Source organism: Pontibacter sp. GD13, assembly GCF_058216355.1.
This window is the reverse complement of the sequence record NZ_JBYZMQ010000004.1, coordinates 1-57,671: the sequence shown is the minus strand read 5'-3', so window position 1 is coordinate 57,671 and position 57,671 is coordinate 1. Positions and strand designations below refer to the sequence as shown.

At 50.1% G+C, this 57,671-nt stretch carries 52 protein-coding genes (1 of these 52 running past the window's edge); 25 read left to right on the top strand and 27 right to left on the bottom strand.

The features are described 5' to 3' along the window. Positions 1-471: the 5' portion of a DNA helicase RecQ gene (recQ, locus tag AC4BAN_RS07840; RefSeq protein WP_490563841.1), read on the bottom strand. The gene continues 1,710 nt to the left of window position 1, outside the view; the window shows 471 of its 2,181 coding nt (coding positions 1-471); its start codon is at positions 469-471; the stop codon falls past the left edge of the window. Between the two features lie 66 nt (positions 472-537). Here recQ and AC4BAN_RS07835 point away from each other — a divergent pair, with 66 nt between their 5' ends. Both AC4BAN_RS07835 and AC4BAN_RS07830 read left to right on the top strand, forming a co-directional pair. Further along, a complete protein-coding gene (locus AC4BAN_RS07835; protein ID WP_490563840.1) occupies positions 538-1,509 on the top strand; it encodes a KpsF/GutQ family sugar-phosphate isomerase in 972 nt (323 codons plus the stop codon). 2 nt (positions 1,510-1,511) lie between these two features. Continuing rightward, complete coding sequence (locus tag AC4BAN_RS07830; RefSeq protein WP_490563839.1) at positions 1,512-2,588, top strand: mannose-1-phosphate guanylyltransferase; 1,077 nt, start codon at positions 1,512-1,514, stop codon at positions 2,586-2,588. 98 nt (positions 2,589-2,686) lie between these two features. On the opposite strand, the gene rlmB is transcribed toward AC4BAN_RS07830, so the two are convergent. The 4 genes from rlmB to AC4BAN_RS07810 form a co-directional block, all read right to left on the bottom strand. Continuing rightward, positions 2,687-3,514 carry a 23S rRNA (guanosine(2251)-2'-O)-methyltransferase RlmB gene (gene rlmB, locus AC4BAN_RS07825; protein ID WP_490563838.1) on the bottom strand — a complete coding sequence of 276 codons (828 nt, stop codon included), beginning with the start codon at positions 3,512-3,514 and terminating at the stop codon, positions 2,687-2,689. Continuing rightward, complete coding sequence (locus AC4BAN_RS07820) at positions 3,487-4,725, bottom strand: GWxTD domain-containing protein (RefSeq protein WP_490563837.1); 1,239 nt, start codon at positions 4,723-4,725, stop codon at positions 3,487-3,489. The genes rlmB and AC4BAN_RS07820 overlap by 28 nt, the downstream gene beginning before the upstream one ends. An 87-nt stretch (positions 4,726-4,812) precedes the next feature. Continuing rightward, positions 4,813-7,767, bottom strand: coding sequence for a glycosyltransferase family 117 protein (locus AC4BAN_RS07815; RefSeq protein WP_490563836.1), 2,955 nt, complete (start codon positions 7,765-7,767; stop codon positions 4,813-4,815). A 123-nt stretch (positions 7,768-7,890) separates the two neighbouring features. Further along, positions 7,891-8,511 (bottom strand): T9SS type A sorting domain-containing protein, encoded by a 621-nt coding sequence (locus tag AC4BAN_RS07810; protein ID WP_490563835.1) that lies wholly within the window; start codon positions 8,509-8,511, stop codon positions 7,891-7,893. 458 nt (positions 8,512-8,969) lie between these two features. Here AC4BAN_RS07810 and AC4BAN_RS07805 point away from each other — a divergent pair, with 458 nt between their 5' ends. After that, positions 8,970-9,569 carry a YceI family protein gene (locus AC4BAN_RS07805; RefSeq protein ID WP_490563834.1) on the top strand — a complete coding sequence of 200 codons (600 nt, stop codon included), beginning with the start codon at positions 8,970-8,972 and terminating at the stop codon, positions 9,567-9,569. Here AC4BAN_RS07805 and AC4BAN_RS07800 read toward each other — a convergent pair. Beyond that, complete coding sequence (locus AC4BAN_RS07800; RefSeq protein WP_490563833.1) at positions 9,562-10,311, bottom strand: biotin--[acetyl-CoA-carboxylase] ligase; 750 nt, start codon at positions 10,309-10,311, stop codon at positions 9,562-9,564. The genes AC4BAN_RS07805 and AC4BAN_RS07800 overlap by 8 nt on opposite strands. Before the next feature lie 50 nt (positions 10,312-10,361). Between AC4BAN_RS07800 and rsfS the strand changes: the two genes are divergently transcribed. From rsfS to AC4BAN_RS07775, 5 genes are all read left to right on the top strand, one after another. Further along, positions 10,362-10,736 (top strand): ribosome silencing factor, encoded by a 375-nt coding sequence (gene rsfS, locus AC4BAN_RS07795; protein ID WP_490563832.1) that lies wholly within the window; start codon positions 10,362-10,364, stop codon positions 10,734-10,736. 65 nt (positions 10,737-10,801) lie between these two features. Then, positions 10,802-12,931 carry an ATP-dependent zinc metalloprotease FtsH gene (ftsH, locus tag AC4BAN_RS07790; RefSeq protein WP_490563831.1) on the top strand — a complete coding sequence of 710 codons (2,130 nt, stop codon included), beginning with the start codon at positions 10,802-10,804 and terminating at the stop codon, positions 12,929-12,931. A 10-nt stretch (positions 12,932-12,941) separates the two neighbouring features. Continuing rightward, positions 12,942-13,595: a LutC/YkgG family protein gene (locus AC4BAN_RS07785; protein WP_490563830.1), complete on the top strand. Its 654-nt coding sequence runs from the start codon at positions 12,942-12,944 to the stop codon at positions 13,593-13,595. Further along, the gene (locus AC4BAN_RS07780) at positions 13,579-14,349 is read left to right on the top strand and encodes a UDP-2,3-diacylglucosamine diphosphatase (RefSeq protein WP_490563829.1); all 771 of its coding nucleotides are present in this window, start codon (positions 13,579-13,581) and stop codon (positions 14,347-14,349) included. The genes AC4BAN_RS07785 and AC4BAN_RS07780 overlap by 17 nt, the downstream gene beginning before the upstream one ends. Then, on the top strand, positions 14,339-15,169 hold the full coding sequence (locus tag AC4BAN_RS07775) for an NHL repeat-containing protein (RefSeq protein WP_490563828.1): 831 nt from the start codon (positions 14,339-14,341) through the stop codon (positions 15,167-15,169). Before AC4BAN_RS07780 ends, AC4BAN_RS07775 begins: the two co-directional genes overlap by 11 nt. Here AC4BAN_RS07775 and AC4BAN_RS07770 read toward each other — a convergent pair whose 3' ends face one another. Continuing rightward, a complete protein-coding gene (locus AC4BAN_RS07770) occupies positions 15,170-15,499 on the bottom strand; it encodes a DMT family transporter (RefSeq protein WP_490563827.1) in 330 nt (109 codons plus the stop codon). Between the two features lie 75 nt (positions 15,500-15,574). Further along, positions 15,575-16,459, bottom strand: coding sequence for a GNAT family N-acetyltransferase (locus tag AC4BAN_RS07765; RefSeq protein ID WP_490563826.1), 885 nt, complete (start codon positions 16,457-16,459; stop codon positions 15,575-15,577). Positions 16,460-16,637: 178 nt separating this feature from the next. Here AC4BAN_RS07765 and AC4BAN_RS07760 point away from each other — a divergent pair, with 178 nt between their 5' ends. Beyond that, positions 16,638-17,795 carry a zinc-dependent alcohol dehydrogenase gene (locus AC4BAN_RS07760; protein ID WP_490563825.1) on the top strand — a complete coding sequence of 386 codons (1,158 nt, stop codon included), beginning with the start codon at positions 16,638-16,640 and terminating at the stop codon, positions 17,793-17,795. A 59-nt stretch (positions 17,796-17,854) separates the two neighbouring features. On the opposite strand, the gene AC4BAN_RS07755 is transcribed toward AC4BAN_RS07760, so the two are convergent. Then, positions 17,855-19,267: a lipopolysaccharide biosynthesis protein gene (locus tag AC4BAN_RS07755; RefSeq protein WP_490563824.1), complete on the bottom strand. Its 1,413-nt coding sequence runs from the start codon at positions 19,265-19,267 to the stop codon at positions 17,855-17,857. 342 nt (positions 19,268-19,609) lie between these two features. On the opposite strand from AC4BAN_RS07755, the gene AC4BAN_RS07750 reads away from it, so the two are divergent. The 3 genes from AC4BAN_RS07750 to AC4BAN_RS07740 all read left to right on the top strand — a co-directional run bounded on the left by AC4BAN_RS07750 (position 19,610) and on the right by AC4BAN_RS07740 (position 22,854). Further along, positions 19,610-21,118: a PSP1 domain-containing protein gene (locus AC4BAN_RS07750; protein ID WP_490563823.1), complete on the top strand. Its 1,509-nt coding sequence runs from the start codon at positions 19,610-19,612 to the stop codon at positions 21,116-21,118. Continuing rightward, complete coding sequence (locus AC4BAN_RS07745; RefSeq protein WP_490563822.1) at positions 21,111-21,596, top strand: gliding motility lipoprotein GldH; 486 nt, start codon at positions 21,111-21,113, stop codon at positions 21,594-21,596. The genes AC4BAN_RS07750 and AC4BAN_RS07745 overlap by 8 nt, the downstream gene beginning before the upstream one ends. Positions 21,597-21,771: 175 nt before the next feature. Beyond that, on the top strand, positions 21,772-22,854 hold the full coding sequence (locus tag AC4BAN_RS07740; protein WP_490563821.1) for an endonuclease/exonuclease/phosphatase family protein: 1,083 nt from the start codon (positions 21,772-21,774) through the stop codon (positions 22,852-22,854). Positions 22,855-22,939: 85 nt separating this feature from the next. Here AC4BAN_RS07740 and AC4BAN_RS07735 read toward each other — a convergent pair whose 3' ends face one another. Further along, positions 22,940-23,131: a cold-shock protein gene (locus tag AC4BAN_RS07735; protein WP_490563820.1), complete on the bottom strand. Its 192-nt coding sequence runs from the start codon at positions 23,129-23,131 to the stop codon at positions 22,940-22,942. A gap of 398 nt (positions 23,132-23,529) precedes the next feature. On the opposite strand from AC4BAN_RS07735, the gene AC4BAN_RS07730 reads away from it, so the two are divergent. Further along, a complete protein-coding gene (locus AC4BAN_RS07730; protein ID WP_490563819.1) occupies positions 23,530-25,200 on the top strand; it encodes a hypothetical protein in 1,671 nt (556 codons plus the stop codon). Between the two features lie 96 nt (positions 25,201-25,296). Here the strand turns inward: AC4BAN_RS07730 and AC4BAN_RS07725 are convergent, their stop codons facing one another. The 3 genes from AC4BAN_RS07725 to AC4BAN_RS07715 form a co-directional block, all read right to left on the bottom strand. Beyond that, positions 25,297-26,172 carry an SDR family oxidoreductase gene (locus AC4BAN_RS07725; RefSeq protein WP_490563818.1) on the bottom strand — a complete coding sequence of 292 codons (876 nt, stop codon included), beginning with the start codon at positions 26,170-26,172 and terminating at the stop codon, positions 25,297-25,299. Positions 26,173-26,331: 159 nt separating this feature from the next. Beyond that, a complete protein-coding gene (locus AC4BAN_RS07720) occupies positions 26,332-27,177 on the bottom strand; it encodes a hypothetical protein (protein WP_490563817.1) in 846 nt (281 codons plus the stop codon). Positions 27,178-27,215: 38 nt separating this feature from the next. After that, positions 27,216-31,154 (bottom strand): AAA domain-containing protein, encoded by a 3,939-nt coding sequence (locus AC4BAN_RS07715; RefSeq protein WP_490563816.1) that lies wholly within the window; start codon positions 31,152-31,154, stop codon positions 27,216-27,218. Positions 31,155-31,428: 274 nt separating this feature from the next. Between AC4BAN_RS07715 and AC4BAN_RS07710 the strand changes: the two genes are divergently transcribed. Then, on the top strand, positions 31,429-32,160 hold the full coding sequence (locus AC4BAN_RS07710) for a hypothetical protein (RefSeq protein ID WP_490563815.1): 732 nt from the start codon (positions 31,429-31,431) through the stop codon (positions 32,158-32,160). A gap of 88 nt (positions 32,161-32,248) precedes the next feature. Here AC4BAN_RS07710 and AC4BAN_RS07705 read toward each other — a convergent pair whose 3' ends face one another. From AC4BAN_RS07705 to AC4BAN_RS07685, 5 genes are all read right to left on the bottom strand, one after another. After that, complete coding sequence (locus AC4BAN_RS07705; protein ID WP_490563814.1) at positions 32,249-33,196, bottom strand: ComEA family DNA-binding protein; 948 nt, start codon at positions 33,194-33,196, stop codon at positions 32,249-32,251. A 9-nt stretch (positions 33,197-33,205) separates the two neighbouring features. Beyond that, entirely contained in the window at positions 33,206-33,367 is a 162-nt protein-coding gene (locus AC4BAN_RS07700) for a hypothetical protein (protein ID WP_490563813.1), read from the bottom strand. A 5-nt stretch (positions 33,368-33,372) separates the two neighbouring features. Then, positions 33,373-35,025, bottom strand: coding sequence for a sodium-dependent transporter (locus AC4BAN_RS07695; RefSeq protein ID WP_490563812.1), 1,653 nt, complete (start codon positions 35,023-35,025; stop codon positions 33,373-33,375). Positions 35,026-35,203: 178 nt separating this feature from the next. After that, positions 35,204-36,103 (bottom strand): SDR family oxidoreductase, encoded by a 900-nt coding sequence (locus tag AC4BAN_RS07690; protein WP_490563811.1) that lies wholly within the window; start codon positions 36,101-36,103, stop codon positions 35,204-35,206. A 5-nt stretch (positions 36,104-36,108) separates the two neighbouring features. Beyond that, positions 36,109-36,756 (bottom strand): peptidylprolyl isomerase, encoded by a 648-nt coding sequence (locus AC4BAN_RS07685; RefSeq protein WP_490563810.1) that lies wholly within the window; start codon positions 36,754-36,756, stop codon positions 36,109-36,111. Positions 36,757-37,045: 289 nt separating this feature from the next. On the opposite strand from AC4BAN_RS07685, the gene AC4BAN_RS07680 reads away from it, so the two are divergent. Continuing rightward, the gene (locus AC4BAN_RS07680; protein WP_490563809.1) at positions 37,046-38,593 is read left to right on the top strand and encodes an alanine/glycine:cation symporter family protein; all 1,548 of its coding nucleotides are present in this window, start codon (positions 37,046-37,048) and stop codon (positions 38,591-38,593) included. A 273-nt stretch (positions 38,594-38,866) separates the two neighbouring features. On the opposite strand, the gene hemC is transcribed toward AC4BAN_RS07680, so the two are convergent. The 4 genes from hemC to AC4BAN_RS07660 form a co-directional block, all read right to left on the bottom strand. Beyond that, entirely contained in the window at positions 38,867-39,820 is a 954-nt protein-coding gene (gene hemC, locus AC4BAN_RS07675) for a hydroxymethylbilane synthase (RefSeq protein WP_490563808.1), read from the bottom strand. A 65-nt stretch (positions 39,821-39,885) separates the two neighbouring features. Continuing rightward, positions 39,886-41,010, bottom strand: coding sequence for a DNA polymerase III subunit (locus tag AC4BAN_RS07670; RefSeq protein WP_490563807.1), 1,125 nt, complete (start codon positions 41,008-41,010; stop codon positions 39,886-39,888). An 80-nt stretch (positions 41,011-41,090) separates the two neighbouring features. After that, entirely contained in the window at positions 41,091-42,308 is a 1,218-nt protein-coding gene (locus tag AC4BAN_RS07665) for a GlmU family protein (protein ID WP_490563806.1), read from the bottom strand. A gap of 78 nt (positions 42,309-42,386) precedes the next feature. Then, positions 42,387-42,632, bottom strand: coding sequence for a type B 50S ribosomal protein L31 (locus tag AC4BAN_RS07660; protein WP_490563805.1), 246 nt, complete (start codon positions 42,630-42,632; stop codon positions 42,387-42,389). A 187-nt stretch (positions 42,633-42,819) separates the two neighbouring features. Here AC4BAN_RS07660 and AC4BAN_RS07655 point away from each other — a divergent pair, with 187 nt between their 5' ends. The 6 genes from AC4BAN_RS07655 (at position 42,820) to secDF (ending at position 48,933) form a co-directional block, all read left to right on the top strand. Next, on the top strand, positions 42,820-43,335 hold the full coding sequence (locus tag AC4BAN_RS07655; RefSeq protein WP_490563804.1) for a phosphoribosyltransferase family protein: 516 nt from the start codon (positions 42,820-42,822) through the stop codon (positions 43,333-43,335). A 56-nt stretch (positions 43,336-43,391) separates the two neighbouring features. Then, positions 43,392-43,970 carry a non-canonical purine NTP diphosphatase gene (locus AC4BAN_RS07650; RefSeq protein WP_490563803.1) on the top strand — a complete coding sequence of 193 codons (579 nt, stop codon included), beginning with the start codon at positions 43,392-43,394 and terminating at the stop codon, positions 43,968-43,970. Between the two features lie 81 nt (positions 43,971-44,051). Then, entirely contained in the window at positions 44,052-44,672 is a 621-nt protein-coding gene (locus tag AC4BAN_RS07645) for a uridine kinase family protein (protein ID WP_490563802.1), read from the top strand. Next, entirely contained in the window at positions 44,669-45,361 is a 693-nt protein-coding gene (locus AC4BAN_RS07640; protein ID WP_490563801.1) for a potassium channel family protein, read from the top strand. Before AC4BAN_RS07645 ends, AC4BAN_RS07640 begins: the two co-directional genes overlap by 4 nt. A gap of 90 nt (positions 45,362-45,451) precedes the next feature. Then, a complete protein-coding gene (locus AC4BAN_RS07635) occupies positions 45,452-45,778 on the top strand; it encodes an RNA methyltransferase (protein WP_490563800.1) in 327 nt (108 codons plus the stop codon). Between the two features lie 170 nt (positions 45,779-45,948). Continuing rightward, positions 45,949-48,933 (top strand): protein translocase subunit SecDF, encoded by a 2,985-nt coding sequence (gene secDF / locus AC4BAN_RS07630; protein ID WP_490563799.1) that lies wholly within the window; start codon positions 45,949-45,951, stop codon positions 48,931-48,933. 325 nt (positions 48,934-49,258) lie between these two features. Here the strand turns inward: secDF and AC4BAN_RS07625 are convergent, their stop codons facing one another. Further along, entirely contained in the window at positions 49,259-49,870 is a 612-nt protein-coding gene (locus tag AC4BAN_RS07625) for a NifU family protein (RefSeq protein WP_490563798.1), read from the bottom strand. A 215-nt stretch (positions 49,871-50,085) separates the two neighbouring features. On the opposite strand from AC4BAN_RS07625, the gene AC4BAN_RS07620 reads away from it, so the two are divergent. Continuing rightward, positions 50,086-51,474: a sodium:proton antiporter gene (locus tag AC4BAN_RS07620; protein WP_490563797.1), complete on the top strand. Its 1,389-nt coding sequence runs from the start codon at positions 50,086-50,088 to the stop codon at positions 51,472-51,474. 72 nt (positions 51,475-51,546) lie between these two features. On the opposite strand, the gene aroC is transcribed toward AC4BAN_RS07620, so the two are convergent. Both aroC and AC4BAN_RS07610 read right to left on the bottom strand, forming a co-directional pair. Next, entirely contained in the window at positions 51,547-52,626 is a 1,080-nt protein-coding gene (aroC, locus tag AC4BAN_RS07615) for a chorismate synthase (RefSeq protein WP_490563796.1), read from the bottom strand. Then, entirely contained in the window at positions 52,623-54,071 is a 1,449-nt protein-coding gene (locus AC4BAN_RS07610; protein WP_490563795.1) for a BatD family protein, read from the bottom strand. The genes aroC and AC4BAN_RS07610 overlap by 4 nt, the downstream gene beginning before the upstream one ends. Before the next feature lie 451 nt (positions 54,072-54,522). Between AC4BAN_RS07610 and AC4BAN_RS07605 the strand changes: the two genes are divergently transcribed. The 3 genes from AC4BAN_RS07605 to AC4BAN_RS07595 all read left to right on the top strand — a co-directional run bounded on the left by AC4BAN_RS07605 (position 54,523) and on the right by AC4BAN_RS07595 (position 56,442). Further along, positions 54,523-55,251: a ferritin-like domain-containing protein gene (locus AC4BAN_RS07605; RefSeq protein WP_490563794.1), complete on the top strand. Its 729-nt coding sequence runs from the start codon at positions 54,523-54,525 to the stop codon at positions 55,249-55,251. Positions 55,252-55,271: 20 nt separating this feature from the next. Further along, positions 55,272-56,072, top strand: coding sequence for a ferritin-like domain-containing protein (locus AC4BAN_RS07600; RefSeq protein WP_490563793.1), 801 nt, complete (start codon positions 55,272-55,274; stop codon positions 56,070-56,072). Between the two features lie 175 nt (positions 56,073-56,247). Continuing rightward, positions 56,248-56,442, top strand: coding sequence for a hypothetical protein (locus AC4BAN_RS07595; RefSeq protein ID WP_490563792.1), 195 nt, complete (start codon positions 56,248-56,250; stop codon positions 56,440-56,442). On the opposite strand, the gene queG is transcribed toward AC4BAN_RS07595, so the two are convergent. Both queG and AC4BAN_RS07585 read right to left on the bottom strand, forming a co-directional pair. After that, a complete protein-coding gene (gene queG / locus AC4BAN_RS07590; RefSeq protein WP_490563791.1) occupies positions 56,439-57,383 on the bottom strand; it encodes a tRNA epoxyqueuosine(34) reductase QueG in 945 nt (314 codons plus the stop codon). The genes AC4BAN_RS07595 and queG overlap by 4 nt on opposite strands. 105 nt (positions 57,384-57,488) lie before the next feature. Continuing rightward, positions 57,489-57,671: hypothetical protein (locus AC4BAN_RS07585; protein WP_490563790.1), on the bottom strand; the 183-nt coding region annotated here is incomplete at its 5' end.

Sequence of the window (57,671 nt, the reverse complement as noted above, 5' to 3'; positions counted from 1 at the left end):
CTCCGGTCGGAAGTCGTGGCCCCATTCAGAGATGCAGTGTGCCTCGTCTATAGCGACAAAAGATATATTTGAGCTGCGCAGGAATTCTACTGTCTCGTCTTTGGTAAGCGACTCAGGCGCTACATACAAAAGCTTGACGTCGCCTGCCAGCGTTTCCTTCTTCACTTTGTTTATTTCCGCCTTCGATAAAGTGGAATTTAAGAAATAGGCGTTCACGCCAAAGGCATTCAGTTGGTCTACCTGGTTCTTCATCAGGGCGATCAGGGGTGAAATAACAATGGCTGTGCCCGGTAAGGACAAAGCAGGTAGTTGGTAACACAACGACTTGCCGGCGCCTGTAGGCATAATCACGAAGGTATTCTTGCCATTGATAATATTGTTAATTATCAACTCCTGATTTCCCCTAAATTGATTATACCCAAAAACTTCCTTTAATTTGTTCTTGAGATTTATCTCTTGTTGTACTGACATGTAATCTTGCGGAAAAAATAAGCTATTTGCACGTACCTTTGCGGGGCACCTTTATACAAATCTACTTTGAATCTAGTTAATAATATAGCGCTTACAGCAAAAAAAGTATTACGCGCCGAGGCCGAGGCTATCGCCAGACTGGCAGAATTTATCGACGAGGGCTTTGAAAATTGTGTTAAAGCCATTCTCCTTATCAAAGGGCGCGTGGTGGTAACGGGTATTGGCAAGAGCGCTAACATCGCCACCAAGATCGTCGCCACCCTCAACTCCACCGGAACCCCTGCTATCTTTATGCATGCCGCCGACGCCATTCACGGTGACCTGGGCATGATCCAGCCCGAGGATTTCGTTATCTGCATCTCCAAGAGCGGCAACACCCCGGAGATAAAAGTGCTCGTGCCCCTGCTGAAACGAAAAGGCTCGCAGTTGGCTGCACTGGTATCCAGCACCGATTCGTACCTGGGCCAAAGCGCCGACTTTATCCTGAACGCCAATGTGGAGCGTGAGGCGTGCCCCCATAACCTGGCCCCTACCACCAGCACCACGGCGGCCCTGGCCCTGGGCGATGCCCTGGCCGTAAGTCTGCTCGAAGCGCGTGGCTTCAGCAGCACCGACTTCGCGCACTTGCACCCGGGCGGCTCGTTGGGTAAACGGCTTTACCTGAAAGTGGGCGACATTTACCCTCAGAACCAGACCCCTAACGTTAATGCAAACGCTTCGTTAAAGGAGATTATTATTGAGATTTCGTCGAAGCGCCTGGGAGCTACCGCTGTCGTGAGAAACAACACCAAAGAACTGGTGGGTATCATAACCGATGGTGATCTGCGCCGCATGCTAAACAAGTACGAAAACACTGATAAGGTAACAGCCAGCGACATCATGACCCCCTCTCCGCTTACTTTAGAGCCGGATCAGTATGCTGCCGAGGCACTCGCTATTATGCAGGAGAAGAGCATTACTCAGTTAATTGTCACAAAATCTGGTAACTTTGAAGGGTTCGTGCACCTGCACGACCTGCTTAAAGAAGGACTTATATAAGGATGGATAGAAACACATATGTGGTGATCATGGCCGGCGGTATCGGAAGCCGTTTCTGGCCATTTAGCCGTACAAATTACCCCAAGCAATTCCATGATGTGCTGGGCATCGGAGAAAGCATGTTGCAAATGACAGCCAAACGCTTCGAGGACACCTGCCCCCCCGAGAACATCTACGTGGTAACAAACAAAGATTACGAGGATCTGGTAAAAGAGCAATTGCCGTTTTTGAACGACAACCAGGTGTTACTGGAACCCATTGGCCGGAACACAGCCCCCTGCATTGCGTACGCCTCCTATAAAATCGCGCAGCTTAACCCTGACGCTAACCTGGTGGTAACACCCTCCGACCATGTGGTGCTGAAGCAGGACGTGTTTACCCGTGTGATTAAGGAAGCCGTGAAGGCCGCTGACCAGGATGATGTGCTGATCACGCTGGGCATTACCCCCAGCCGCCCGGACACAGGTTATGGCTACATCCAGTACATCAACGACGAGAAACAGCACATTAAAAAGGTAAAGACCTTTACCGAGAAGCCCGACCTGGAGCTGGCAAAGATGTTTTTGGAGAGTGGCGACTTTGTCTGGAACTCAGGTATCTTTATCTGGAACGCCAAAAGTATCCTGAGGGCCTTCAGACAGCAATTACCTGAAATTTCTGAGATCTTCGAGGAAGGCTCTGATTCCTTGAACACCGTAAGTGAGCAGAACTTTATTACCAACGCCTATTCCCAGTGCCGCAACGTATCTATTGATTACGGCATTATGGAGAAAGTTGATAATGTGTATGTGCTGCTGGCCGATATCGGCTGGTCTGACCTGGGCACCTGGAACTCGCTTTATACGATCAACAACAAAGACGAGAACGGCAATGTAGTGGACGGCAAAGTGATGCTGTACGACACCAAAGACTGCATCATCAAAACGCCTAAAGAACGCCTGGTGGTTTTACAGGGCCTCGAAGATTATATAGTGGCAGAATATGACAACGTGCTCATGATCTGCAAGAAAAGCGAGGAACAGAAAGTAAAGGAGTTTATGGCCGACGCCAAGTCTAAAAAAGGAGCCGAATTTATATAGGGTAAAACTTACCTGATAACCAAAAAAGTGAAGGGCTTGCCATTAATGGCAAGCCCTTCACTTTTTTCTTTACTTTATACTTCCGCTGTTTGCCTAAGCTATTTTGCGTTGGAAACATTGTCCTTCAGGCGCTGACTCATGGCTTCGTAAAGTATAATGCCTGTCGCCACCGAAACATTCAACGAGCCAATCTGCCCCATTAACGGGATACGGAGGCGCGCGTCAGCGCGCTTCAGGTATTCTGGCGAGATGCCGTCCTCCTCACTTCCCATCAGAATGGCAGTCGGGCCCACAAAGTCTACGGCAAAGTCGGTCATGTTATGCTCCGTCTTTTCGGTACAGGCTACCACCTGCACGCCATAGTCCTTAAGGTAATCCAGGGTGTCCTTCAGGTTTTCTTCACGACAGACCGGTACCAGGTTTAGCGCACCAGCCGAAGTTTTCATGGCATCAGCATTTATCTGAGCGCCACCCCGACTCGGGATGATGATGGCATCCACGCCCATGCACTCCGCATTCCGGGCAATAGAGCCGAAGTTACGCACATCCGTTATCCTATCCAGGATGAGTAAAAGTGGGTTCTTGCCCTGCTCAAACAACGAGGTCACGATCTCATCGAGGGGCATGTAAGTAATGGGGGAGATTAACGCCACCGCTCCCTGATGGTTTTTTCGGGTAAGCTTATTCAGCTTTTCGAGGGGTACGGTTGCCACGGGCACGTCATGCCTTTTAGCCTCCGTTAGTATCTCATCGGTGGTAGGGTTTTTAGCCCCTCTCTGCAGAAATATCTTTTCCAGCGTTTTTCCGGCTAGCATGGCCTCCAGAATAGGGCGTGAGCCGAATATCATCTCTGTCTTATCTTCTTTTGGTGTTCGGTGGCCGCCGCCGTAGCGGTTACCTACATTTCTGTTATTGCTGCTCTCCATTTTGCTACTGTGCTGTACCAGCCGTCTTCGTACTCGCGAAGCCGCACCAGTTCATAGTGATTTTCAGTAAAGTTATTCTCTTTTTTATTAAAAACGAACTTTACGTAAGGGCTGGTCTCTGACTCCTGGTAAATCCAGCTGTCAGAATTGCCTACATGGCTTACCTGGGTTGGCCTGCCGTACAGAATATAGATCATGCCCCGATCGGTAGCCCAGCCGGGTTTATGGGAAGTATACAATTTGTTGGCCGTTTCAACCCGCCCGTAAAAAATACGGATCAGTTCGCGTGCGGTGGTTCTGTTGCCGCCTACTTTCAGCCAGAAAGCATCGACAGCCTCTTTTACGTTCTCCGAGTTAAACAATGCCTCACGCTCCGACGAGGTGGTTATGTAGATAAGGGGCTGCAGCATCTCCTTGGCCATGGTAACCTGCGGAAAGGCCCATGCCTGCGCCAGAATGCCACGCCCAAAACTTGTTCCGGGGCTAAACAGGTATACCCCCTCCTGCTTAAACAGAATGGTGTCGCCATCGGCATACTCAGCAGAATCGGAAGGCACTAAGGTTTTGGGCTGTGGCGCCTGCCGCAACGACATGGGGGGAAGTGCAGGCGAGAACGAGGTTTTAAAGTACTGCACTTTTACCGGTTCATTTTTAATACCGTGTTGCTGTACAACCAGGGCCTCCGATGTATTTACATAGTCCTCCAGAAATGGCTTACCAGATCGGGCGCGCAACAGCACATACCCTTTGCCAAGCATATCAGCGTTCAGCGGAATCGTAAAACGCATCGCCATGCGCTCCTGGCCAACCAGGGCCTGCCAGAGGCGCAGATGAATCACATTGGGGGCTCGTACAAACCCGGCAGGCACCGCAAACTCCATGTCTAACTGCCCTTCAGTATCTGTGATCCTCCTGCCCGGTTTTACCAGCGAGTCGCTTGCCAGCACCTGGTCTTTGTCCGTCCCACCGGTTCTCACAAAGTACTCCATAGCGGTGGCGGCTTCCAACACATCCATCACCTGCTGTTCGTCCTTGAACCTAACCAGCAGGTGCAGGCTCCCGTCTTTGGCGTAAAAGTTATACTTCATCGTGATTTCCGGGGACACCGACCGGACCGCCACAGGTTGTAGCCTTGGCAAGCTGGAAGAGCCGCAAGCAGCAGTTATCAAAAGTATAAACAGAAAAGTAAGGTACATGAATGATCGCGTCATGGTCAGCTACATGTCAGGGGTCAAAACAAAAAGCCGAACCGCGTACAGGCGGCTCGGCTTTAATTACTCTTGATTAAACTATTTTGTTTAACGGCGCATGCGCTGCAGGTACTGCATGAACTGTTGCTGCAGTTGCTGCGACCGTGTTTGCATACCTATTTCTTCTGCCGCACTTACCAGCTGTTGCAAAATGATCATGTTTGTCTGGATCTCAGTATCAAACAAAGCTCCCTTGGCAAAGTAATAATCCAGAGCCTTCGCCGATTTGCTGGCCATAGACTCCAGCACCTCTTTGGCCATCTGCTCCTCGCCTACCTCCACCAGCATCGGGATGAACTGGGGCGTGTAGTAATCGTAGGGCACTGCGGCCTCAGGGAATACCTTAAAGCTGCGGTCAATCACTTCTTTAGCACGTGTAATGTTTCCATCCTCCAGATAAGCCATCGCCAGCTTTGCGAATTTATCACGGGCATTGGCTGAGAAGCGGTAATAGTTCTCGTCGTAGAAAATATCCGGATTATCGAAATTGCGGAAACTGAATTTATGCATCAGGTTGTCGTACATTACCTCTTTATTCACATATCCCTGCTGATTCTCGTCAGCGGTTTTAACAGGTACTACCCGGTAGGCCAGTCCATCCAGCTGGAAATAGTTTGACAGGCCAATAAAGTCGGCGCTGTTAACGGTAGTGGAGAAATAAACAGGGCGCTCCCAATTGTTAGTTGCCAGCAGGTCCAGCATTACCAGGTGCTTCTTCTCGAGTATGGATTTATTGATTGTCCAATTCATGCGGTCCACGATCTCTGGCTCTTTAGCGGCGGGCACAAAATTCATGGCATCCACTTTCGCCTTGTCTACTTTTAGCGAGAAGTTTTTTGTAGGGAAGGTAAGCAGCGTGGTACCCTGCCCATACTGCACCTGCAAGGCCGGGTTGTTCTCTTTTACAAGGTTTATAAACTGGTTCAGGTCGATACCGGCAGCCACTTGCGGACGCTCAACATAAGGCAGGTAGTCGTTCGTTCCCTGGCGGTAGTTCTCCGGCCCCAGCGTCAGCGGCCATGGCGCAGATTTATACGAAGGCTGAGTCATCTGGTCGATGTACCAATCCGTGTTCAGGTAGCTTAACACGGCTACGCGCACATCGGTACGGTAACCTTCTACCTCCTGAGCATACCAAAGCGGGAAGGTGTCGTTGTCGCCGTTGGTGAATAGGATCCCGTTAGGCGCTACGGAGTCGAGCAGGTTCTTCGCCGAGTCAACTGACTGATAGCGGTCTGAACGATCATGATCGTCCCAGCCTTCTGCTGCCATTATGCCTGGCACGGCCAGCCCTATGAGGGTAGCGGCGGCAGCACGCGAGTTTGTACTTTTCAACACCCTGCCCAAAAGGTCGGCCAGGCCCATTACCCCTAGCCCTATCCAGATGCTGAAAGCGTAGAACGAACCGGCAAAAGTATAATCCCGTTCACGCGGCTCTACCGGCGGTTGATTGAGGTAAAGCGCGATAGCGATACCCGTAAAGAAAAAGAGCAGGCCGATGACAAACGCGTTCTTTTCATCCTTGCGCACCTGGTAAATTAACCCCAGTATACCAATCAGCAAAGGCAACAAGTAAAAGCTGTTACGGGCTTCGCTGTCCAGTACCCGCTCCGGGGCGTTGGGGTCGTTTTTGCCAAACCAGAGTACCCCTGCATTCTGCACATCGCTTTCGCGCCCTGCAAAGTTCCACAGGAAATAGCGCCAATACATATGCCCTAACTGATAGCGGAAGAGGAAGCTGAGGTTCTGCCCGAAGGTGGGCGCCTGGCCCTCGCGCAGGTCAATCCATTTTTTATACTCATCAATGTGCTGTGGCTGGTCGCTGTACACACGAGGCAACAGGGTTTTATCTTTGCTGTCGAACACAGGTTCCACTTTGCGTCCGGTTTCTATGTAGCGGTCTTTGCCCTTTACATAGCGCGGAGCGCCCTCCTTCTGGTCTACTGGCTGGGCATTGTACTGTGGTCCGTACAGTAAGGGCCGGTCTCCGTACTGCTCGCGCTTCAGATAGGCCACAAAAGTCAGGATGTCATCCGGGTCGTTCTCATCAATGGTGGGCTCGTACGAAGAACGGATCGGGATCATCATATAAGAGGAGTAGCCGATCAACACAAAGATAAAGCTCAAAATGGCCGTGTTAAGCACCCGGTGGTTATACTTGATAGAATAGCGTAGGCCGATCACGATTCCCGTGAGCAGCAGGACCACAAACGTGATCACCCCGGAGCTGAAAGGCAAGCCCAGCGTATTTACAAAAAACACCTCGAAGCCACCTGCCACCGAAGGCAACCCGGGAATAACACCCCAAAGGATAGTCATTACGATGACCGCGCTAACGGCAAAGGCCAGGACACCTCCCCAGAAAGAGGGCTTGTAAAGTCTGAAATAGTAGATAAACGCCAGCGCCGGTATGGTTACCAGGTTCAGTAAGTGGGCACCGATTGACAGGCCTACCAGGTAAGCGATCAGCACCAGCCACTTATCGGAGTGCGCCTCGCCAACCTTAGCCTCCCAACGCAGCATGGCCCAGAAAACAATGGCCGTAAAAAAGGACGACATGGCATAAACCTCTGCTTCCACTGCCGAAAACCAGGCGGAGTCGGAGAAGGTATAGGCCAGTGCGCCAACAGCGCCACTGCCCATGATCAGCAAAATGTTGCCTCTTGTTGGCAGTGCACCCTCTCTAACCAGTAGTTTTTTAGCCAGAATGGTAATTGTCCAGAACAGGAACAGCACCGTAAAGGAACTACACAGCGCCGATAGCAGGTTCACCCACCAAGCTACCTGAGTAGGGTCGCTGGCGAACATAGAAAAGATGCGCCCCACAAGCAGGTAAAAGGGAGCTCCGGGGGGGTGGGGCACCAGCAACTTATACGAGGTGGCGATAAACTCACCTGCATCCCAAAAGCTGGCAGTTGGTTCCAGCGTTAACACATACACTGTAGTCGCGATAAAGAACACGACCCAGCCCACGAGGTTATTTATCTTACGATAATCCGTCATAGCTTTAATTGATTCAGCCCCGAAAATACTAAATAATGTAACGCGGCTATAAAGTTTTGGTATTTTAAAATCAAAAAGCCGACTGGGGAGCCGGCTTTTTGATTGTGATATAGCTTTATGCGATTATTTCTGGAGTACGAGTCGTTTCGTCTCCACTGTTTTATCATTTACCAGCAGGCTGTAAAAGTAGATGCCAGAAGGCAGGCTTGTCATGTTCAGCTCCACTTCCATCTTCTCGGCTGGCATCAGCTCGTGCACACTCAGCACTTTACCAATGGTGTTGGAGATGCGTATCTTGTAGTTCTCGCTGCCGCCCGGCAAGCTCAAGGATAACCTGGTAATGCCCCTGGATGGGTTTGGGTAAGCATTGATAGAAGGCAAAGGCAAAGGCTTGATGTTGCGTGCCGGAGCTATTGAAGCCAGGCTAACGCTTGCGTTGCCATAAACACCCCTGGCCCCCTTGTTCTCTACCACATGAAACACCTGGCTCACAGCCGAGGCGTATATCTTAGAACAGGTATGCTCCTCTTCTGCGGTACCCACAAAAGCAGGACGTGCGTTCTGGGCGGAAACACTCAGTTGAGAGCCTTTCTCCTGAATGAGCTTCCAGGTAGTTGCGCCCCCTTTGTAAGCAGGCACCACTCCTTCCCCCGCGGCAACCCTGCTGTTTGCGTTGGCTGCAAAGCCAAGCAAATGCGCGCTGATAAGGATAGTTATAAGTAACAGTTTTGTAAAATTCTTCATATGGCGCGTCTCGGTTTAGGCGAATATTTCCCTCTGACAATTAACATCAAAGATAGCTTAAATAGGTGGAAGTATAAATGTTAATTTTAAAATATTTGTGAACAAAGCCTCCCGGGGCAGTGACACTATTTGCTGGCCATACGGTAACGTTTCACAGCTTTAATATGCCAAAAATAGTGCCTACTATTTATAAAAAAGGGAAAATTTAAAAAGTATTACCGCAAAGTACTAACCGTGGTTTAGCGCTACCCGCTAAACCACGGTTGCTTTCCGCTACAGAGAGGATCTCGTCCTAATTGGAGACAAGCAATTTTTTTCCTGACAAGAACGGCATGCGGCAGCCGCGCAATACTTTAGTAGCAAGATTTAAAATATTGTTACCAAAAGGTAGCCTTACGCCCTTTTTTCCCCAACGAAGCGACAACCATATTTCCTGCTTCTAGTTTATAAGAGTACACATGCGCTCTGAAAACATGAAACTGCTCTTGCTACTTATAATACTGCTGCTCTGTCAGGTTACTGGCTTTGCACAGCAGCAAAGATACAAAGGCAACGGGCAGATCACATTCTCCGCCGGGGCACCCCTTAGTCTCATTAAAGGCACCTCTAGCCAGGTAACGGGCCTGATTGATCTGGAATCCGGCAAGGTGTCTTTTGAGACACCGGTTAGGTCATTTCAATTCGCCAATTCGCTGATGCAGGAGCGCTTCAACGACAAATACATGAATTCTTCCCGCTTTAGCAGGGCCACCTTTACCGGAAAACTGACTGACTACCTGCCAAACAAAGGACAGGAAGTAACAGCGCAGGGTACGCTTACCGTGCATGGGGTATCAAAAAAAAGAAGTATAAAAGGGACGCTGGTGAGGCAGGGCGACCAGCTGCTCCTGCAGTCAGTTTTTGTAGTAAGCACCAAACAGCACCGCATTGATTCGCCAAAGCTTACAAACGATTTTATGGCCGAGGACATCAAGGTTCAACTCAACATGCTCTTATTGCCTGCCCTGCCCGTTAACCATGGAACAGTATCGCTAAATCAAAAACGCCAGGCTAGATAACATAGGCTATTTCTTTGAAGGCGAAATACCGCAGCTCATTCGCAACTTTCACGGCCAAACGGCCATCTTCTGCCACTCCCAGTATCTGCCCCCTCACCTGTTGGTTTTCCAGTATAAACTCATGCTCTTCCTGAAAGCGGTAAAGCGCCTGCAGATACTCAAATTTTAGCTTGGCGGTTTTACCGTTGCGCAGCTCCAGGTAGCGCTTCTCCAGAAACTCCAACAGTTTTTCAGTAACTTCTTCCAGGTTCAACGTTTGGCTTGTTACCTGCGCCATGGAGGTGGCAGTGTCATATCCGAAACGCAACTGGTTTACATTTAAACCAATCCCAACTATACTATGTTGTAAAGTCAGGCTGTTAATTGAATTTTCTATTAGAATCCCACCAAGTTTCTTATCTTCAAAGTACAAATCGTTGGGCCACTTTACCTGGGCTTGCTTTAATCCCATCGCGTGCAAAAGGTCCAGCACCCCCAACGACACAGCCATGTTGAGGTAGAACTGGTGATTAATGGCCAGGAATTTTGGGAAAAGCACAACCGAGAGCGTCACATTTTTCCCTGGTTCCGCCTCCCAGCTGTTTCCACGCTGGCCACGGCCCTGGGTCTGCTGTGCAGTAACCACTGTACAGCCCTCTGTGGCTTCATTTTTGATAAGAAGCAGCTGTGCCTCAGAATTTGTGGAAGAGCAGACCGGCAGAAAATAAAGCTGCTGACCTATAAACAGCGTATTAGGCAACATACATTAACCTAGAATTTAGTACTTTTGTACATCAAAATTAAGTATAGCAGATGAAAGAAACCAAGGGCGAGGCAAATTCAGACATATTGGCAGAACTTGTTGTCAAAGGAATGCAGGAAAAAAAAGCCTCCGATATTGTAATAATCAACCTTAAATCACTCAAAAACGCCGTTTCCGACTATTTCGTGATCGCATCGGCTAATTCCGACACACAACTAGATGCTATCGCCACTTCCATTGAAGAAGAAGTGTTTAAAGCGATCAGGCAGAACCCATGGCAAAGTGAAGGCCGCCTGAACAAGGAGTGGGTACTACTGGATTACGTAGATGTGGTGGCACACGTATTTTTGAAAGATAAACGCGAGTTCTACGCTTTAGAAGAACTATGGGGCGATGCCAGCATAGAACATGTAGATACCGTTTAACCCCCCTGGCTTAGCTAAACTTTTAGCGCGGGCCTTGGTTTTCACTTAACTGAAACAAAATTTCAATGGCAGATAAAAACAACAAAGGCAACAAAAAGAAGAGGCCCATGATACCCAACACGCCGCCGCGCCCTACCATGCAGCTGTGGATGCTGGCCGTATTGATCCTGTTGATTTTTGGATTGACCTACTTAAACAAAACAAGCTCTTCTGTAGAAACCACGCAGCAAGAATTTGAAGAAATGCTGCTGAGTGGCGATGTAAAGAAACTGAACATCGTGAACGGCAAAACGGTGGAGGTCTTTCTAAAAGACGAAGCTCTGCAAAACGACAAATACCTTCGGGATACAGACAACACCAGCGCGCTCTCTATGAACCCCGAGCCGGGCCCGCAGTTTCATTTTCAGGTTATCTCAGCCGAGTCTTTTAAGGAGGACCTGGACAAACTGCAGGAAAACCTCCCTAAGGAGCAGCACATTGGCTATAACCTGGTAGACAGAACCGGCTTTGCGGATTTCTTCCTGCAGTGGGGCTTTCTGATACTGCTGGTTTTCGGATTCTGGTTTCTGATGCGCCGCGTAACATCCGGTGGCGCCGGTGGGCAGATATTTAACATCGGCAAATCCAAAGCAGCCCTTTTCGACGCTGAAAACAAGGTAAAGATCTCCTTTAAGGATGTGGCCGGCCTGGAAGAAGCCAAAGAAGAGGTGCAGGAGATTGTGGAGTTTTTGAAGAACCCTTCTAAGTTTACGGTGCTGGGTGGTAAGATACCGAAAGGAGCTTTGCTGGTAGGCCCTCCGGGAACGGGTAAAACCTTGCTTGCAAAAGCCGTGGCCGGTGAGGCCGACGTGCCTTTCTTCTCCCTGTCAGGTTCCGACTTTGTGGAGATGTTTGTGGGCGTGGGTGCCGCACGTGTGCGCGACCTCTTTAAGCAAGCCAAAGCCAAGGCCCCTTGTATCATCTTTATTGATGAGATTGATGCCATTGGCCGCCACAGAAGTCGGGGATCTACCCCAGGCGGGAACGATGAGCGCGAAAACACCCTGAACTCGCTGTTAGTAGAGATGGATGGATTCGCGACTGACTCTGGCGTTATTATACTGGCTGCCACGAACCGCCCCGATACCCTGGACTCCGCTTTGCTGCGCCCCGGCCGTTTTGACCGCCAGATCAGTATCGACAAACCAGATATCAACGGCCGTACTGAGATATTTACAGTACACCTGAAGCCCCTGACGCTGGCCCCGGATGTGGACGCCAAGAAATTAGCAGCTCAAACTCCAGGTTTTGCCGGCGCTGAAATAGCCAACGTATGCAACGAAGCCGCTTTGATTGCAGCCCGTCGCAATAAAAAAGCCGTGGAGATGCAGGACTTCAACGACGCCGTTGACCGGGTGATCGGAGGTCTGGAGAAAAAGAACAAGATCATCTCGCCGGAAGAGAAGAAGATAGTGGCTTACCACGAAGCTGGCCACGCCATTGCCGGCTGGTTTCTGGAGCACGCCGACCCGTTGGTGAAAGTGAGTATCGTTCCGCGAGGTGTAGCAGCTCTGGGTTATGCGCAGTACCTGCCAAAGGAGCAGTTCCTGTACACCACAGAGCAGTTGATCGACGAGATGTGCATGGCCCTGGGTGGTCGTGCTGCCGAAGAGATCGTGTTCGGCAAGATCTCTACCGGCGCCTTAAGCGACCTGGAGCGCATCACCAAAATGGCGTACAGCATTGTAACTATGTACGGCATGAACTCCAAGATAGGCAACGTGTCTTTCTACGACTCGAAGCAAACCGATATGGCCTTTAACAAGCCCTATTCTGAGGCTACCGCCGAGACCATTGACGAGGAAGTGCGCCAGATCATCAGTGCCGCTTACGAGCGCACAAAAGGTTTGCTTAGAGATAAGTTTAATGAGTTGGAGATCGTGGCAAGAGAGCTGTTGGAAAAAGAAATTCTTTTCCAGAGCGATTTGGAGCGTTTGGTAGGCACACGTCCTTTTGAGGCGCTTACTACCTACCAGGCACATACAGCAGGCACTGACCGCAGCAAGACCAAAAGTGAAGTGGAAGATGCACATCCTTTGGAAGATGAAGGTTTAACACAGCACCCGGAGCAGGAAGAAGGCAGTGTACCGGGTACGCCGCTGGAAAACAGCAACGCCCCTGCAGCCAGAGATAACATTAACTCACGAACAGCTTGATAGAACAGGCATGTACGAAGCAAAATCAAAAGAAATAGTTTTAAGAAGGGTAAGAGAGGCGCTGGCTAAGTCGGCGCCTTTTCTGCCTCCTACCCCTGATTTCAGCTCGCCGCTGTACCCCGAGGTGCCCACTGAGGACATGTCGGTGGTGTTTGCGGAAAATTTTATTCGGAACGCAGGGGTGTTTGTGTATTGCGAGAACGAAGAGGACTTCTTTGATCAGCTTTTCACTTACAAAAAGGAGCAAGACCTGCAACACATGTATGTGTGGGAGCCTAATCTGCAAAATGTATTGCACCATGCAGGCATAGAGTTTTCTGCGGACCAGGAGAGCTTCGTGCGCGATGCTGAGGCAAGCCTGACTACCTGCGAGGCCCTGATTACACGCACCGGAAGCATTATGGTGAGTTCTGCCAATGCCGGCGGACGCCGCCTGAGCATTTACCCACCCACACACATGGTGGTGGCCAAAGCCAGCCAGTTGGTTTCTGATATCAAAGATGCGCTGCAGCATGTCCGCACCAAGTATAAAGCGGACTTCCCCTCGATGGTATCGATGGTGAGCGGACCAAGCCGCACGGCTGATATTGAAAAAACATTGGTCATGGGCGCCCATGGCCCCAAACAGCTCGTACTTTTCCTGATTGATGACCTTCCGCATTAACGAACTGCTTCCTGGCAAGCAAGTGTACTTTGCCTCCGATTTTCATTTAGGAGTACCCGACGCCAAAACCAGTAAGGAAAGAGAGAAAAAAATTGTCAGGTGGCTTGACATGGTTCGGCACGATGCCGCTGCCATCCTGCTGCTTGGTGATATTTTCGATTTCTGGTTCGAGTACAAACATGCCATTCCGAAAGGCTATGCCCGGCTACAGGGTAAACTGGCGGAGCTTACGGATGCCGGTATACCGGTGCTTTTTTTCACGGGAAACCATGATATGTGGATGTTCGATTACTTTCCGCAAGAACTCAATATTCCCATTCTGCGTGAGCCCATTTCCACCAGCTTCGGCGACAAAACCTTTTACATTGGGCACGGCGACGGCCTTGGCCCCGGCGACCACACGTATAAAGCCCTTAAAAAGGTTTTTAACAACAAGGCCTGCCAGTGGCTGTTTGCGCGCATACACCCTAATCTTGGCATAGGCGTAGCCAACCTTTGGTCCAGAAGAAGCCGTATCAGCAATGTGCAGAAAGATGAGGCTTTTTTAGGCGAGGAGGAGTGGCTGGTACAGTATTGCAAAGCGGTAGAAGAAAAGCAGCACCACGATTTCTATGTGTTTGGCCACCGGCACCTGCCCCTCGACATTGCCATTGGGGAGCAAAGCAGGTACCTGAACCTGGGAGAATGGGTCAATTTTTGCACATACGGCGTATACGACGGCAACAACTTTGAGCTAAAGACCTTTGAAAGCTAACCTAGGCATTTTCCTATTCCTGTTTTTCTGGCAGTTCGCGCCGGCACAGGCTCAGGACACCCTGCTGGTGCCACAGCTAAAGTATAGCCACCAGGTTGCGCTCAGCTCGCCTACTACCATCTCGAAAGACAGAAACGGCAACGTTTATTTCTTAACCGCCAACCATACCCTACTTCGCCTCGACCCGCAAGGCCGTCCGTTGGGCACTTACTCCCCTCCCAACCGTGGCCGCATTGGCGCTATAGACGCCTGGAACCCGATGAAAGTGATGCTCTTTTACCAGGACAGGCAGGAGATCCTTTTAATCGACAGGTTTCTGCGGCCCATTGGAAATACAACCTTAACGGACCTGAATTACCCTGGTACCGCAAAAGTAGCCGCACTGGCCTCCGACGATGGCGTTTGGCTGTTCGATGAAACGAACCTGACCCTTAGCAAGCTGGACCTGCGGCTTCGCAAGGTGGTAACAGAAACGCCGCTGAACCTCATTCTGGACAAAGAACGCTTTGACGTAAAACAACTGCGGGAGTACCAGAACATGGTGTACCTCTTGGATGCCAATGGCATTTTTGTGTTTGACAACCTGGGGAATTACAAAAAGAAGCTTCCTGTAACAGGCCTGAGCACTATGGGATTTCGCGCCAATGAGTTATACTTTGTAAAAGACGGGCAGCTGCATTTCCTCAACCTTTACACGTCTGCCAGGCGCACTTACCAGCTCCCAAAAGAACAGCCCGTTGTTTCGGCTTTAGTAGGAGAAGGGTATTTATACTTGTGCACGCCAAAAGCGCTCAATATTTACACTTGGCATAACGAGTAGTTATTTCGCACCTGAAAACACTTTCAGCCCCACCACACCCGCCAGGATCATAAGCAGGCAAACAATACGCAGGAAGTCGCGGGGCTCATTTAAAAACACAATGCCAAGTGTGGCCGTACCTGCTGCACCAATGCCCGTCCAGATACCATAGACCGTACCCAAAGGCAAGTGTTTCATCGCCTGTGAGAGCAGCACAAAGCTTAGAATCATTACAATTACCGTCGCCACGCTTACACCCAGCTTTGTAAATCCCTCGCTATACTTCAGGCCGAAGGCCCAGCCAATTTCACAAATACCCGCCAAGATCAGGTATACCCACGCTGCGTTCATATCTTCATTTTTATTGATGTTATAAGTTGTTCCGCGCTATAATCCTAAAACACCGGATAAACGAACTAACGCTGTTTAAGAATCTGCTGCTTTACCGATCGTCATGCGCATCTCGTGTTGCTTCAGGAAAGGCTGGAAACAACGCCCCTTTATATAAGCCAAAAAGTTGGACGCAGCCGTGTCGATGTTGATGAGCATCAGGCTACTGGTTTGAGCCAACAAGCTAGCTTCGCGAAGCAGTGCTGTGGCAATACCGGCCCTTCTGTAGGCGCCAGCAACCGCCAATTGTGCGATGGCTCCACTCTTCGGATAAAAAACAATGTAGCCGCAGCGCATGCGTGCTGTATCCAGGGCCTCCAAAACTACTGCATCAGATTCACTGCGCTTCACAGCATCAACATTATTTTGCCACGATGACGCCATGTCCCACCATTGCTGATAAAGCGCCCACGCTGGGTTAGCAGTTCTGGAGATGGACACCCCTTCCTGCAAAGGCACCTCCAGCAACAGCTCATTTCTAGCTGCCCGGAAGCAGTCGAACGAACGGCTGATGCGCAAGCCTACATGCAGGTAGCTTTTTAAGGCGGGGGTATTCTCCTCTATCACCTCTAGTAAACACTGCTCTATGCCGCCCTGGCGTAGCTTTTGAAGCAAAAAAAAGTAAAGGCGCTGCGTTATTTTCTGGTTTCTATACGCCGGCACCACGCCTGTGCCAGCGTTATAAGCCGTGGGCTTGCCATTCCACTCTCCTACCCCTGTCAGTATAAAGCCCACCATTTTGCCTGCGGCGTAAGCTGCTACACAAAAGCCGGGCACGATACCTTCTCTTTTTCGTTTCGCACTAAACTGCTCCTCGTTTAGCTGCACAGGTATCAGGTAGTCGGCAAATGCCTCCAAAAATGTTTGCCGCACCAAGGGCATTTCCTGCTCTGTCAGAGTTTTTAGAGTAAGCGCTGCCATACTTTTTCCATTAACGATTCTGTATGTGATGTACAAAAATATAAAAGCCCGGGCAGTATAGGGCATGACTCCCTCCAAAACGCACCGTTCCCTTATAACTAGTTACTGGTAAACCCGTTAATACTTGTTAATCTGCCGGCTAACAACTGGCCGCGCGCTAACCTAAACTTAATAAGCTATGAAAGCACTGGTATTCCACAAAATCAATGATGTAAGCGTTGACACGGTTGATGATCCCCGTATCGAGGACCCGCGTGATGCCGTGATTAGGGTAACCTCTACTGCCATCTGCGGTTCCGATCTGCACATCCTCGACGGTTTTATCCCACAGATGAAAGACATGGTGGTAGGCCATGAGTTTATGGGGATTGTAGAGGAAGTGGGCCCAGCCGTTAAAAACCTGAAAGTAGGCGACCGCGTGGTGGTTCCTTTCCCGATTGCCTGCGGCACCTGCTACTTCTGTAACCACGACTGGCCCACCCAGTGCGAAAACTCAAACGACAACTATGGTCCTGATGGCGCTTTTCTAACCCAAAAAGGGGCCGCCCTCTTCGGTTACACCGATCTGTACGGAGGATACCGGGGGGGCCAGGCCGAATATGTGCGGGTACCCTATGCTGATTATGGCCCTCGTATAGTACCCGATGGACTGACAGATGAGCAAGTGCTTTTCCTGACAGACATTTTCCCGACAGGATGGGCCGCTGCCGACTGGGGCAAGATAAAAGGGGGAGAGACAGTCGCCATATTCGGGGCAGGCCCGGTAGGCATCATGGCAGCGAAGTCGGCCTGGCTGATGGGTGCCGGCAGGGTAGTAAACATCGATGTGCAGCAATACCGCCTAGACATGGCCAGGAAAGCAGCAAACTCCGAAACCATACTTTGGTCTGATCAGGACCAGGTTGTGGAAATTATCCGGGGGATGACGGAAGGACGCGGCGCGGACGTATGCATCGACGCTGTGGGCATGGAAGCTGACCGCAGCTTTTTTGACAAAGCCAAAGCGGTTTTCAATATCGAGAAAGGAACCCCGAAGGTGTTGGAAACGTGCCTGAGAGCAGTACGCCGGGTTGGCATTGTGAGTGTGGTGGGCGTTTACGGCTCCACATTCGATAACTTCCCTATTTACAGATGGTTCGACAAGGGAGTTACCCTGATGGGTACCCAGGCGCCGGTGCACACCTACATTGACCATTTGATGAAGCTGGTGCAGGAAGGTAAGGTAACCTTAGAGGATATCATCACGCACACCCTTCCGTTAGAGCAAGCCGCCTACGGCTACGAGATCTTTAAAAACAAAAAAGATAATTGTGTAAAGGTAGTCCTGAAGCCATAGCATAGGCTTATCATACTTTTAAGGAGGGGGCGTGCCAGCCGCTCTTCTTAAAAGTATGATTATTTACCTGTGCGCACATAACCCATTACCATAGCCGCACCAATTACCATACTCAGCACAGCTTTCAGAATAAGATTCGCATCTGCTAACCAATACACTACCAGCAGCGTGAGAACCGTGAATGGCAACCATACCCACGGGTAGTAGTTTGCTTGTGTTACCTGTCTGTATTCTTTAAGCGCATAGCCCGAGTAGCCCATGTACATGAGTGCGGCAAATGTGGTGAATGCCGCTGCCTGGATCCCGAATAGCGGCACCAATATTAAATTTAGCAACACGTTTCCTGCCCCGGCCACTGTTGAAACTTTCCAGAGCACCCGGGTATGCTCCCGGTACACCAGCTGGTTTACCGCCCCCAAATACATCGGCTTGTAATTATAGCCCATCAAAATAACAATGGCCAGCGGGTAGGCCATGCGCAGCTCGTCGTTTCGGATCAGAAGTATAAATATCTCCTTTAGCCACAGGCACAGCAAGAAGGTGACCCCCAGGAAAAGCGCCTGCAGCGAGAAAGTCAGGTCGCGGGCCTGCCTGGCCGCTTGCCTGCTGCCCCTTCCCTCCTGCCCCAAATATTGCATGTAAAACGGAGAAGCCGCCTGTACCACAGCATTAGAGGCAGCCATAAAGTATAGCCCAAAACTGGAGGCGATGTTGTACAAACCGATGCGGGGCACAGGCACCTTTAACACATCCATCACCAGCTTATCCGAGGTATCCAGCAGGAAAAAAGAAAAATGGTGCGGAATAACCGGCAACGAAACCCGCAGCGACTGCCTGACGCGCTGCCATTTGAATTGAAAGATCGGCCACATCTGCTCCCGGAAATAGAGCGGGTAGGCGTATAGCAGGAACCCGATGATGCTGCCAAAAAAGTTGGCGTAGAACCAGCCCATGTACCCCATTTTCAGGTAAGCGATGGTGTAAATATTAAGGGCCACCGTGGTTCCCCCTACCACAAAAGAACGCAGCGCCACGGGTAACGGGCGCTGCGAAAGCTGGTAAAAGAACATGGCCTGGAACTCTGTTATCCCCAGAAACATTACCGGAAGCACCTGCAGCAGCACGATCTCCCAGCGGCTGTCAGCAGCCTCGGCGGGAGTGCCCCACCACAGCACGGCCGCCAGCACCATGCCGAACAGCAACGACCACAGCGATAAAAACCCATGCAGTTGCCGCCACACCCACCTGAAGCGCGTGGGGTGCCGGGCAAAGCTGTTGACCATTACCACCGACAAACCCAGTGACTGCAACGTGTTTAAAGCCACTACATAAGCTGTTACAATGCCGGCCACACCATAATCCTCGGTGGTGAGGTACTGCGTGATGATGGGCAACGACAGGATACCCGCTAGCCGGGGCACCTGTGCCGCCAGTCCATAGATTGCCGCATGAGACAGTAACTTCCGAAACATAGCCAAAAGTATACTTTAATTTTCACCCTGTCTCCAAACAAATCTAATTTTCGTAACTTGGAAATTATGCAAACCTGCGAGAGGCTCCGGACATGGGTGCCTTTGCAGCGTAAACGAACATCCGGCCTTGCCGGCGTGGCACTTTTAGGGGTTGCCAAAGCAAAACCCTAAAAAATTAGTATATTTGTTACTTAACTCAAGTTGAAAACAAGAATAGCCCTGGCTATATAAGGAGATATAAAAGTGGGATGTAGTTCATGTTCTAGTGGCGGATGCGGAACCAGTGTTGGTGGCTGCAAAAGCAACGGCGGCTGTAGCACGGGAGGCTGCAACCGTTTAAACGTGTTCGACTGGCTCAGCGACATGGATTTACCCGTGTCGTTTGAGGAGTTCGATATCGTTGAAGTAAGATTTAAAGGAGGCCGTAAAGACTTCTACCGCAATATTAACCGGATCGACCTGACCACCGGCGACCCGGTGGTGGTTGACGTGCCCAATGGGCACCACATTGGCTTTGTCTCGTTGAAAGGGGAACTCGTTCGCCTGCAGATGATGAAGAAGAAGGTGGACAACAACGAAGAGATCCGAACCATTTACCGGATCGCGAACGAGAAGGACATGGAGAAGTTTCAGGAAGTACGCGACCTGGAAGGCACCACCATGTACCGCTCCCGTGAGGTGATCCAGCAGTTGGGGCTTCGAATGAAGCTTTCGGATGTGGAGTACCAGGCCGACAAGACAAAGGCTACATTCTACTACTCTGCCGATGATCGTGTCGATTTTCGTGATCTGATCCGAAAGCTGGCCGAGGAGTTTAAAGTGCGCATCGAAATGCGCCAGATCAGCCTGCGCCATGAGGCCGGTCGCCTGGGTGGCATCGGTTCCTGCGGCCGTGAGCTTTGCTGTTCCACCTGGCTCACTGATTTCAAGAGTGTCTCCACTACTGCTGCCCGTTACCAGAACCTGTCGCTGAACCCCAGTAAGCTTTCGGGGCAGTGCGGGCGCCTGAAATGCTGCCTGAATTATGAGCTGGAAACGTACATGGATGCCTTAAAAGACATCCCGACCGTAAACCGCCCGCTGCAAACCCGCCAGGGCGATGCCTTCCTGCAAAAGACGGACATCTTTAAACGGATGATGTGGTTTGGATACCGGGGCGACAACAACTGGTACGCCGTGCCGGTAGAGCGCGTGCAGGACATCCTGGAACAGAATGCCAAAGGCGTTGCTGTGGATACCCTGCTACTGGTGCCCGTTGAGGAGCCGAAGCAAAATGAGTTTGTGGCACAGGTAGAGGGCAACCTCGAACGCCTGGACGATAAGTATAAAAGCAAGAAGAAAAAGAAGAAGAAAAAACGACCTGCCGACGGTTCTCAGCCAGAAACGGCAAGACCTGATACGGCCAGGCAGCAGCGTACGCGTCCGGCCAGAACCCAGGACCAGGAAGACAAAACCGAACAAGGTGCACGGCCACGCCGCCAACGGCCTTCGGGCAACAGAAACAGAAGCCGGGAAGGCGGCGAGAACATACCTGCTTCGGAGACAAGAGAGCCGAAACAGGCCCGTGAAAATACCTCCCCAAGAGAGGCGCGCCCCCCGCGTGAGAACAGACCTCCCCGCGAAGGAAAAGCTCCACGGGAGAACCAGGAAAACAGGACGCCAAGGGAAGCCCGTGGCCCTCGGGAAGAGCGGGGCAGCAGACCACCAAGGGCTGCAAAACCGGAGGTGAAGCCGGGAGGAGACGCCCCGCAGGGCAGGAACCCAGAGCAACGACAGAAAAAGCGCTCCAGGAAACCGTTCAGAGGCAACAAACCGGATCAGGGGAATAAACCACCGCAAGCCGATGCATAAAATCACAGGTATCTTGGCGGTAGCCTTGGCAGTATTCTTATCTGGCTGCGACCCGGAGAGGGTGTATGAGCAAAACGTTACCCTGCCCGAAAATAACTGGCAGATAGACAACGCACCGGAGTTTGTGTTTGAGATACAGGACACCACGCAGCTATATGACGTGTACTTTAACGTGCGCTACAACCTGCAGTACGACTATTACAACCTCTACCTCCGCCATCAGTTAGTGGGCCCGGATGGGGCGCAGATCTCAACTAAACTACATGAAATTTTGCTGATGGACGCTAAAACAGGCAAACCACTGGGCAAAGGATCGAGTGATATTTATGATATACAAGCCTTGGCTCTGAATGATGTAAAGCTTAGCAAAGCTGGCAAGTATACTTTAAAGCTGACACAATATATGCGCCGAGACCCCCTACCGCATGTGCTGGCTGTTGGGATGCGGGTTGCTAAAGATACATCCGGCAAACCATAAAATCGCAGGTAATATTTCAGGAGCCCTGGATCTAAAAGATACCAGGGCTCTTTGTTAATATGGCTACCCGTATTGTCAATTTTAGCCGACTATCGTAGAACAACTATAGCAAAACAAAACCTCCCTTGTTTTAGTATGAACAAACACGCTTAACATTAAAGAAGCATCCTGTTGCATGAAAACCACTCTTATTGTTTTTGGATTTTTATTCACTCTCTTTTCTTTCCTGCCCATCATTCGCACCCCTTTGTGGTGGATACGGATATTGGATTTCCCACGCTTCCATGTCGCCCTGTTTCTGTCTGCCGTTCTGATAGCCTTTGTCGGGTTTTATGGGATAAATGGAACAGCTGAAGGCATGATGCTGGTCATCTGGCTAGCAGCTATCCTGAACGAGGTGCGCTATATTTTTACTTTTACCCCACTGGTAAAAGTTGAGGCGAAACGCACGCAGCAACAGCATCCTGCCAATGCTTTTACCCTTATGATCGCCAATGTTCGCATGATCAACAAGAAGCATCAAAAGTTTAAAGAGCTTGTTTTAAAGGAGAATCCGGATATGCTTATCATGAACGAGCCAAATATGGCCTGGTATGAAAGCGTACGACCCGAATTTGAGAAACGGTTCCCTTATGGTATTAAAAAACCCCTCGAGAATACTTACGGCATGTTGCTATGGAGTAAGTTTCCGCTGCAAGAGAGCGAGATCAGGTTTCTGGTAGAGGATGAAATCCCTTCTTTCTACACTGTGGTAGAATTACCAAGTGGTAAAAAATTTGACCTATTTACAGTGCACCCGCAGCCCCCACGCCTGATGCAGAACACCGAACCACGGGAAGCAGAACTGCTGCTGGTTGCCAAAGAAGCCAAGAGATCGCCTTACCCGAGCGTGGTCGCCGGCGACCTGAATGATGTTGCCTGGTCAAAAACAACAAAGCTCTTTAAACAAATAAGTGAGATGATAGACCCGCGCGTAGGCCGCGGGTTTTACAATACCTACAACGCCTTGGTCCCATTCTTTCGGTACCCTTTAGATCATGTGTTCTACGATCAGGATTTCAGGCTTTTGTCGCTCAGAAGGTTAAGTAAGTTTGGATCGGATCATTTCCCAATCGCCATCAGTCTGAACTATGAGCCAGAAGGAGAGCCGCAACAAAGGCATCCGGTGGCTAGTCAGGAGGAGCAGGAAGAAGCCGACGAGATGATACAGGAAGGCATTGAAAAAGGGGAAGAGCGCAGTCGGGAGAAGAGCGAATAAATACCTCTTAATAAAAAAACCCGCTCGTATCCGAGCGGGTTAAAACAGATGAATGATGCCTCGCGGCAGTATATAACTTTTAAAACTAGATCTTCTCTACGTTTACAGCATTCAATCCTTTTTTGCCATCTTTTACTTCAAAAGAAACCTGGTCGTTCTCACGTATCTCGTGGATCAAACCTGACTGATGAACAAAGATGTCCTGATTTGTGTCATCTGCTACAATAAAACCAAATCCTTTTGATTCGTTGTAGAACTTTACTTTACCTGTCTTCATTACGATAAATAATTTAAAATAATTGAGCAAAGATACTGATTCATTTCAGTAATACCAGCAATCCATAAAAATTTTAAAACCCACACTACCAACTACTTATAAGCTTTATTTGGAATAAAAATGTCTTTATCCCTGCGCTCTTCCTCCCCCATGTGCTTTTGTTTTTGCCCTTTCCGAAGCGATGTTACAGCATGTCGTTGCACAGCCTTCCCGGAATAACCATGTTACCTGAGGTTCGTATAGCTAAAACGTTCAGTAACACGTAAAAAGGACGTTGTTACGAACATTTTTGCAACAACAACAACTAAATAAAAACCACGCCTGCCTCTCCCTTGTAGGGAGGCGCGCAAGATTACAGCAAACTTAATTTCAAACTATAAACAAAGGAGATCAAAACTATGAAAGACAACGAAAAAAATCAGAGTTCAGACCAATCATCAAATATGTCGGGGAGCAGTTCCAGTTCTCCTTCTTCTTCCTCTTCAGGCAGTTCATCCGGGTTAACCGGTGGCAATAGCAGTTCTCAGAGTGCCTCAGGTAACTCTGGCGGATCGTCTTCCTCCAAATCCGGAAGCAGCAAAACCTCCCCTTCCGCTTCCGGATCGAAGTCATCCACTACCAAAGCGAAGTCAACTTCTTCTAAAAAGGAAAGCAAGAGCACAGACTCCAAATCAGGGAAAGCGTCTGACTCTTCTTCATCTGGCAGCAAGAAAAGCGGCGACCAGGACAGCGACCAACACTCAGAGTATGGCAGCTACGGCTCTATGAGCAGCGGCTCCCAGCAGGATTTCCAGGGCACTGACCAGGGATATGGCAGCCGGGGAAGCAAAGGAGGCCAGAGCAGCCAGAGCGGTTACGGAAGCCAGGGCGGTTATGGCTATGGCTCGCAGAACAGTAATTATGAGGGCCAAAGCGGCTATGGTTACCAGGGTGATTACGGATCATCGTCTCAAGGTGGCGACCGCAACAGAAACCAGAGTAACTATGGTTCGCAAGGAGGTTATAACTATGGCAACCAGGGTGGTATGGAAGGAAACCGCATGCGTTCTCAGGATAGCTCTAACGAAATGTACGGCAGCAGAGGCGGCATGCAGGGCGGATACCAGGACCGTGAAGGCGATATGCAGGGCGGTTATGGCGTAATGAACGATCAGGGTGGCATGGGCCGCTACAACCAGCAAGGCGGTCAGGGTGGCTATGGCTCGCAGGAAAGCAATTATGGTTCGCAGTCAAGCTACGGTTCCTCTAATCAGGGCGGTTATGGCGGACAGGGTAGCCAGAGCTCCAGAGGTGGCTATCAGCAAAACTATGGCCAGGGAGACTATGGCCAGCGCGGCGGTGGCGGCTACCAGGGCGGTTACGAGCAAGGCAACTACGGTTCTTCGAACCAAGGCCGCAGAAGCGGCCAGCAGGGCGGCGGTTACAGCTCCAGCTCACAAGGCGGCTACGGCGACAGAGACCGTTATGGTTCTATGGGCTATGGCTCGTCCAGGGGCATGCGTGAGTATGACCAGGATGACCGTGGATCGCAGCGTGGCTGGGACTCTCAGAGTTCGATGCGCGGCGGCTATGGCAGCCAGGGTGGTTATGGCTCCAGAGGCGGCTCTTATAACGATGAATACCGTTCTTCCAGATCTGGTTCACAAGGCGGCGACCAGGGCCAAAGCGGGTATGGTTCCAGATCCAGTTACGGCGACAGAAGCCATGACCAGGACAGGAACAGAGATCGTGGTGGTTACGGCGACAGCAACTCCAGTCGTGGCATGAGTGGCGGCTATGGCTACGGATCTGGCAGCTATCAGCAGCAAGGTGGCCATCGATCTGGCGGCTACGACCAAGGTAGCAGCAGCCGTGGGGATGACCAAAGACGCGGTGGTTATCAAAGCAGAGGCGAAGACCAAGGCCGATATGGTTCTATGGGTGGAGGCACCTCTTATTACAGCGATAACCGCGGATCCAGTTCCCGCGAAAACTTCAGAGGTTATGGGGGCCAGGATTCCGATCAGGATAGGGGCTACCATGAGAGCCGCCGAAGCGACAGATACCGCAACATGGACAGAGATCAATAAGGATTCTCAGCAATAAGAAAGGGCCACCCCGTTTTGGAGTGGCCCTTTCTTATTGTGTCTCTACTATGGTTGAAGGGGGATAACACAGATGAGTGTTTACTTGAAACACTCTTTATAGTCTTCCATAAATTGCCTGAAACTATGCGGCTTGCGGCCGGTAATAGCCTGCACCTCATCGTTCACCTCATTGGCGGAACCTGCCTTATAGAGGTCGTATAATTCCAGCAGCGCAGCTATGATCTGGTCTGGCGCGCCTTGCTTTTTCATCGCCTCTCTAAACGAGTCCCCGGGCACATCTACAAACGTGATTTTCTTGCCCACTATTTCCGTCATAATTTGGGCCACCTCCTCGTTAGACAGCGCTTCCGGCCCGGTCAGGTCGTAAGTTTTATTCGCATGCCCTTCACTGGTCAACACTTCCACGGCAACCGCAGCAATATCGCGGGTATCGATGTAGCCGACCTTGCCGTCGCCGGTAGGCTGGTAAAACTTGCCTTCACTTTGAATGCTCTCTGCGCTGAAATTCTCGAAATTCTGCATAAAAGAAGTTGGGCGCAGAAAAGTATACGGTATACCGCTCCGCTCAATGTACTGCTCAATTTCATGATGCCAACGGCCCAGCTGTATGCCCGGGTCCGCCTCAGCACCCAAGGCCGATAGCTTTACAATGTGCTTTACGCCGGCCTTCTTTGCTTCATCCACCAGCGTTTTGGCCATTTGCACCTGGTCGGTTGTGAAAGGGGTGATCAGGACTACTTTGTCTACGTGCGTGAAAGCGGCATGCAGCGTTTCCTGGTCTTCAAAATCCATTTCAACGATTTCGACACCGGGCAACCGCTTCAGGTTTTCCCCTTTTATTAACGAGTGAACCCCGGCGCGTACCCGTATATCGCCTTCTACCATCGAAAGTTGTTTTACTACCTCTCGCCCAACATTTCCTGTTGCGCCCGTTACTAATATTGTTGTATGCATCGTTTCAATTTTTGAGTGCTCTTTCCCTACTACGCAATTTTTAACCAGGATGGTAGCTTAGTCATGAAAGCAATTGCCTAAACCAGGCTTTAAACACACGGAGAACCAGATAATTGTTATCTACTGCCAGCAGGAAAGCTGCCAGTAAGCACAAAGCGGTTATTTATCCTGCCAGCTTAACCTGAATAGTTTCCCGTTTTCGTTTGTGATCAGGAGTTGACCAGGAGCCGTGTAAAGTATGGCCTCTGCCTGCCCCGTGCGGCTTAGGGGAATGCAGTAGTGCCTGCCGCTAAAGTCGATGCGCTGGTTGCGCACCTCAAACAAGTAGAGCCTGCCATAGCCAAGTATGGCAAACTGATCGCCAGAGGGAGATATGTCGGCTGCCGTGGTCATGGCGTGGAGGGGCAGCTGTTCGCGTAACCTGGCCTTGTACTGGCCGGGTGCGGCAGGCAAGGTATACAGCTTCAGTTTTTTGTGCTTGCCCCGGCTTTTGGTGAACAGGTAAAGCGAGTCCTGGTGATAGAAAAACGCCTCCAAATCGAAATCCAGCTGCGCTGCCTGGGCCGGGAAATTTTTCTGGTCTTCAAATTCAAACGTAGTTGTACCTGCCAGGCTGTAATCCTGTTTCCGGAGGATGTAAATGCGCAGGTCGCGTCGGTTGTTGGCATTGTTGCCGAAGTCGCCGATGTACAGGTGCTCGGGGTCTTCGGCCAGCTCCTCCCAGTCTGTGTTCTGCAAATCTAAAGGCAGTGTCTGCAACAGGTTGCCCTGCCCATCCACTTCATAAAGCTGCGCCGGGTTGTCGCCGTCTCCGTGCGTCCAGAACGTGCTGTCAGAGGCATGGGCAAGGCCGGAGCTTTCCACCACATGCTGGTCCAGCCTGCCGGCACGCTCCAGTTTATAGGCAAAATCCGGCTTCTCGAAACCGCTGTTGCGCCTATCTGGGCCGCAGCCACAAAAAGTGCTTTGCAGGTAAACGTAGATCGTGAATAGTTTAATGAGCATAGCTGCTTGGTTTTAATACAGAAAGAGCGGCGCACAGTTTACGTGGATTGCCCTGCAAACATGGCCTTCGGATTCTCCCAAAACTGCCTGCTGTATACCCGCTGGTAAGGCCAGTGCCGCAGCTGTAGTAGCTGCGGCAGGTCTGCATGTGCATGCCGCACAGAGGCTTGGTTATAGTAGAGGTCATCATCCGTCAGCACCACCCCCTCATACTTCCCGTCTCGCGTCACAGTCAGGTCGGCAAAGGGCACCTCCTGTTTCAGTTCTGGTGTCATTATCGCCAGCCTTTCCTTTAATAGGGGCACCAGGTGGGGCATGAGTTCTTTTTTAGGCTGATATTGGAAATACCGGCGGCTTACCTGTTGTGCGTAGTGCAGGTATGCTTTCAGCAGCTTGGGGCCGGCATGCTGCGTTTGCTCTACCTGCAACTGCTCTGCCCGAATGCTGCTCACCACCAGCACCTGCAGTTTGGCCCGCGTTATGGCCACGTTTAGGCGGTTCTCGCCCCCTGCCTGGTTAAGGGTGCCGAACTGCATGGCCAGTCTCCCCTGGGCATCGGGGGCATACCCCACCGAAAGAATGATCACCTCTTTCTCGTCGCCCTGGATATTTTCGATGTTTTTTACCAGCACCGAGGCAGGTACCGTAAGCTGCTGCTCCAGAGCCTTTTCCTCCAGCATATCCTGCACCAGCATTTGCTGACTGTAGTTAAAGGTGATGACCCCGATTTCCGCTTGCCCTGCCTGCAGTTGTTCCAGCACGATGTCCACTACTTTCTCGGCCTCCGGAAGGTTGGTGTTGTTTTGCCAGAGTCCGTGCACTTTCACAAACTGGATGGCCGGCAGTCTGTCGTTCGCATCCTTCAGTTCCGGTATCAGTTCCAGCTTATCCCGGTAAAAATGGCGGTTCGAGAAGTCGATCAGCTCCGGGTAGCGACTGCGGTAGTGCTGCGTGAGCATGGTTTGGGGCAAGTACAGGCTGCAAAGCTGCAACAACGATTCCGCTCCTAACTCTTCTGCATCAGCGTCTGTTTCCGCTTCCCCGCTCCAGCGGGCACGGTACAGATCCGATGGCTTTAGCTGTTGCTGATCGCCGGCCACCACTACCTGTCTGCCACGCAGCATGGCCGGTATGCCTGTTTCGGCAAAACACTGAGAGGCCTCGTCAAAGATCACCAAATCGAAACAGGCTTCCAGGGGCAACACCGCCGACACGGTTTCGGGTGATGCCAGCCAACAGGGCACCAGGTCCAGTATCTCTTCGGCAAACAGACTGAAAAGCTTCCGAATTGGATACAAGCTACGCTTCTTGCTCACCTGCGCGTACAAACGCCGATAGGTAACCACGTTGCCCAGGCGGTTTTGCGCAACGTTCCTGTAGGTCTGCTCCCGCAAGCGCGACAGCACGATTTCCTGGCTGAGTGCCTGCTTTTCCAGCAACAACCTTTGCAGTTCCTGTTCCACGTGCGCCATTTCTCCGTTGCTGGGCATCCGCAATTCCGGGTAGCGTGTTTCCAGGGCGTGCAGCCAGGCCAGGTACAGGCTGTTTAAAAAAAGCAGCTCACCCTCTTCAGCAGTCTCAATCCCTTTCTCTAGCAGGAGCTCTGTCAGCGCTACTTCCACGGGGTTCAATGAAGCCTTCAGAGAATCAAACGCAACCAGTTTTTCGAACTGAAGCGGCAACTCCGCTAGTAATCGCTTCTGAAACTGCTCTTCAAACAGCAGCCTTTTAACTTGTTTTTCAGTCAGCCATTTATCCCAGTAAGCATACTTAGCACCGAGCTGGGCTATACTTTCAGCCAGCTGCTGCAGGTGTTGGGGCAGCGCCTGAATGCTGAAAAGCTTCTGGTGCAGCACTTTATCACGATGCAGTTTTCGAAGGTACTTCACGGTCTGCACTGCCTTTTCTATTGCCTCCAGTTTGCGAAGTATGGGGGTCGGGTACTCCTCCAACGTTAGTCCGGCGCCGGTGTGGGTGTTAATGGCAAGCATCAACACCCGGGCCTGCTCTCTTAGCTGCAGTCGTTGCTGCAGCTTTTCTACCCCCGCCTCGTTAAGCTGCAGATTGTATTTGGCCAGCGCGCGTTGCAATGTTTTCCTGTCCTGTGAGAACATCCAACTTATGCTTTCGAAGAACTGGTTCCGCTGTGTGTGATAGGTGGTAACAGCGGCTTTTACTGCTCCCAACTCCGCATCGGGTATTGCCGCATCCGGGGCAGGGCAAACCAAGTATAACTGTTTAAGCGCTCGTACCTGTTGCTCCAGCTCTTTAGCAGGGCCTTGGTTTTGCAACAAATGCTGCACCACTTCCTGTACAACATCCGCTTGCAACAGCACTTGTGTGGCGACTAGGCTAGCGGAAGCTGTGGTGTATTTTGGCAAGTTATCGAAAGAAAAGGCAAAACCACTCAGTTCAGTAATGCGCTGGCGTATTGCCGCGTACTGGCCTGGTAGTTCCTGCACGAGTTTTTCCAGCTCCTGGCGTTGCGGCCAGCTGTACCCCTTCATGCTCCTGCGTTCGCGCCACGCAAAATCTTCATGCTCGAAGGCGAGGGCGTGGTGCAAATACTGCCGCATGCGGGGCAGGAAATCGGGCAGGGTGTCGGCGGTGAGTTTCTGAAATCCTGCTGGCAAGGTGATGTGCGGCTGTTGCAGGCTGCTTTTAAGGTAGAGTTCTTTAGCCGACCAGCCACAGGTTTCCGTGCTAAAGAGGGCTTGCCTGAAGGCTTCCAGTTTTTCAGTACTGCGGTTAATGCCACGGCTTACCTCCAGAAAGGTCCGGTCGGCGTAAATATTATTGAGCGCCAGGTTCTGCTTTTTATAGGCGTCCAGCTCGGCAATCTGCAGCTGCAGTTGCGTAAAAACCTGCTTCCGATCGGTATTGATATCATGCACTAAGGCGGCGAAGACTCCCAGGCCCTGTGCTGTTAGGCGTTTGTGCACCACGTCCAGGGCGGCTCGCTTTTGGCTCACGACCAGTACTTTTTTGCCTCTGGCCGTAAAATCCGACACCAGGTTACAGATCAGCTGCGACTTACCAGTACCCGGGGGCCCTTGCACCACCAACGATTTCCCTTGCTTTACTGCCTGCAGGGCCGCTTCCTGCGATGCATCCATAGCGAAGGCGGTAAAGGTATGCTGCGCTTGCGTGCCGCTTTGGCCAACAGTAGCAGCTAGGCTAAAAAGGTCTTCCATTTCCTGCAGGTCTTCCCGCGCCAGCAGCGCATCATAATCTGCCAGCAGAAAAGAGGCTGCCTGCGGAAAAATGCCCAATATGGCTTCCTGCTCCAGGTGCAGTTGTCCTGCTTGCTGTAGCTGTTCAAACTCCGCTTTCTTGTAATCCCGGAAAGGCTTTAGTTTATCAGCAAAAAACTCACGCCCGGCATGTATGGCAAGTTGCTGTTCCTTTAAGAGCTCGTAGATGGCTGTTCTAAAGGCCAGAGGGTGATTTGGAAGGGTGCTGAGGTCCATTTCCGCCAATTCTTCGGCCACAGGCACTCCCATGTAATGCGCGTAAGCCAGCAAAAAGCTCTGGTTAAATTGCGGAGGTTGTGTACTATCCAGCGCCAGTTCCCATTCCTGTTTGGCATTTACCCGCAAGGTTGCCGGGAACAAGAGCAGGGGGCTGCGGACGGCGGTGCCATCTGTGAACTGGCCATGCACAAAGGGCCACCCCAGGTACAGCTCGCGGCTGCCGCGCTCTTCATCAATCATTTCGGCTTTCCGCCTGATATAGCGCAGTCGTTTGCTGACAGGCACCACCGGAGCATGGCGGCTATCTGCCAGGGGGCACAGGGATATGCGCTTTTTGCCTGCCAACAGTTTTTCCATCACAGCAAAGGCCGGTTCGCCCCCTATAAAATCAAGCGACTCCACGTCCAGGTGCAACTCCCCTGACAGGCGCATCAACAACAAGGCTCTGTTGCCAGAGCCCAGGTTCAGTAGCCTGCGACGGTAGTTCTTAAGGATGTTTTTCATAGTGCCTGCCCCATAAACGGTTATCCCGCAGCGGTAGTCTAAGGTAAAGGTACAATTTATAAGTAATTACTCTGGCTACAGCTCAAGGCCGGTTCCTTTTATAAATACCATACTGAAGGAGAGGCTTTAGTCCCTTTGCTTATGAAAGGGCTTTAAACTAAAATTTAATCATTATCACCCTTCATTCGCAAGAAAACCGTAAAAATAATACAAGCGCACAGTGCTAGACATCCAACAATAACCTTTTGCTGTGCTAAAACATATGCTCTTAACAATGGATATAATTAAAAGATTTTTACCCTTCCCTGTTTATCTTACCCTTTCTAAAGTAAAAGAAAGCCATGCTTCTGTAGACAGAACTGTAGTTTTAAGCACCTTCCTTTACACATTTTCCTTTGCGCACATTTTTATCGGAATTGTATTCTCATACCTGAATACAGAATTATATTACTATTATACAGCTGAAGATAGTTACATTGAGTACTTCACGGCTTTTATCCTGCTAGCTAATGCATTGTTCTGCTTTTACAAAGCCTCTGCTATAGCGGTAAAACTGCAATCAGTCTTTTTCTATGCAGCGTCCGTAATTTTCTTTCTAGGCTTTGGTGAAGAGATATCGTGGGGCCAACGGATCTTTGGATTTGAAACACCGGATAACTTGGAAGAAATAAATGCACAGAAAGAGTTTAACCTGCACAACGTTCACCTTCATGGAGTCAACTTAAATAAACTTATCTTTGGTAAAGTCCTTTATACCTGTGTTTTTATATACTTTCTATGCTTTCCCTTACTATACCGCTTTAAGCAGGGATTCAGAAAACTTGTAGATAAGCTGAATTTCCCCATACCTACAACCATGCAAAGCACACTATATTTCCTGGCTTTCTTTAGTGTACTCCTTATCCGAGAAGGTGAAAAATGGGAATTACAGGAGTTCGCCTTAGCGAGCTTCATTTTCTTCTCTTTTCTGCTTCCTTTCAATAAAGGGGTAAAAACTGGCCCGTAGAGCTTTGAGTACTCTTTTAAAGTATCCGGCTTAATAAAATAGCATTGCCATCGCGCCGAACCTACTGACTTGGACTTATTTTTTTCAGCTAAACGGACAGGTACTGTCTGATTTTTTCATACAACTCCGCTGTAACTAACTTTACCTGCCGCACATCCTCTACCCTTTCATAGGTACCGTGCTGTTCGCGGTAGGCTACGATGGCGCGGGCAACATTAGATGAAATGTAGGGGTGCAGCCGTAGCTCGTCGGCAGTGGCCGTATTTAAATTGAGTTGCTGCAGGGCAAGGGCTTTGGGCACAAAGGTATACTTGTGCAAGCTGTCTATCATTTCGGGTGGCAGCCCGAATACTTCCTTTAGCTGCGCAACATCTTTAAAGCCACCCAAACTGTTGCGGTACTTAATGATGCGGGCTGATAGCTTACTGCCAATTCCCCTGATCTGTTTGAATTGGGTGGTATCGGCGGCGTTAACGTTGAAGGGAGTAAGTATGAATTTCTCCTTGGGCCTTGATGCCCACTCCGGTGGTGACCTGGGGCTGGATGGGCCAGCAAAACCCTGCCGGCGCTTATACTTGTCTGGCCGTTGCTCCGGCAGCAGTATAGAAGGGTATAGCTTTCGAAAGACAGAATCGGGCAGGCCGTAGATTTTACCGAGTTCTGCCTTGTAAGTAAAGTCGCCCACCTTTTGGCGGTAGTTGAGGATGCGCTGGCCCATAAACTTGGGTAAGCCCAGTGCCTGCCAGTCCGCTACCGATAATTGGTTCGGATCAAAAGGCTTTATATTTTCATTCAGGGCGTAAAGCGCTTTACGCGCCGGCCCTACTGGCTGCACTGCCTCCAGCTGCGCCACCAGGCTATCCAGTGTCTGCCTGTCGGCCAGGCTGCTGCCTGCGGGTGCTGGTTGGTAAAGCCGGTTAAAAAGAAATGGTGCTGCCGTAAGCAGCACCATTAGTACTATCAGCCATAGAAACCCATTTACCTCGCGCTGCGAAAAGCCAAAGTAACGCCGGATCCAGTGCCTGATTTTTTTCATTTATTCCGTTTAGGGGTTCGGAACCTGGCGTTCAGGCTCATCGTCATTATCCAGGTACGAGTCCGGCTCTGGTTTTGGTGGTGTGTTGATCACCCTCATAAAGAAATATATCATTAATCCTGTCACCAACGACATGGTGGTGAGCATGATAATAAGTGCTGATGTATTCATGGTTTCTAGATCTTTCCTTCTCTAACTCTCTTTTTATAGGCAATGTAAACCAAAAGCGCAATGCTGAGGAATACCGTCACTAACAGAATACGGGATGCGTTCACAAAGAACAGGGTATCCTGCAGCTGCTGAATCACGGCAGGGTCAGTGGCGGCTGCCAGTTTTTCCTTCAGCTCGATGTTCTTGATCTTATTGATAATGGAGCTATTGTCCAGCACCCAGTTACCCGCAAACGCCTTGCCCCAGTCGCCGCCTTTTGGCGTAACCAGCGAGCCTACAAACACCCACAGCAAAAGCAGCGGCGTGATATACTTGATAATGAAACGGTAAATCTTCGGTACTGCAATGTCTGCGCCGGATGTGATTTCGCGCCAGCCTTTGTCCATGCCGAACACCCAGGCGAACAGGATGGATTCGAACAAGGCGAACACGACCAGCGATACCGTACCTGCCCAATAGTCATACTCATCAAACACGCCATACTTAAAGAACAGCACCGTTGGCATACCCAGCAGCAGCACGATCAAACCAAACGACCAGGCAGCCGACTTACGGCGCCAGTTAAACTCATCCTGCAAAAAGCCGATCCAGGGCGTACCCATGGCCAGCGACGAGGTGATACCGGCAAAGAACAGAAGACCAAACCACATGAATCCTGCCACGGCGCCCAAAACATCGCCCCACTGGTAAAAGAGGTAAGGCAGTGTACGGAAACCAAGGCCAAGGCCACCGCTTTGCACCAGTTCGGTTACACGGTCGATGCCCAGGTAGCCGATAGAGATCGGGATCAGGATAGCGCCACCCAGCACTACTTCCACAAACTCGTTCATCCAGCCGGCAGACATGGCATTCAGGGCAATATCATCCTGCGAGCGCACATACGAAGCATAGCAATGCACCGTGCCCATACCCACAGAAAGGGTGAAGAAGATCTGTCCTGCCGCTGCCAACCATACGTTAGGAGACCACAGTTGGGTATAATTCGGGGTCCAGAGGAAGTTGAGGCCCACCGAGCTATCGTTTATAGCGCCATTCTCGCCGGCACTTATCGTAAAACCTTTGTAAGCCAGGAAAGCACCGAAAAGGATCAGCATAGGCATACCGATCTTCGCCACCCGCTCTACACCCTTAGCCAGACCCTGAGACAGAATCCAGGTGTTCAGCAGCAAGCAGATCACAAAAAATACAATAGGCTCGTAGGGGATGCCAAAGGTTGATGTACCAAGGCTAACATACTGCACGAAAAAAGCTGAAACCCCCTCCTGATCAAGGCCACTGAAACTACCCACCACAGAGTGGAAAACGTAAGAAAGCGTCCAGGATTCCAGGTAACAGTAATAAGAAGCTACGGCAATGTTAGTCCAGATACCGAAAACGCCGATGTATTTCCACAGGCGGTTCCGGTGCATGGTATCCAGAATAAAGGGCGTGGAGTGGTGACCAAACTTGCCTCCGAAACGGCCCATAGACCACTCGATCCAAAGCAAGGGAATACCCATCACCAAAAAGCAGACCAGATAAGGGATGATAAAGGCGCCACCACCGTTTTGCACTGCCTGCACCGGAAATCTTAGAAAGTTTCCGAGACCAACAGCGTTACCGGCCATAGCCAGAATGAGACCGACACGCGAGCCCCACGATTCTTTGTTAGCACTCATAAAATAAGGTAGAAGTAATTAGTTTAGTTTAGGTTTAGCAGTGTATAGCTCGAAATAAACTGAAATTTAAAGAAACAATTTAAACAATACACACTACTGCGGCATTAAAAAACAGATATTTTTAATATTCCCCTCTACCTTCCGGTGTGGCATTATTGCCCTGTCAGCCTTGGTTTTGTTACGCTTGCTCGGCCACCATGCGTATGCCTTCCATAAAACTATGCGGCCAGTAGCCCAACTGTTGCGCCGCCTTGCTAATCTTAAATCCCGTGCGGGGTGGTCGTTTGGCGGGCTGCGAGAAGGTGGAAGCATCCGCCTTATCTATCAGGGAGTTATTCAGGGCAAAGTACTCCGCCACCTGCATGGCCATATCGTAAGGGGTAAGCAGCTCCTTGCCTGATATGTTGAACACCCCTGTTGCATCGTGCTCCACGGCCAGCCAACACCCCATCGCCAGGTCTTCGGCCAGGGTAGGCGTGCGGAACTGGTCGTTCACCACTTTTATTACTTTACCGGCTTGCAGGCTGTCGCGCACCCAAAGCACAATGTTGGTGCGCCCGTAGTTATGGGCAACGCCGTACACCAGCACGGTACGGAGTATGGCCCACTTACACGTCGCCTGCTGCACCAGTTCTTCGGCCATCAGCTTGGTCTCGCCATAAAAATTAACCGGATTCGGCTCAGCCTCCTCGTCGTATGGGCCACCCTCCCCATCAAATATAAAATCTGTGGATACATGGATCAGGTGCACGTTATACTTCTCACAGGCATCTAGCAGGTACTGCACAGCATCGCGATTCAGCCTTATAGCGCCTTCCCGGTTGCTTTCGCATTCATCCACATTGGTCATGGCGGCTGTGTGAATAATATGCGTAGGCCTGAATTCTCCTACTACCTGGTCTACCTGTGTCCTGTCGGTTACGTCCAGACTTTTAAAAGGCAGCGAGGGAAGAATCTCAGCCAGTTTGTTTTCGCCCCGGCTGGTGGCCAGGAGCGTAAGGTTGGTGCGGGGCAGTAACAGTTCTGCCAGCTTTTGGCCCAATAGTCCGTTAGAACCCGTGATCAGTATTCGCTTCATGGATGTTATTTCTCCAGCGTTTGTGTGTTATAATTGTAATTATACTTTCTGGCGATCTTTTTTCGCTTTACTTTTTCCACGCTCACCTTCATCCTGATGTCTGACAGTGGCCTGTCGCGTCCGTCTTTTGGCTGCTCCGCAATTTTATCAATCACATCCAGCCCGTCCACTACCTGGCCGAACACGGTGTAGGCCTCATCCAGTATCGGGGTGCCGTCGTGATTCTCTACAATGTAAAACTGCGAGCCACTGGATGCGCGCTGCGGATTTACCATATCGCCTTGCCGGGCTGCGGCCAGTGCACCCCGTACATGCTTATGATTCGGGTTGATCTCGGCAGGCACTGTATAACCCGGGCTCCCGCTCCCGTCGTTGCGCGGATCCTCGTCCCTGGAGTTTGGGTCACCGCCCTGTATCATAAAGCTGTCCACGATCCTGTGAAACGTTGTGCCGTCGTAATAACCCTCCTTCGCGAGCTTCAGGAAGTTTTCGCGGTGTTGGGGCGTATCCTCAAACAGCACCAGCTTTATTTCGCCCTGCGGGGTTTCGATGGTGACCAACTGGTCTTTTCCCTTTGGTTTCTGCGCCAAACCCGTTTCAGGCTGCAACAGCACAGCCAGGGCCAGCAGAACGCTTAACTTAAGTGGTTTCATGCGTGCGTAAGATTTCGGTTGAAAAAGTGAGCTTATAAAATGCATGTGTATAATTTCAAATTTAAGGCTTTTTAGTTTACGCCGAAACAACAAACGCCTCCTTTACTTTAGGACCTGCGCATTTACCGCAAGTTCCCGCTTTATGGGTAAGGCGTAACTGCACAGGCCATCACTATTGTATTATATGGCTTTTTTGCTGCACGCATATGGACAATCCAGCCCTAAACTTTACTTTGGCGACAGAAAAAGGTAAATTTAGGATACTGACATTTCAACCTATCTCTATTTGATGAAAAAATCACTACTAACTGTCTTCTTTGGCCTGTGTTCGATTAGCAGCCTTTTTGCCAGAGCCCCGAAAGCATCCATTGACGAGCAGATTGACGCCGCTATCGGGCCTGCCGCGCACTTTATCTCCGACATTATCTTTTATGAAATCCCCATTTCAGACAGCATGGGCATTCCGCTTATTCTGATCTGGCTACTGGCAGGTGCGGCCTTTTTCACGGTGTACCTGAAGTTTATCAACATCCGCGGCTTTAAGTATGCACTGGATATCGTGCGGGGTAAGTTTAACCAGGAAGATGCCCCCGGAGAGGTTTCGCACTTCCAGGCCTTAACGGCGGCCGTATCGGGCACGGTAGGCCTGGGCAATATTGCCGGGGTGGCCATTGCCATTTCCCTGGGCGGGCCGGGAGCAACCTTCTGGATGATCCTGGCCGGCCTGCTGGGCATGTCTTCTAAGTTCGTGTCGTGCACACTAGGCGTAAAGTACAGGGATGTGCACGCCGACGGCACAGTTTCCGGAGGCCCCATGCACTACCTGAACAAGGGCCTTCGCGAAAGAGGCATGGCGGGCACCGGCAAATTCCTGGCTGCTTTCTTTGCCATCATGTGTATTGGAGGGGCTATCGGGGCAGGCAACATGTTCCAGATAAACCAGGCGACGCAGCAGATAGTAGCCGTAACGGGTGGCGAAGCCTCTTTCTTTGGAGGTGGCAACGCCTGGCTGTTTGGCCTGCTGATGGCTGTGCTGGTTGGCCTGGTGATACTGGGCGGCATGAAGAGCATTGCCAAAGTGACCGAGAAGGTGGTTCCGTTTATGTGCGGCATTTACATACTGGCCGCCCTTATCGTGTTAGTAGCTAACTTCGCGCAGATACCTGCTGCGTTTGTGGCTATATTCGATGGGGCTTTCTCCAGTAGCGCCCTGACAGGCGGCTTGGTGGGTGTCATGATTCAGGGGCTTCGCAGGGGCCTGTTCTCCAACGAGGCCGGCATCGGCTCTGCCTCCATTGCGCACTCCGCCGTTAAAACAAATGTGCCGGTTACCGAAGGATTCGTGGCTTCCCTGGAGCCTTTTATTGATACCGTGATCGTTTGCACCATGACGGCCCTGGTTATTGTGGTAACAGGATCGTATAACATGGACACCGGCGATGGCATAGCGCTGACCTCTGCCGCCTTCGCAACCGTAATCGACTGGTTCCCGCTGGTGCTGGCGGCCGCGGTTATCCTGTTTGCCTTCTCCACCATGATCACCTGGTCTTACTACGGCCTGAAATCGTGGACCTACCTTTTTGGCAACAACCGAACAGCCGACATCAGCTTTAAGGTATTGTTCTGTGCTTTTGTGGTGCTTGGCGCGCCTATAAAACTAGGCAGTGTGGTGGCTTTCTCAGATGCCATGCTGTTTGCCATGAGCATCCCAAACATGATCGGCCTGTACTTGCTGTCCCCAATCGTGAAGCGCGAAATGCAGGCCTTCTTAATCTATGCCCGCTCCACCAAAAGGCAGCCGCTTACAGAAGAGGCCGTAGAAGCAGCGCAGGTTTAGTTCGCAGCGTAAAAGTATACCTTTAAGTGTGTATGACCTGGGATACATTTACCCCTCCTCCAAACCTCCTCCCTTTGGGGGGAGGAACTAAAAAGCTACTTCCCCCATTCTCGAAGTTAATGGGATAGAAACAAGTATAGCGGCCAACGACCATCCGTGCGGGTCCCCCTCCTGTTTTCAGGAGGGGTTAGGGGAGTTGAAATTTTTCTGCACGCTGGGTTTCATGCGAATGGTTTACACGCTTTTCACATGCAGCTGACACAAATTTCTTTTCTAGATCTCGTTTCGCTCGTTCCTGATGTTAGCCAGGATCTGTTCGCCGCCCCGGCTAAGTGTCTGGTTGGCTAGCTCTTCACCTAGCTCTTCTGCAGCTACTGTGGGGCCGGTGAGGGTTTCCTGCAGTAACGTTTTGCCATCTAAACTGACAATACCGCCTGTAATGCTAATGCCTGCTTCCGTAAGCGTTGCCAGCGCAAATGAGGGAATGCTACAGCCTCCTTCCATTGTTCGCAGGAAAGCCCGTTCGGCAAGCAGGCAAATATGCGTTTCTGTATGATTCAGCGCCTTCTTAAGGCCACTTTTTATCTCCGGGTTCAGGTTTTTGGCACATTCAATAGCCACGCTTCCCTGTCCGGCGGCAGGCACAAACTCATCCTCCGGAAAAGTGTGCACGATCAGGTGGTCATAGCCCATCCGCACGACCCCTGCATAAGCCAGCACCAGGGCATCAAACTGCTTTTCCTCCAGTTTGCGCAGGCGGGTTTGCAGGTTTCCCCTCGATTCGGCGGTGCTTACCTGTGGGTAGTGCTTTTTCAGGAGTGCTTTGCGGCGCGTAGAGGAGGTACCCAGCAAGGCGTTGCTTTCACGGTCCAGCACAAAATCCGGATCAAAACTCAGGAGCACATCGTTTACTTTCTCACGCTCCATAAAAGCCACCAGCTCCAGATCATCCGGAATAGTGGACTGTACGTCCTTGGCGCTGTGCACCGCAATGTCTATACTTCCCTCGCGCAGGCTTACTTCCAACTCCTCTGTAAAAACTCCTTTCGAGCCGATCTTATCCAAAGACCTGTCCAGCACCTGGTCGCCCTTTGTACTAATGATCACGAGGTCGGTGGCAAAGCCGGCAGCCTGTAGCTTCTCGGCGGCAAACTCTGCCTGCCACAAAGCCAGTTTGCTTCCACGCGTGCCTATTCTTATGGGATGGTCTGTTTTGGTGTGTTGCATAAATGTCGTTTAAATTTGCCCTCTTGCCTGGATGCCTCAAACACCCCCGCCTCATAAAGCAAATACTAGTTACCGCGCAAATACCCGGCAATATGGATCGAGCTATCCACAAACACCATTTTAGGATTGGCGTTACGCTCGATATGGTAGTGCGCCTGGTTCAGTTCATCGGCCAGCTGCCCGGCATTGTTTTCGGTGATAAGCTTTGTGAAGTTCTGCACAAACGTTAGCTCCGCGGGAGGCAGATACGCCACCAGCGCCTGGTCTATCCCATAAAGCGTCACCTTCCGGAAAAGGTTGAGCGCATAGAGCAGAAAATTCTTCTGATTCTCGCGCCCAAGCGTCTGGAACTTGTCGCTCATGTCAACCACTTCGCCAAATTTGTAACTGTAGCAACTGCGCATCCAGTCTGTAAAAAAAGTGAAATAGTCGCTGCTGATCTCTGTGGTGAGTTTTGCAGCGGCATTAAAATTCCCTTCGGCCAGCTGCGCAATCTGGTAAGCAGTGTCGGTATCGGTGCTATACTTCGCCTGCACGTACTGGATTACCTCGGGCTCGGTAAAGTTACGCACCTGCACAATCTGCGTGCGGGAGGTAATGGTGGCCAGCAGCCTCTCCGCTGACTGCGACACCAGCAGGAACAGGGTTTTGGCTGGGGGCTCCTCCAGCAGCTTGAGCAGGGCATTGGCGGCAGTAGGGTGCATCAGTTCGGGCAACCAGATCACCACCACCTTATAATCGCCTTCAAATGCCTTCAGCGAAACGAGTTTAACCAACTGGCGGCTTTCTTCTTTCGAGATACTGCCCTGTTTGTTCTCCGCCCCGATGTGCTGCATCCATTCATTCAGGCCCTGATAGGGGCTTGCCTTTATAAATTCGCGCCACTCATTCATAAACTTATGGCTCAATGCATCTTTACTGACCAGTTTGGTGGCCGTAACGGGCATTACAAAGTTAAAGTCCGGGTGAACGAGCTTGTTCATTTTCACGCAGCTGTTGCAGGTTCCACATGAATCATCGGGCAGCTTGTTCTCGCAGTTAATATAGGTAGCGTATGCCATGGCAAGCGCTAAGTTGGCACTCCCCTCCTGCCCCAGAAACAGCTGTGCATGGGCAACATGGTTCTGCTGCACCGATTGCAGTAACAACTGCTTTGCTTGCTGATGACCTATTATCTGTGAAAACTGCACCTGATTAGTTAAGAGTTAAAAGTGGCGTTTATGCTATTGCCTATTTTCCATTTGCTGACTAGCCTAGCTGGATTTTATGCTCAGGCAGTTGTCGCCTTCTTGTCCCATACCCGGTATTGCTGCGTTTGATGAAATACATGCTCCAGTATGTCCTGTTCTTTTTGGTCGAACTGCATTTGGCGGCGTTGCATTACCTTCTCGGCTACTTCGTTGGCTTTGTGTAACTGAAAGGTCTCGAAACCAGCTGCCCCGCCCCAGCTAAAGGAAGGGATGAAGTTCCGCGGGAAGCCCGACCCAAATATGTTCGCGCTCACGCCCACCACGGTACCGGTGTTAAACATGGTGTTGATGCCGCACTTGCTATGGTCGCCCATGATCAGGCCACAGAACTGCTGTCCGGTATTCTTGAACCCGCCTTTGGCATAGCTCCATACCTTCACCTCGGCGTAGTTATTTTTAAGGTTTGAGGTGTTTGTATCAGCTCCAATATTACACCATTCGCCCAGCACGGAGTTACCAAGGTAACCCTCATGGCCTTTGTTGGTATACCCAAAAATAACCGAAGCCGCTACCTCTCCCCCTACTTTGCAATGCGGCCCGATACTCACATCACCGCGCATCTTGGCTCCCATGTTCACATGGCTTCCCTCACCCAGCGCAAAGGGCCCCTTTATCACGGCGCCTTCCTGTATTTGCGCGTTTTTGCCAATGTAAATAGGTCCGTCTTCGGCATTTAAAACGGCCGCGCGTATTTTAACGCCGCTCTCGATAAAGACATCCGCTTCGTTGTAAACAGCAGTGAACTTATCATCCACGGGCGCACTCATTCTTCCAGCCGTGATCAGCTTAAAATCATTTCGGATCTCTTGCCCGTTCAATACAAAGATATCCCAGGGATTGCGCACCAACACACATTCCGCAGAAAAGTCGCGGCGTTTGTCCGTAACAATATTTTCAAGGTCTTCAGAGGTGTGCAGATCCAGGTTATCGCCGTTTATGGCCAGCATGGTATCCCCGCTGTACAGCGCCTCGCCAATCTTCAGCGATTTAATTTCCTCAACCAGTTCCGGTGTGGGCAGCAGTGCCCCGTTTATGTAAAAATTGCTGTGGCTGTCCTGTAGCTCATACTTTGGAGAGAGATACTTTTCCGTTAGGTAAGACACCGGCATGTTGGTGTGCTGGCGCCACTTCTCAGTAATCGTCAGGATGCCTACCCGAATTTCGGAAACAGGTCTGGTAAAGGTGAGGGGCAACAGGTTTTGCTTGATAACCGGATCGCAGAAGAGAATAATATTCATAGGGGCAAAAATAAAAAAAGTCTTCCTGAAAAATATCAGGAAGACTTTTTTTTAAACGTTTTAACCGGAATTAACCGCTTATTTCTTTTGGTAACGTTTGTTGAACTTCTCAACGCGGCCTGCTGTATCCACGAAGATGTTCTTGCCAGTGTAGAAAGGGTGTGAAGCTGAAGAAACTTCCACTTTGATTACTGGATACTCAATTCCGTCTTCCATCGTGATAGTTTCGTCAGAAGTCATAGTAGAACGGGTGATAAATTTAAAATCACTCGTCATATCCTGAAAAACCACCTTTCTGTACTCTGGGTGAATGCCTTTTTTCATTATTATAAACGTTAATTAACCTTAATTCTGAATCGGACTGCAAATTTAACAAGATTATCCGAAAGTTAAACACTACGGGGTAAATTATTTTACTGCCATTTAAAAAGCTGTAGCTGCTGCGATTATCTTGTTAAATTTGTCTGTAACCTTGCGTAAAGGTATAGCACCACATTTTGCCAAGCAACTCATGACGCCACAAAAACAGCAGCAGAACCTTATTCTAAACAAGTCACAGATCGAGCAAAAGATCACGCGCATGGCGTATGAGATCTATGAACACAATTTTGAAGAGCAGGAACTGGTGTTGGCAGGCATTTATGAGAATGGCTATACATTGGCCGGTATGCTAACAAAGCAACTACTCGAGATATCTCCTCTGAATGCGCAGTTAGTAAAAGTGCAACTCAATAAGTTAGCACCCTTGAATGCTCCCGTGACACTGCAGCCCGAAAGCATAAGCATGAAAGGTAAAGCGGTTATTTTAGTGGATGATGTGCTGAACACCGGCAAAACGCTTGCATACGCGCTGCACTCGTTTCTGCAACTCAATCCCAAAAAAGTAGAGATTGCCACGCTCGTTGACCGGCATCACCCCTTGTTCCCGGTGGCGGCCACCTACACCGGATTTTCCCTGGCTACTACCCTGCAAGATCATGTAGAGGTGATCCTGACTTCGGCGCAAACCAGCGCTTACCTGCATTAACCTGTTCTTTTGCTTTAATCCGCACCTTGTTAAAGGCGTGCCCTAAATTTTAATTTATGAAACAACTCTGCTTTGCCACCAACAACCAGCACAAGGTAAATGAAGTTAGCCAGATGCTGAACGGAAAATATAACCTGCTTAGCCTGGCCGATATAAATTGCCTGGTAGAACTGCCGGAGGAGCAAAGCACGCTGGAAGGCAATTCCCTGCAGAAGGCGGAGTATGTGTGGCAACATTTCAATACCAGCTGCTTCGCCGATGACACCGGCCTTGAGGTAGCGGCGCTGGAGGGCGCCCCTGGCGTGTACTCGGCCCGTTTCGCAGGGCCCCAACGTAGCGACAGCGACAACATGCTGCTTCTTTTAGACAGGCTGCAGGGAAAACAGAACCGAAAAGCCCGCTTCCGGACATGTATTACCCTTATTCTGAACGGCGAGCAGCACCAGTTCGAAGGAATCGTGACCGGAAGCATTGCCACGGAGTGGAAAGGGAACAAGGGCTTTGGCTACGACCCCATCTTTATACCCGATGGATACGAACGGACCTTTGCAGAGATGGCCTCGCAGGAGAAAAATGCTATCAGCCACCGAGGCCGCGCTATCCGAAAACTGGTTGACTTCCTGACCACTGCTTAAACGGGACCAAATTTATTGCCCGCCCTTGTGGGCTTGTTCTATATAATGTCTTAATTTCGCATTCTGAAACCTTAGCTTCCTATGCAAAAGCCATTTATCGTCGGGATTACAGGAGGTAGTGCTTCAGGAAAAACAACTTTTTTGAACAAGCTACTCACTTCGTTTGCACCTGAGAATGTGTGCCTTATCTCGCAGGACAACTACTACAAACCCCGCGAGCACCAGACCATAGACCCGAACGGCGTGGTGAATTTCGACCTTCCTTCCTGCATCGATGACGAAGCCTACGCGCTGGATGTGCTGAAAGTGAGCCAGGGCGAAACCGTTTACCGTACCGAGTACACGTTTAACAACCCCAACGTCGTACCCAGGCAACTGGAGTTCAGGCCTGCCCCTATTGTGGTAGTAGAAGGCATTTTCGTCTTTTATTTTGAGGAAATCGCCAAGCTGCTGGACCTGAAAGTATACATAGACGCTAAAGAGTACATCAAGCTGCAACGCCGCATCGTGCGCGACAAGGTGGAGCGCGGCTACGACCTGGACGATGTGCTGTACCGTTACACAAACCATGTAGCGCCTACTTACGAGAAGTATATCAAGCCCTATAAAAACGACGCGGACATCATTATCCCGAACAACAATAACTTCGAGAAGGGGCTGGAAGTATTAACTACATTCTTAAACGCTAAGACAAAGGCATGAGGCACAAATTCGCGGTTATAGGGCTCGGTATTTTTGGTAACTCCATTGCGCGCACCCTGGCAGAAAGAGGCGCTGAAGTACTCGCCATCGATCACAATGAAGAACACGTGGAGGCTATTAAAGATGAGGTAGCCTATGCCGTGGCCCTTGACGCGACGGATATACGCGCCCTGGAGGCGCAGAATATCCAGGACATGGATGCCGTGGTTATTGCCATCGGAGAAGACTTTGAAGCAGTGCTGATCACGACCGCCAACTTGCAGGAGCTAAACATAAAACGGGTTATTACCAGGGCTTCCAACAAGCAGCAGCGCCGAATACTGGAGAAAATGGGCGTGCAGGAAATCCTCTCCCCGGAAGGTGAGGTAGGTAAAACTGTCGCTGAGAGGCTGCTGCAACCAAATATACGCACGTTCCTGCCCCTGCCGGACAACTACGAGATTGTGGAGATCAACGCGCCCCGTAACATAGCCAACCGCAGTCTGGCCAAGATATCCTTGCGCGAGAAGTATAACCTCAACCTGATCACGATCAAGCGCTTTTTTGAGGAAATCCAGGATGGCAAGCCGACCCAGGTAGAGCATATCATTGGGGTGCCAAAGGCCGATACCATCATTTATCCTTCTGATATCCTGATCCTTATAGGCAAAAAGAACGATGTAAAACGATTTATCGACATTAACCGCTAAGTATTTCTGTTTTTTTCGGAAGAAACGCTACATTTGTGGTTATACATGCCAAAAGCCAGTAACATAGCACGCCATACAAAGCATCTTCTGATGTCTTTTACCTTACTGTGGGCCCTTATGCTCAACGGTCAGGAAGTGGTGGCTTATACCTACACGGCAGATGCGACCCCGCAGGCCAATTCCCCGCTGACGCAGGCCGCTAAACAGCAGCATAAAACTGTTGTAAAGCAGAAAGTCTCTCTGGAGGCTACCACCTCTTTTGTTGCCCTAAACCTGCAGCAGGCCGTGGTGCCATTCACGCAGCCGGGGTTTGCCAAACCGGCAGACATGCTTTTGCCTGCCTACACCACCGTTCCTCCGGGTGTCGCTTATAGAGCGCAGCTTTTCCCGATCACGATTCAACCCAACGCCCCCTAGGCGTTTACTTACTTCTCTTTTTGCTCCTGCTTGCTTTTACCTGGCTTAACTATGCCAGAAAAGCATCTTGCCCGGAACGCGTCAGTCTTGCAAGTAGTTAACTTAAAGTACTGACCAGCAACACCTACTATAGAATATAAATTATCATCCATCCTATTCATTAATTTAAAATGCGGAATAAAACGTTAATAATCGTTTTGACGGTGATCGTATCGGCGCTTTGCCTCTACTACCTGTCATTCTCCTTTATTGCCCGCAGCGTGCAGAACAGAGCGGAGCTCTATGCAACAGACGCGCAAGGCAACGTAAGCCTGGTAAAGCAGCAGGCTTACATGGATTCTATCTGGAAAGAGCCTGTATTTATGGGCATGACCTACCAGGAAGTTAAAGAAAACGAGCTTGGCCTTGGGCTTGACCTGAAAGGCGGCATGCACGTGGTGCTGGAGGTTTCACCGGTTGAGATCATCAAGTCTATGTCTGGCAACAGCAAAGACCCGAACTTCCTGAAAGCGCTTAACCGTGCCCAGGAACTTCAGCGAACCAGCCAGGAGCGCTTTACGACGCTATTTGAGCAAGCCTATCGCGAGGTAGAGCCTAACGGACGCCTGAGCCGCATCTTCTCCAACACAGCCAACCGTGGCAAGATCAGTTACGAGTCTTCTAACGCGGAAGTGATTGATGTGATTGAGAAGGAAGTGGAGGATGCCATCGGGCGCTCTTTCAACATCCTGCGCACGCGTATTGATAAGTTCGGCGTGAACCAGCCAAACATCCAGCGCCTGAAAGGCACTGGCCGTATCCAGATTGAGTTACCTGGCATCGACAACCCCGACAGGGTGCGCAAGCTCTTACAGGGCATGGCAAACCTGGAGTTCTGGGAAGTATGGTCGCCGCAAGAGTTCAGCCCTTACTTTATGCAGCTTGGCCAGTACCTGGATGCACAGCAAAAAGCCGGCAAACTGAATTTAGCAGCCAGCTCCACTGATGCCAACACCGCAGCCAAAGGCAATACCGCTATCGTAGAAAGCACTACAGAAGACGTATTGGCCGCTGCCGCTTCCGATTCCTCTGCCGTAGCAGCCGTAAAAACAGACACGGCCAACAACGCCCTGGATTCGCTGGCGACACAGCCTCAGACAGGCGTACTAGCCAGTCTTTTCACGCAAATGCCTGGTGGTATTGGCGCAAATGTGCGCGACACAGCTCGTATCAACGATATTTTCAGCCGCCCTGAAGTGCGTAGCATGTTCCCTTCAAACATGAAATTCCTTTGGAGTGTGAAGCCGATAGGTGGCGACAACCGCCAGGAATTCGTGGAGTTCTACGCGATCAAGAAAGGACGCGATGGCAAGGCGCCATTGGGTGGGGATGCCATCAACGATGCCCGCCAGGACTTCGACCAGACAGGTCGCCCCGAGATTAACATGACCATGAACCCGACAGGCGCCAAAAAATGGGCCCGCCTGACAGGTGACAACATCGGCCGCCAGGTAGCAATTGTGCTTGACAACTATGTATACTCTGCCCCAGTAGTGCAGGGCGAGATTTCGGGAGGAAGCTCTTCTATATCAGGTAACTTTACGATAGAGGAAGCGCAGGATTTGGCTAATATTCTGAAAGCAGGTAAAATGCCAGCGCCAACCCGCATCGTGGAAGAAGCCGTAGTAGGTCCTTCACTGGGTCGTGAGGCTATTCAGCAAGGCCTTATCTCCACATTGGCTGGTTTCGTGATCGTGGTTATTTTCATGATCGCTTACTATAGCCGTGGCGGTTTCATAGCTGACCTTGCCTTGCTTTTCAACGTGTTCTTTATACTTGGCGTATTGGCCCAGTTCAACGCGGCACTTACCCTGCCGGGTATTGCCGGCATCGTGCTTACCCTGGGTATGGCCGTAGATGCGAACGTACTGATATTTGAACGCATGCGTGAAGAATCCCTAAAAGGGCTTACCATGCGCGAGGTGATCAATAAAGGCTACGAAAAAGCGTTCAGCACCATTTTGGACGCAAACGTCACCACATTCCTGGTAGGCTTCATACTTTACTTCTTCGGTTCCGGACCAGTAAAGGGCTTTGCCATTACCCTGATGATCGGTATCGTCACTTCTTTCTTCACGTCGGTATTTATTTCCAGGTTGTTTGTTGAGAGCACCTTTAAGAAAGGCGGCAAACTATCCTTCTCCACCCTGCTTGCAGGAAAGATGTTCCGTAACATCACGTTTGATGTGATGAAGTACAGAACGCCGGCTTATGCATTCTCGCTTGGTCTAATCGTGTTTGGCTTTGTGGCCATGTACATCAACGGTGGCCCTAACCTGGGTGTGGACTTTAGAGGAGGACGCTCTTATGTAGTGGAGTTTGACCAGGCTGTTCCAGCCTCTGACCTGCGCTCTGCCTTAGTTGACGACTTCCAGAACCAAGGAACTGAGGTAAAGACATTCGGCGCCTCTAACCGCGTGAAGATTATCACCAGCTGGTTAGCAGACGATGAGAGCATTGAGGCGGACGAGCAGGTGAAAACGGCACTTATGGCAGGCTTGCAGGAGTACAACCAGCTTAACCCGGAAATACTCAGCTCTTCAAAGGTAGGGGCAACCATGGCCGATGATATTCAGAACACTGCATTAATAGCCATGTTGCTGGCACTGGTAGGCATCTTCCTTTACGTGATGCTCCGTTTCAACAGGTGGCAGTTCAGTTTGGGTGGTGTTATCGCCCTGATGCACGATGCGTTGATGATCATTGCTGTCTTCTCTATCCTGGATCTGTTCGGCATTTCTTACGAGATGGACCAGGTGTTTATTGCGGCGGTACTTACCATCATCGGTTTCTCTATCAACGATACCGTGGTAATATTTGACCGTGTGCGTGAGTACATGAACGACAACCCCCGCTTGGGTATCAGAGAGGTAGTAAACCCTGCCCTGATCAGCACCTTCAGCCGTACCATCATTACCTCACTTACCTTGTTCCTGGTAGTAGTGATCCTGTTCATCTTCGGTGGCGAGGTATTGCGCGGCTTCTCGCTTGCCATGATCATCGGTGTGGTGTTCGGTACGTACTCCTCCCTGTTCATTGCAACACCAATAGTGGTGGATACCATAAGGAAAGACAAGAAAGCGGCTGCTGTTCCTGTGGCACAGAAAGCACGTTAGTACTTCTTACTTCCTCATAAACAAGAAAGCCCGGGGCCAAGCGCTCCGGGCTTTCTTGTTTTAGACTTTCGCTTAGTGCAGCATATATTTCTACCAGCTCTACGGCAAATGAATAAACCGGGCAGTATAAGGCGCCTATCCTAAAAGCTTTAAGGCGGGTTGAGCCCTATTTTATCGCGGGGATGCACCTCCGAAGATAAAATTGACAGGGTGCTTTAGCGGGTAAATCCATGCTAACCCGCTTTCACAAACAGCCCTTTAACACAGCGGCCTGTATCTGAAACAGATACAGGCCGCTGTGTTAAACTATACCTGGATGGCAATATTACACGGTAACGCCATCAGCCACTACTTCTGTTACTTCAGGCACCATGCGCTTCAACAGGTTTTCTATACCCGCCTTCAGGGTAACGGTAGCCGAAGGGCAGCCACTGCAAGACCCCTGCAGGTGCACTGTTACAACACCCTCGTTATAGGATTTGAAGGTAATGTTACCGCCATCCTGCTCTACAGCCGGACGCACATAATTATCTAACAGGTCAATTACCTTCTTCGCGATCTCTGCGTCTTCAGCCGATGTTTCGCCGTTAGCCTCAGCGCTAGTTGTTTTCTTTGCAGAAAAACCCTCTTCAAAAATCGGGCCGCCTGCCTCAACGTAAGACTTCAGGAAGGTACGCAGCTCCGGGATAAGTTTTACCCAATCCAGGTCAGCGCTTTTTGTTACCGTTACAAAGTTGCTGGCAATGAATACCCGCGATACATAATCGAAGTTAAACAGCTCCTGCGCCAGTGGCGACTCCATGGCACTCTCCAGGTTAGGGTAATCCACGCTCTGCCCGTCCGGCAACAGTTGCAGGTTCATCACAAACTTCATTGACTCAGGATTTGGGTTTGCCTCAGCGTAAACCGAAACCATCTTTTCTTTATTATCTGTCATGTAGATTCAGTATTTAAATTAAAACTAGTACGCTTGTCTTAAAGTTTCCAAAATTAGGCATTATTTCCGACGAAGTAAACCTCCACGGCTTTTGTGCCCTGTAGTACACCCCTCCAAACCAGATCCTGCCAGGTTGCGGTAGCTATTTAAGTCAGAAAATGTATCTTTGTGCACCAACACATTTTCGACTTTATCTATACCGCACTACTCTAGACATGCTGAACAATTACATATTACTGGTGCAAGCTCAGCATACTGCTCCAGGATTTCTGATTATTCCTTTTCTGCTTTTAATAGGTATGATCGCTGCAGGCCCTATCTTTTTCGGCCATTTTTGGGAGCATAATTACAAGACGATCGCCATTACCCTCGGCCTGGCCGTGCTGGGCTATTACGTTTTTGCCCTCGGCGATTACCACATGCCGGTGCATACTTTCTTTGAGTATGCCTCCTTTGCCATCCTGCTCAGCTCGCTCTACATTGCCGCCGGCGGTATTTACATCAACATTAACGCCAACGCTACCCCGGCCATGAACGTAGCCCTGGTGGCGGTGGGGGCTGTGCTGGCAAACTTCGTCGGAACAACCGGGGCCTCGCTTTTGCTGATACGGCCTTTCATACGCCTGAACGTTCACCGCATCAAGCCCTACCAGATCATTTTCTTTATCTTTATTGTGAGTAATGCCGGCGGTTTGCTCACCCCCCTCGGCGATCCTCCCCTGTTCATTGGATTTCTGAAGGGTGTTCCTTTCTTCTGGACGCTACAGCACTTATTCATGCCATGGGTACTGGCCATTTCGTTGCTTTGCCTGATCTTTTTCCTGATTGACCGGCGCAACAAGGAAACGGGCTATACGCCCCGCCCTGAAGTGGTCGCCAAGAACAGGGAGAAGACAGAGTTTTACATCAGTGGCAAGCGCAACCTCTTCTGGCTGGCTATCATCATCGGGGCCATTTTCCTGGACCCGAACGTGGTGGAGGGCCTTCCGCACATTTCATACGACGGCAGCAAATTCTCTTTCCTGCGCGAGATCGTGCAGCTGTCTGCCTCCTTTGCGTGCTACCGTTTTTCCAGTAAAACGGCACTTGCCGGTAATCAATTCAACTTCCACCCTATCCTGGAGGTGGTTTTCCTTTTCTTCGGCATTTTCTTTACTATGATGCCAGCCCTGCAACTTTCGGCTGCCATTGCCTCATCGCCGCAGTTCTCTCACTACATCACGCCCAACTTCCTATATTGGGCAACGGGTTCGCTTTCGGGCTTCCTGGATAATGCCCCAACCTACGCCAACTTCCTATCGCTGGCCATGGCCAAGTATGACATGGCCCAGAACAGCGTGGTGGAGGTAAGGCAGTTTGCAACAGGCACGGGGGCAGACCCAGGCACGCTGGTGTTGCTGGAGGCTATTTCGTTGTCCTCGGTGCTGTTTGGGGCTTTTACTTACATCGGTAACGGGCCTAACTTTATGGTAAAAGCAATTGCTGAAAGCGCGGGCATCAAAATGCCGTCCTTCTTTGGCTATGTCGTGCGCTACTCCATTCCGTTTCTGTTGCCTGCCCTAATTCTTATCTGGTACCTGGTGGTGCACCTAAAATTGTTCTAACCAAAGTATAGCCATAAGAAAGAGCCGCTTCTGAAACCAGAGCGGCTCTTTTTATTTACCTTGATCAGTGGCTTATACTTGCCTGGCCTGCTGACGAAGCAGAAAATCGGCTAACACCAGGGCAGCCATGGCATCTACGATGGGAACCGCCCGTGGCAGCACGCACGGGTCGTGGCGGCCTTTGCCTTGCAAAGTGATCTCATCGCCTGCGCTGTCAATCGTTTGTTGTGGTTTTAAGATCGTTGCCACAGGCTTAAAGGCGACGTTAAAGTAAATGTCCTGCCCGTTGCTGATCCCTCCCTGTATGCCTCCAGAGTGGTTGGTGCGTGTTTTAACATGGCCCTGATCATCTGTATAAAACTGGTCGTTGTGCTCGGATCCGTTCATCTTAACACCCTCAAAGCCGCTCCCGTACTCAAACCCTTTTACGGCATTGATACTTAGCATCGCTTTGCCCAACTCTGCGTGCAGTTTATCAAACACGGGCTCCCCCAGCCCGGCTGGCACGCCTTGAATAACGCAGGTGACCACCCCCCCTACCGTATCGCGATTATCACGGGCTTCTTCTACCACGGCTATCATGCGGGCCGCTATCTTGCCATCGGGGCAACGCACCTTGTTCGAGTCTATTTTGCTGAAATCCAGTTTGCTGTAGTCCTTGCGGAGCCTGATCTTCCCTACCTGCGAAACATAGGCGTTGATGCGCACGCCGTGCTTTTGCAATAGTTTAGCCGCCAAAGCGCCTGCTGCCACGCGGGCCACGGTTTCACGGGCGGAACTCCTGCCCCCCCCGCGAAAATCGCGCACGCCATACTTAGCTGTATAAGTATAATCTGCATGCGAGGGCCGGAAAGCATGTTCGATGTGGCTGTAGTCATGGCTGTGCTGGTCTTTGTTGTTTACCAGCAGACAAATGGGGGTACCCATTGTTCTGCCTTCAAAAATACCGGACAGCACATTCACCTTGTCCTCTTCCTTGCGGGGGGTTGTGATATCCGATTGGCCAGGACGGCGGCGGTCCAGGGCGTGCTGTATTTCTTCAGTAGTTATCTCAATGCCTGCCGGGCAGCCATCGATTATAACGCCAATTGCCGGACCATGCGATTCCCCGAAGGTCGTTATCCGGAAAAGCGTTCCGTAAGAATTGCTCATGCTTTATTTTTTAAAAATACAAATGCGGCTATTGCCAGCAAAAGCACCAGAATGATATTGGTATAGCGCTTAATCTGATCGAAGGAGTGCAGGCTGACAAGGGTATTGTTCTCGTTCTGAATGATATTGTAAAACGAGCCCAGGTCTTTTGACAGCACCAGGGCGTCATTATCAACAGCACCGCTTATGCGCACCTTCATTGATGGCCTGAGTGTGTCGTAAACAGCTGTTTCCGGGTTAAAATAAACCCATGCCAGGGAATTGGCCAGGGCATACGTGCCCGGCTCGTGCGGCAGAATGGTGTAGGCAAAAGTTTTAGAGCCCAGCACCCTCCCCGAGCGCCTTGTTACATCCTGCCGCACATCAGGAGGATAAAACTCTAACCCTCCGGCAGGTGTGGGCGCAGGTGGCATGATCGCAGAAAAATTGCCTTCTCCTTCCACCTCGAACAAATAAACGAAGCTCTTGTTTACCGCCACCTTGCTGCTGGAAAGGCTTTCCTTTAAACGATAAGTGCCAACCGGCACCACATTCCGGAGCGGGTGGGAGGGCAACTCCATTACCTCCACTTCCTTTTCGCGGGAATAAAATATTTTGTAGCCTCCTTCCTGCCGGTCTTCGGTTAACAGGCTCGGGTTCTTGGCTACCTTGTACTTTAGCATTTTCAGCTGTAGTTGCGGAAACTTTAAAGTTTGTGAGTTTAAAGGGTAAAGCACAGCTTCGTATAACCTGAACCGCAGGTATGGCTTCCCTTTCACTGTAACGTTCTCGGGGGTGATCTCAGAAAAATCAAAGGCCTCTTCCCAGGCGTTTGGCTGCTTAACCTGGCGCAAAATCCCTGTCATTTGCGTCGCAAAGTCATAGAACTCCAACAAACGCTGGTCTTCCTCGGCCAGGTAGAAATATAAGGTCGTTGTTACGCCTTCTCCTACATACACCTTTTTTTTACTGGTGTATAAGGTCAGGAAGGCATTGTCATCCTTGTCAATAAACTCGGGTTGTTCATCAGCTGCAGACTCATCTTCTGAAGAGGACAGCAGGTCAGGCAGGTTGGCGCTCTGCGGCAGGCTAGCCTGCATGGGGTTTACCCGAATGTCCATACCCGGCGACTGAATAGTCTGTCCGTTCACGCGCATCTTAAAAGGCTTTAGCTGAAAATCGCCTTCCTCCAGGGCGGCATAGTTCTGCACATAGGTTCTGATGATGCTGGTATTGCCTCCGGTTGTAATTATTTTCTCTGATGAAAACTTGCTGCTCTTCTTAAATCCTTCGATCTCAGGGAAAGGGGTGTACTCCTTCAGCTGCTGGTCCTGTAACTTAAGGGCAATGGTAAAATACTGATTGATGGGCAAGGGACTTCTCCCTAACTCTATGCTTACCTGCTGCGCAAGCGAAGGCAGGGCAAGGCATGTAACAGAAAAAAACAATAGCGTCAGAAAGCGCATAGATCGTAACACTCCAGGATCAATGTAGGTCGTAAATTTAATCAAAATCCTTTACTTAAAGTGGCACACAGGCATTAAGGAAACGCCTGCTACTAGTTCCGCTACGCAGTTAATATGCAAAAATCGAAGCAACTTTAACAGTTTAAATTGCAATAATTTTGTTTAACAGTTATTGCTATATATAAAACACTGTATGTTGTAAATTCCAATCTTCACGTGCAGAATAATGCTCATACAGCATTTAAAGGCATTATAACTGCTGGCTGCAATACGGTTCTGCCAACATGATATTCTATAATGCGATATATAATATATAAATTCTTTTAGAGCCTTACAAATCCAATCCTAATTGAAGCCCGTAGGTATGGATACTTCCTCCAATTCAGCATTTGATTAACTAATGCCGGGGAGCGAATCTCTAAAGTACATTTTCTAACAAAAAAGTAAAATTATGACAGAATTAACAAAGCCTGAAGAGAATGAAGGCGGGCTGATGAAAGCTATTAAAAGCCCGATGCAACGACGTAGCTTTTTTAGATATGCGGGAGCAACCGCTGCTGCAGCTACCCTGGTATTAACTACCTCCTGCGACGATGACGATGACATGACCACCCCTGTGGAGGGCGCTGTAAATTTGGGCTCTGGCGATATTGGGATCCTTAATTATGCGTATGCGCTGGAACAACTGGAGGCTGCTTTTTACACAGAAGTAGTTGCCAAGTCGGGTAGCGCGCTTTCTTCTAACGAAATGCAGGTAATGATGGACCTGAAGGCACACGAAGTGGCGCACCGCGAGTTTTTCAAAACCGCCCTTGGAGCTAATGCCATTGCCGGTCTTGAAGTAGATTTCAGTTCGATCAATTTCAATGATAAGAACAGCGTTCTGCAAACAGCTAAGACCTTCGAAGACCTGGGTGTTGCTGCTTACAACGGTGCTGCGAACCTACTGACTGACTCAGGTGCTGGCCTGGACTATCTGACTGCTGCCGGTAAAATCGTTTCGGTGGAGGCACGCCATGCCGCCGCTATACATGACCTGATCAGTAACAATGCCAGAAAATTCGGTGAAGAACTGATTGATAGCAATGGATTAGACAGAGCAATGAAGCCGGCTGATGTGTTGGCTGCTGCTGCACCATTTATCAAGACGAAAATCGACTTCAGCAATTTACCTAAATAACAAAGAGGAGGAACACAGAAATGAACATATTCAAAATAATACAAGATATAGAAAAGGTTGACGGCGAAGTTTATGAACGCCTGTCGAGCCGCCGCAAGGCTTTTAGCGAATTCGGAAGCTTCGGCAAAAAAGTAGCGATGGCTGCAGTGCCAGTAGCTATGGGTACCATGTTTAAAAAAGCGTATGGCCAGTCTAGCGGCAGCATTGCCGACGTGCTTAACTTTGCACTAACGCTGGAATACCTGGAGTCTGAATTCTACATACGGGGTTTAAATGCCAATGGCCTAAACTTTGGCGACACCAGAACGTTCTTCACGAAAGTGCGCGACAATGAAGTAGCACACGTAAACTTCCTGAAAACAGCTATCCAAAGTCTTGGAGCCACTCCGGTAGCCAAGCCCAACTTTGACTTTAGCGCAGGTGGAAATTTTCCAGACTGGAACACTAACTTACAGACATACCTGGCCTTGTCTCAGGCATTTGAGGATACTGGGGTACGAGCTTACAAAGGACAGGCAGGTAACCTGGTAAGTAATAACGACATCTTAACGGCAGCGCTTAAAATACATGCTGTAGAAGCCAGACACGCTTCTATCGTTCGTAGAATAAGAGGCCTTAAAGGTTGGATTACACTGGATGAACGCGGTGCAGGAATGCCTGCCGCAACGCAGCCTGTATACGCCGGCGAAGCACAAACTACACAACTAGGTGTAAATGTGCCTGCTGTTTCGGGTGTACCTGCATCTAGTGTAAGCGAGGCTTTCGATGAGCCTTTGGCTAAACAAGCAGTACTTGATATAGCTAGCTTGTTTATTGCCTAAACATAAACTGTTTGTTTGAGAAATTAAGAGGAGTCCGAAGTCGGGCTCCTTTTTTTATACTTTATTTATACTTTTCAGGGAAATTATTTTACTAAGTATAAATAAAAAGTGAAGGCAGCACTTTTTATTTATTTGCCCGTATCTATACCTAAACACCAATTTCCTGTTTACTAAAATGTTAGAATACATTAAAACGATCCTGTTGAAGGTTAGCTTCGACAAAATGTTGTTTGAAAAGGAGCTTCGAAAAGCTTTTAAAGTTTTAGTGAAAGATGAGATACACCATTTAAAACAATGGTGCTATAATCAGTTCTCGGGCGTGTACCTGCTTATCGTGAACAGGGTATTCTCTAAAACCCAGGTTGCCTAATTATCATTGCCAGGGGCACTTTGCTCTAAAAACTGAATATTACGCAGCAGGCCTTTGTAACCGGTGCGCTTTACGGCCGATTTTTTAAACAACTGTGAGAAAACTTCCTGCGTAAGCTCCTGCCAATCGCGCGCGGTCAGCTTATCGAGCTGTGGATGCGGCGCAAAGGCCGGTTCCTGGTGCGGCTTACTAAAGCGGTTCCAGGGGCACACATCCTGGCAAATATCACAGCCAAACATCCAGTTCCCAAACTTCCCGTTCATTTCCTGTGGCAGTTGGTCTTTTAGCTCTATGGTAAAGTAGGAGATGCACTTACTCCCATCCACCACATACGGGGCCGCAATGGCATCTGTGGGGCACGCATCGATACACCGGGTACAGGATCCGCAATAGTCTTTGATCGGGCCATCATACTCCAGTTCAAGGTCAATGATAAGCTCGGCAATAAAATAGAAGCTGCCTACCTGCGGCGTGATCAGGTTGCTGTTCTTGCCTACCCATCCCAAACCACTTTTCCTGGCCCATGCTTTATCCAGCACAGGGGCAGAATCCACGAAGCAACGGCCTCCTACTTCGCCTATCTCTTCGTTTATGTAGCCCAGAAGCTCCTTCAGTTTATCCTTTATCACAAAATGATAATCGGTGCCATACGCATACTTCGACAGCTTATACGTGCCCTCCTCCGGTTGTTTCTGTTCAGGATAATAGTTGAGCAGCAGCGACACGACGGACTTTGCCCCCTCTACAAGCAATCTGGGGTCCAGCCGTTTATCAAAATGATTCTCCATGTAATGCATTTGCCCGTGCATGTTCTGGTTCAGCCAACGCTCTAAACGGGGCGCCTCTTCCTCCAAGAAGTCAGCCCTGGAAACACCGCAGTACATAAAGCCCAGTTCCTGCGCCTTCTGCTTGATCAGGTATGTGTTTTTCGCTCTGCTCAATTTTGTCTTTCTATCCGTTTTTACCCAGCTTACTGTACTTGGTAACAAAAATACGCTAAAATAAATCCATGTGCAGGCTATTGTCTATTTGCTTAAATCCAAGAACTAGCGCTTGTCAGCAGTGTGCTCAGGCTGAGGCAGGGCACATAAAAAGCAGGCCTTTCGGCCAGGAGTGGTCGGAAGAAATTCCGACCATTTTTTGTATGGGGGCTGTTTTTTTGTTCCCTGACTTATATGCTTCTTTTGTTTGTTGTCTTTACAGGCTAAAAGATTGAACAGATGAGCATA

Coding starts and splice junctions, on each gene's coding strand:
- AC4BAN_RS07785 (WP_490563830.1), top strand. CDS start 12,942: ATGTACGAAGCAAAATCAAAAGAAATAGTTTTAAGAAGGGTAAGAGAG.
- AC4BAN_RS07740 (WP_490563821.1), top strand. CDS start 21,772: ATGAAAACCACTCTTATTGTTTTTGGATTTTTATTCACTCTCTTTTCT.
- AC4BAN_RS07610 (WP_490563795.1), bottom strand. CDS start 54,071: ATGCGCTTTCTGACGCTATTGTTTTTTTCTGTTACATGCCTTGCCCTG.
- AC4BAN_RS07695 (WP_490563812.1), bottom strand. CDS start 35,025: ATGAGTGCTAACAAAGAATCGTGGGGCTCGCGTGTCGGTCTCATTCTG.
- AC4BAN_RS07685 (WP_490563810.1), bottom strand. CDS start 36,756: ATGAAACCACTTAAGTTAAGCGTTCTGCTGGCCCTGGCTGTGCTGTTG.
- AC4BAN_RS07660 (WP_490563805.1), bottom strand. CDS start 42,632: ATGAAAAAAGGCATTCACCCAGAGTACAGAAAGGTGGTTTTTCAGGAT.
- AC4BAN_RS07625 (WP_490563798.1), bottom strand. CDS start 49,870: ATGACAGATAATAAAGAAAAGATGGTTTCGGTTTACGCTGAGGCAAAC.
- AC4BAN_RS07655 (WP_490563804.1), top strand. CDS start 42,820: ATGACGCCACAAAAACAGCAGCAGAACCTTATTCTAAACAAGTCACAG.
- AC4BAN_RS07700 (WP_490563813.1), bottom strand. CDS start 33,367: ATGAATACATCAGCACTTATTATCATGCTCACCACCATGTCGTTGGTG.
- aroC (WP_490563796.1), bottom strand. CDS start 52,626: ATGAGCAATTCTTACGGAACGCTTTTCCGGATAACGACCTTCGGGGAA.
- AC4BAN_RS07600 (WP_490563793.1), top strand. CDS start 55,272: ATGAACATATTCAAAATAATACAAGATATAGAAAAGGTTGACGGCGAA.
- AC4BAN_RS07665 (WP_490563806.1), bottom strand. CDS start 42,308: ATGAATATTATTCTCTTCTGCGATCCGGTTATCAAGCAAAACCTGTTG.
- AC4BAN_RS07730 (WP_490563819.1), top strand. CDS start 23,530: ATGAAAGACAACGAAAAAAATCAGAGTTCAGACCAATCATCAAATATG.
- AC4BAN_RS07820 (WP_490563837.1), bottom strand. CDS start 4,725: ATGACGCGATCATTCATGTACCTTACTTTTCTGTTTATACTTTTGATA.
- AC4BAN_RS07635 (WP_490563800.1), top strand. CDS start 45,452: ATGTCTTTTACCTTACTGTGGGCCCTTATGCTCAACGGTCAGGAAGTG.
- rlmB (WP_490563838.1), bottom strand. CDS start 3,514: ATGGAGAGCAGCAATAACAGAAATGTAGGTAACCGCTACGGCGGCGGC.
- AC4BAN_RS07680 (WP_490563809.1), top strand. CDS start 37,046: ATGAAAAAATCACTACTAACTGTCTTCTTTGGCCTGTGTTCGATTAGC.
- AC4BAN_RS07755 (WP_490563824.1), bottom strand. CDS start 19,267: ATGTTTCGGAAGTTACTGTCTCATGCGGCAATCTATGGACTGGCGGCA.
- AC4BAN_RS07650 (WP_490563803.1), top strand. CDS start 43,392: ATGAAACAACTCTGCTTTGCCACCAACAACCAGCACAAGGTAAATGAA.
- AC4BAN_RS07725 (WP_490563818.1), bottom strand. CDS start 26,172: ATGCATACAACAATATTAGTAACGGGCGCAACAGGAAATGTTGGGCGA.
- AC4BAN_RS07745 (WP_490563822.1), top strand. CDS start 21,111: ATGCATAAAATCACAGGTATCTTGGCGGTAGCCTTGGCAGTATTCTTA.
- hemC (WP_490563808.1), bottom strand. CDS start 39,820: ATGCAACACACCAAAACAGACCATCCCATAAGAATAGGCACGCGTGGA.
- AC4BAN_RS07595 (WP_490563792.1), top strand. CDS start 56,248: ATGTTAGAATACATTAAAACGATCCTGTTGAAGGTTAGCTTCGACAAA.
- AC4BAN_RS07815 (WP_490563836.1), bottom strand. CDS start 7,767: ATGACGGATTATCGTAAGATAAATAACCTCGTGGGCTGGGTCGTGTTC.
- AC4BAN_RS07760 (WP_490563825.1), top strand. CDS start 16,638: ATGAAAGCACTGGTATTCCACAAAATCAATGATGTAAGCGTTGACACG.
- AC4BAN_RS07605 (WP_490563794.1), top strand. CDS start 54,523: ATGACAGAATTAACAAAGCCTGAAGAGAATGAAGGCGGGCTGATGAAA.
- ftsH (WP_490563831.1), top strand. CDS start 10,802: ATGGCAGATAAAAACAACAAAGGCAACAAAAAGAAGAGGCCCATGATA.
- AC4BAN_RS07690 (WP_490563811.1), bottom strand. CDS start 36,103: ATGAAGCGAATACTGATCACGGGTTCTAACGGACTATTGGGCCAAAAG.
- AC4BAN_RS07765 (WP_490563826.1), bottom strand. CDS start 16,459: ATGGCAGCGCTTACTCTAAAAACTCTGACAGAGCAGGAAATGCCCTTG.
- AC4BAN_RS07830 (WP_490563839.1), top strand. CDS start 1,512: ATGGATAGAAACACATATGTGGTGATCATGGCCGGCGGTATCGGAAGC.
- AC4BAN_RS07735 (WP_490563820.1), bottom strand. CDS start 23,131: ATGAAGACAGGTAAAGTAAAGTTCTACAACGAATCAAAAGGATTTGGT.
- AC4BAN_RS07720 (WP_490563817.1), bottom strand. CDS start 27,177: ATGCTCATTAAACTATTCACGATCTACGTTTACCTGCAAAGCACTTTT.
- AC4BAN_RS07810 (WP_490563835.1), bottom strand. CDS start 8,511: ATGAAGAATTTTACAAAACTGTTACTTATAACTATCCTTATCAGCGCG.
- AC4BAN_RS07645 (WP_490563802.1), top strand. CDS start 44,052: ATGCAAAAGCCATTTATCGTCGGGATTACAGGAGGTAGTGCTTCAGGA.
- AC4BAN_RS07705 (WP_490563814.1), bottom strand. CDS start 33,196: ATGAAAAAAATCAGGCACTGGATCCGGCGTTACTTTGGCTTTTCGCAG.
- AC4BAN_RS07800 (WP_490563833.1), bottom strand. CDS start 10,311: ATGTTGCCTAATACGCTGTTTATAGGTCAGCAGCTTTATTTTCTGCCG.
- secDF (WP_490563799.1), top strand. CDS start 45,949: ATGCGGAATAAAACGTTAATAATCGTTTTGACGGTGATCGTATCGGCG.
- AC4BAN_RS07640 (WP_490563801.1), top strand. CDS start 44,669: ATGAGGCACAAATTCGCGGTTATAGGGCTCGGTATTTTTGGTAACTCC.
- AC4BAN_RS07770 (WP_490563827.1), bottom strand. CDS start 15,499: ATGAACGCAGCGTGGGTATACCTGATCTTGGCGGGTATTTGTGAAATT.
- AC4BAN_RS07805 (WP_490563834.1), top strand. CDS start 8,970: ATGCGCTCTGAAAACATGAAACTGCTCTTGCTACTTATAATACTGCTG.
- AC4BAN_RS07620 (WP_490563797.1), top strand. CDS start 50,086: ATGCTGAACAATTACATATTACTGGTGCAAGCTCAGCATACTGCTCCA.
- rsfS (WP_490563832.1), top strand. CDS start 10,362: ATGAAAGAAACCAAGGGCGAGGCAAATTCAGACATATTGGCAGAACTT.
- AC4BAN_RS07715 (WP_490563816.1), bottom strand. CDS start 31,154: ATGAAAAACATCCTTAAGAACTACCGTCGCAGGCTACTGAACCTGGGC.
- AC4BAN_RS07780 (WP_490563829.1), top strand. CDS start 13,579: ATGACCTTCCGCATTAACGAACTGCTTCCTGGCAAGCAAGTGTACTTT.
- AC4BAN_RS07710 (WP_490563815.1), top strand. CDS start 31,429: ATGGATATAATTAAAAGATTTTTACCCTTCCCTGTTTATCTTACCCTT.